Annotated in this window: 53 protein-coding genes and 1 pseudogene (2 of these 54 cut by a window edge); 24 read left to right on the forward strand and 30 right to left on the reverse strand. The window is 74.1% G+C overall.

Annotation, left to right across the window (positions count from 1 at the left end; translation table 11 throughout):
• The 7 genes in view from ACIBW6_RS28960 to ACIBW6_RS28990 are tightly spaced (at most 46 nt apart) and all read right to left on the reverse strand, a layout consistent with a single transcriptional unit that may run on beyond the window.
• Window positions 1–872: the 5' portion of a DgaE family pyridoxal phosphate-dependent ammonia lyase gene (locus ACIBW6_RS28960; RefSeq protein WP_399064668.1), read on the reverse strand. Its footprint begins 229 nt before the window's first position; 872 of the gene's 1101 nt are visible here — the first part of the coding sequence; its start codon is at window positions 870–872; its stop codon lies off the left edge, out of view.
• 31 nt (window positions 873–903) lie between these two features.
• Window positions 904–1647, reverse strand: coding sequence for a DUF4310 family protein (locus ACIBW6_RS28965; RefSeq protein WP_399064670.1), 744 nt, complete (start codon window positions 1645–1647; stop codon window positions 904–906).
• Window positions 1648–1660: 13 nt separating this feature from the next.
• A complete protein-coding gene (locus tag ACIBW6_RS28970) occupies window positions 1661–2449 on the reverse strand; it encodes a DUF4311 domain-containing protein (protein WP_399064672.1) in 789 nt (262 codons plus the stop codon).
• A 4-nt stretch (window positions 2450–2453) separates the two neighbouring features.
• Window positions 2454–2789, reverse strand: a complete 336-nt coding sequence (locus ACIBW6_RS28975) for a DUF4312 family protein (RefSeq protein WP_399064673.1) — start codon at window positions 2787–2789, stop codon at window positions 2454–2456.
• Entirely contained in the window at window positions 2786–3154 is a 369-nt protein-coding gene (locus tag ACIBW6_RS28980; protein ID WP_356490006.1) for an SFCGS family glycine-rich protein, read from the reverse strand. Before ACIBW6_RS28980 ends, ACIBW6_RS28975 begins: the two co-directional genes overlap by 4 nt.
• A 23-nt stretch (window positions 3155–3177) precedes the next feature.
• Window positions 3178–3579: a hypothetical protein gene (locus tag ACIBW6_RS28985; RefSeq protein WP_399064675.1), complete on the reverse strand. Its 402-nt coding sequence runs from the start codon at window positions 3577–3579 to the stop codon at window positions 3178–3180.
• Window positions 3580–3625: 46 nt separating this feature from the next.
• Complete coding sequence (locus tag ACIBW6_RS28990) at window positions 3626–4756, reverse strand: amidohydrolase/deacetylase family metallohydrolase (RefSeq protein ID WP_399064678.1); 1131 nt, start codon at window positions 4754–4756, stop codon at window positions 3626–3628.
• Between the two features lie 190 nt (window positions 4757–4946).
• Between ACIBW6_RS28990 and ACIBW6_RS28995 the strand changes: the two genes are divergently transcribed.
• Complete coding sequence (locus ACIBW6_RS28995; protein ID WP_399064681.1) at window positions 4947–5693, forward strand: IclR family transcriptional regulator; 747 nt, start codon at window positions 4947–4949, stop codon at window positions 5691–5693.
• Window positions 5694–5765: 72 nt separating this feature from the next.
• On the opposite strand, the gene ACIBW6_RS29000 is transcribed toward ACIBW6_RS28995, so the two are convergent.
• Entirely contained in the window at window positions 5766–5966 is a 201-nt protein-coding gene (locus ACIBW6_RS29000; RefSeq protein WP_399064683.1) for a hypothetical protein, read from the reverse strand.
• A gap of 103 nt (window positions 5967–6069) precedes the next feature.
• On the opposite strand from ACIBW6_RS29000, the gene ACIBW6_RS29005 reads away from it, so the two are divergent.
• Window positions 6070–6546 carry a peroxiredoxin gene (locus ACIBW6_RS29005; RefSeq protein WP_399064685.1) on the forward strand — a complete coding sequence of 159 codons (477 nt, stop codon included), beginning with the start codon at window positions 6070–6072 and terminating at the stop codon, window positions 6544–6546.
• Window positions 6547–6568: 22 nt separating this feature from the next.
• Here the strand turns inward: ACIBW6_RS29005 and ACIBW6_RS29010 are convergent, their stop codons facing one another.
• From ACIBW6_RS29010 to ACIBW6_RS29020, 3 genes are read right to left on the reverse strand one after another with little or no spacing between them, the layout of a single operon-like run.
• Window positions 6569–8635: an iron ABC transporter permease gene (locus ACIBW6_RS29010; protein WP_399064686.1), complete on the reverse strand. Its 2067-nt coding sequence runs from the start codon at window positions 8633–8635 to the stop codon at window positions 6569–6571.
• Window positions 8636–8641: 6 nt separating this feature from the next.
• Window positions 8642–9616, reverse strand: a complete 975-nt coding sequence (locus tag ACIBW6_RS29015) for an ABC transporter substrate-binding protein (RefSeq protein ID WP_399064688.1) — start codon at window positions 9614–9616, stop codon at window positions 8642–8644.
• Complete coding sequence (locus tag ACIBW6_RS29020; RefSeq protein WP_399064690.1) at window positions 9613–10482, reverse strand: ABC transporter ATP-binding protein; 870 nt, start codon at window positions 10480–10482, stop codon at window positions 9613–9615. Before ACIBW6_RS29020 ends, ACIBW6_RS29015 begins: the two co-directional genes overlap by 4 nt.
• 444 nt (window positions 10483–10926) lie before the next feature.
• Here ACIBW6_RS29020 and ACIBW6_RS29025 point away from each other — a divergent pair, with 444 nt between their 5' ends.
• The 4 genes from ACIBW6_RS29025 to ACIBW6_RS29040 all read left to right on the forward strand — a co-directional run bounded on the left by ACIBW6_RS29025 (window position 10927) and on the right by ACIBW6_RS29040 (window position 15341).
• Window positions 10927–12570: an ABC-F family ATP-binding cassette domain-containing protein gene (locus tag ACIBW6_RS29025; protein ID WP_399064692.1), complete on the forward strand. Its 1644-nt coding sequence runs from the start codon at window positions 10927–10929 to the stop codon at window positions 12568–12570.
• 237 nt (window positions 12571–12807) lie between these two features.
• Window positions 12808–13215, forward strand: coding sequence for a hypothetical protein (locus ACIBW6_RS29030; RefSeq protein ID WP_399064694.1), 408 nt, complete (start codon window positions 12808–12810; stop codon window positions 13213–13215).
• An 84-nt stretch (window positions 13216–13299) separates the two neighbouring features.
• Window positions 13300–13878: a carbonic anhydrase gene (locus ACIBW6_RS29035; protein ID WP_399064696.1), complete on the forward strand. Its 579-nt coding sequence runs from the start codon at window positions 13300–13302 to the stop codon at window positions 13876–13878.
• 8 nt (window positions 13879–13886) lie between these two features.
• The gene (locus ACIBW6_RS29040) at window positions 13887–15341 is read left to right on the forward strand and encodes a SulP family inorganic anion transporter (protein WP_399064698.1); all 1455 of its coding nucleotides are present in this window, start codon (window positions 13887–13889) and stop codon (window positions 15339–15341) included.
• Between the two features lie 51 nt (window positions 15342–15392).
• On the opposite strand, the gene ACIBW6_RS29045 is transcribed toward ACIBW6_RS29040, so the two are convergent.
• The 7 genes from ACIBW6_RS29045 to ACIBW6_RS29075 form a co-directional block, all read right to left on the reverse strand.
• Window positions 15393–16715: a lipase family protein gene (locus tag ACIBW6_RS29045; RefSeq protein ID WP_399064700.1), complete on the reverse strand. Its 1323-nt coding sequence runs from the start codon at window positions 16713–16715 to the stop codon at window positions 15393–15395.
• A gap of 202 nt (window positions 16716–16917) precedes the next feature.
• Window positions 16918–17685 (reverse strand): NPP1 family protein, encoded by a 768-nt coding sequence (locus tag ACIBW6_RS29050; protein WP_399064701.1) that lies wholly within the window; start codon window positions 17683–17685, stop codon window positions 16918–16920.
• 133 nt (window positions 17686–17818) lie between these two features.
• Complete coding sequence (locus tag ACIBW6_RS29055) at window positions 17819–18970, reverse strand: S1 family peptidase (RefSeq protein WP_399064703.1); 1152 nt, start codon at window positions 18968–18970, stop codon at window positions 17819–17821.
• A gap of 174 nt (window positions 18971–19144) precedes the next feature.
• The gene (locus ACIBW6_RS29060) at window positions 19145–19624 is read right to left on the reverse strand and encodes an HIT family protein (protein WP_399064705.1); all 480 of its coding nucleotides are present in this window, start codon (window positions 19622–19624) and stop codon (window positions 19145–19147) included.
• Between the two features lie 80 nt (window positions 19625–19704).
• The gene (locus ACIBW6_RS29065; RefSeq protein ID WP_399064707.1) at window positions 19705–20550 is read right to left on the reverse strand and encodes a Cof-type HAD-IIB family hydrolase; all 846 of its coding nucleotides are present in this window, start codon (window positions 20548–20550) and stop codon (window positions 19705–19707) included.
• Window positions 20551–20606: 56 nt separating this feature from the next.
• Window positions 20607–22142 (reverse strand): MFS transporter, encoded by a 1536-nt coding sequence (locus tag ACIBW6_RS29070; protein WP_399064709.1) that lies wholly within the window; start codon window positions 22140–22142, stop codon window positions 20607–20609.
• A gap of 63 nt (window positions 22143–22205) precedes the next feature.
• Window positions 22206–22793, reverse strand: coding sequence for a GNAT family N-acetyltransferase (locus tag ACIBW6_RS29075; protein WP_399064711.1), 588 nt, complete (start codon window positions 22791–22793; stop codon window positions 22206–22208).
• Window positions 22794–22997: 204 nt separating this feature from the next.
• Here ACIBW6_RS29075 and ACIBW6_RS29080 point away from each other — a divergent pair, with 204 nt between their 5' ends.
• The 3 genes from ACIBW6_RS29080 (at window position 22998) to ACIBW6_RS29090 (ending at window position 25970) form a co-directional block, all read left to right on the forward strand.
• On the forward strand, window positions 22998–23159 hold the full coding sequence (locus ACIBW6_RS29080) for a hypothetical protein (protein ID WP_399064713.1): 162 nt from the start codon (window positions 22998–23000) through the stop codon (window positions 23157–23159).
• Between the two features lie 163 nt (window positions 23160–23322).
• On the forward strand, window positions 23323–24198 hold the full coding sequence (locus ACIBW6_RS29085; RefSeq protein WP_399064715.1) for an SGNH/GDSL hydrolase family protein: 876 nt from the start codon (window positions 23323–23325) through the stop codon (window positions 24196–24198).
• A 146-nt stretch (window positions 24199–24344) separates the two neighbouring features.
• Window positions 24345–25970: a penicillin-binding transpeptidase domain-containing protein gene (locus ACIBW6_RS29090; protein WP_399064717.1), complete on the forward strand. Its 1626-nt coding sequence runs from the start codon at window positions 24345–24347 to the stop codon at window positions 25968–25970.
• 26 nt (window positions 25971–25996) lie between these two features.
• On the opposite strand, the gene ACIBW6_RS29095 is transcribed toward ACIBW6_RS29090, so the two are convergent.
• Window positions 25997–27118 carry a glycoside hydrolase family 88 protein gene (locus tag ACIBW6_RS29095; RefSeq protein WP_399064719.1) on the reverse strand — a complete coding sequence of 374 codons (1122 nt, stop codon included), beginning with the start codon at window positions 27116–27118 and terminating at the stop codon, window positions 25997–25999.
• 273 nt (window positions 27119–27391) lie between these two features.
• Between ACIBW6_RS29095 and ACIBW6_RS29100 the strand changes: the two genes are divergently transcribed.
• A complete protein-coding gene (locus tag ACIBW6_RS29100) occupies window positions 27392–29566 on the forward strand; it encodes an FUSC family protein (RefSeq protein ID WP_399064897.1) in 2175 nt (724 codons plus the stop codon).
• 100 nt (window positions 29567–29666) lie between these two features.
• On the opposite strand, the gene ACIBW6_RS29105 is transcribed toward ACIBW6_RS29100, so the two are convergent.
• Complete coding sequence (locus ACIBW6_RS29105; RefSeq protein WP_399064721.1) at window positions 29667–30164, reverse strand: peptidylprolyl isomerase; 498 nt, start codon at window positions 30162–30164, stop codon at window positions 29667–29669.
• Window positions 30165–30359: 195 nt separating this feature from the next.
• Between ACIBW6_RS29105 and ACIBW6_RS29110 the strand changes: the two genes are divergently transcribed.
• The 6 genes from ACIBW6_RS29110 to ACIBW6_RS29135 all read left to right on the forward strand — a co-directional run bounded on the left by ACIBW6_RS29110 (window position 30360) and on the right by ACIBW6_RS29135 (window position 35654).
• Entirely contained in the window at window positions 30360–30626 is a 267-nt protein-coding gene (locus tag ACIBW6_RS29110) for a zinc-ribbon domain-containing protein (RefSeq protein ID WP_399064723.1), read from the forward strand.
• A gap of 625 nt (window positions 30627–31251) precedes the next feature.
• Window positions 31252–32910 carry an ATP-binding protein gene (locus ACIBW6_RS29115; RefSeq protein WP_399064725.1) on the forward strand — a complete coding sequence of 553 codons (1659 nt, stop codon included), beginning with the start codon at window positions 31252–31254 and terminating at the stop codon, window positions 32908–32910.
• Window positions 32911–33015: 105 nt separating this feature from the next.
• On the forward strand, window positions 33016–33435 hold the full coding sequence (locus ACIBW6_RS29120) for a roadblock/LC7 domain-containing protein (protein ID WP_399064727.1): 420 nt from the start codon (window positions 33016–33018) through the stop codon (window positions 33433–33435).
• Entirely contained in the window at window positions 33432–33791 is a 360-nt protein-coding gene (locus ACIBW6_RS29125) for a DUF742 domain-containing protein (RefSeq protein WP_399064729.1), read from the forward strand. Before ACIBW6_RS29120 ends, ACIBW6_RS29125 begins: the two co-directional genes overlap by 4 nt.
• A complete protein-coding gene (locus tag ACIBW6_RS29130; protein WP_324768287.1) occupies window positions 33772–34386 on the forward strand; it encodes an ATP/GTP-binding protein in 615 nt (204 codons plus the stop codon). The genes ACIBW6_RS29125 and ACIBW6_RS29130 overlap by 20 nt, the downstream gene beginning before the upstream one ends.
• Complete coding sequence (locus ACIBW6_RS29135) at window positions 34383–35654, forward strand: cytochrome P450 (RefSeq protein ID WP_399064731.1); 1272 nt, start codon at window positions 34383–34385, stop codon at window positions 35652–35654. Before ACIBW6_RS29130 ends, ACIBW6_RS29135 begins: the two co-directional genes overlap by 4 nt.
• Before the next feature lie 54 nt (window positions 35655–35708).
• Here the strand turns inward: ACIBW6_RS29135 and trpS are convergent, their stop codons facing one another.
• The 3 genes and pseudogenes from trpS to ACIBW6_RS29150 all read right to left on the reverse strand — a co-directional run bounded on the left by trpS (window position 35709) and on the right by ACIBW6_RS29150 (window position 39360).
• Complete coding sequence (gene trpS, locus ACIBW6_RS29140; protein WP_399064734.1) at window positions 35709–36776, reverse strand: tryptophan--tRNA ligase; 1068 nt, start codon at window positions 36774–36776, stop codon at window positions 35709–35711.
• A gap of 182 nt (window positions 36777–36958) precedes the next feature.
• Window positions 36959–38182, reverse strand: coding sequence for a cytochrome P450 (locus tag ACIBW6_RS29145; RefSeq protein WP_399064736.1), 1224 nt, complete (start codon window positions 38180–38182; stop codon window positions 36959–36961).
• A 137-nt stretch (window positions 38183–38319) separates the two neighbouring features.
• A pseudogene (locus ACIBW6_RS29150) lies at window positions 38320–39360 on the reverse strand (NAD(P)-dependent alcohol dehydrogenase).
• A 530-nt stretch (window positions 39361–39890) separates the two neighbouring features.
• On the opposite strand from ACIBW6_RS29150, the gene ACIBW6_RS29155 reads away from it, so the two are divergent.
• Together ACIBW6_RS29155 and ACIBW6_RS29160 are read left to right on the forward strand one after the other, a co-directional pair.
• A complete protein-coding gene (locus ACIBW6_RS29155; RefSeq protein WP_399064899.1) occupies window positions 39891–41141 on the forward strand; it encodes a cytochrome P450 in 1251 nt (416 codons plus the stop codon).
• On the forward strand, window positions 41138–41344 hold the full coding sequence (locus ACIBW6_RS29160; RefSeq protein WP_399064901.1) for a ferredoxin: 207 nt from the start codon (window positions 41138–41140) through the stop codon (window positions 41342–41344). Before ACIBW6_RS29155 ends, ACIBW6_RS29160 begins: the two co-directional genes overlap by 4 nt.
• Before the next feature lie 42 nt (window positions 41345–41386).
• Here the strand turns inward: ACIBW6_RS29160 and ACIBW6_RS29165 are convergent, their stop codons facing one another.
• From ACIBW6_RS29165 to ACIBW6_RS29180, 4 genes are all read right to left on the reverse strand, one after another.
• Window positions 41387–42262, reverse strand: a complete 876-nt coding sequence (locus ACIBW6_RS29165; RefSeq protein ID WP_399064738.1) for a universal stress protein — start codon at window positions 42260–42262, stop codon at window positions 41387–41389.
• A 106-nt stretch (window positions 42263–42368) separates the two neighbouring features.
• A complete protein-coding gene (locus tag ACIBW6_RS29170; protein WP_399064740.1) occupies window positions 42369–43739 on the reverse strand; it encodes a hypothetical protein in 1371 nt (456 codons plus the stop codon).
• A gap of 318 nt (window positions 43740–44057) precedes the next feature.
• Window positions 44058–45443 (reverse strand): FAD-binding oxidoreductase, encoded by a 1386-nt coding sequence (locus ACIBW6_RS29175; protein ID WP_399064743.1) that lies wholly within the window; start codon window positions 45441–45443, stop codon window positions 44058–44060.
• 122 nt (window positions 45444–45565) lie between these two features.
• Window positions 45566–46015 (reverse strand): ATP-binding protein, encoded by a 450-nt coding sequence (locus tag ACIBW6_RS29180; protein ID WP_399064745.1) that lies wholly within the window; start codon window positions 46013–46015, stop codon window positions 45566–45568.
• A 162-nt stretch (window positions 46016–46177) separates the two neighbouring features.
• On the opposite strand from ACIBW6_RS29180, the gene ACIBW6_RS29185 reads away from it, so the two are divergent.
• Entirely contained in the window at window positions 46178–48127 is a 1950-nt protein-coding gene (locus ACIBW6_RS29185) for a hypothetical protein (RefSeq protein WP_399064747.1), read from the forward strand.
• A gap of 111 nt (window positions 48128–48238) precedes the next feature.
• Here ACIBW6_RS29185 and ACIBW6_RS29190 read toward each other — a convergent pair whose 3' ends face one another.
• Window positions 48239–48454 carry a hypothetical protein gene (locus ACIBW6_RS29190; protein WP_399064907.1) on the reverse strand — a complete coding sequence of 72 codons (216 nt, stop codon included), beginning with the start codon at window positions 48452–48454 and terminating at the stop codon, window positions 48239–48241.
• Window positions 48455–48639: 185 nt separating this feature from the next.
• On the opposite strand from ACIBW6_RS29190, the gene ACIBW6_RS29195 reads away from it, so the two are divergent.
• Window positions 48640–50013, forward strand: a complete 1374-nt coding sequence (locus ACIBW6_RS29195; RefSeq protein WP_399064749.1) for a cryptochrome/photolyase family protein — start codon at window positions 48640–48642, stop codon at window positions 50011–50013.
• Here ACIBW6_RS29195 and ACIBW6_RS29200 read toward each other — a convergent pair.
• On the reverse strand, window positions 49988–50968 hold the full coding sequence (locus tag ACIBW6_RS29200; RefSeq protein WP_399064751.1) for a MerR family transcriptional regulator: 981 nt from the start codon (window positions 50966–50968) through the stop codon (window positions 49988–49990). The two genes, ACIBW6_RS29195 and ACIBW6_RS29200, sit on opposite strands and share 26 nt — an antisense overlap.
• 155 nt (window positions 50969–51123) lie before the next feature.
• On the opposite strand from ACIBW6_RS29200, the gene ACIBW6_RS29205 reads away from it, so the two are divergent.
• Window positions 51124–51792, forward strand: coding sequence for an RNA polymerase sigma factor (locus tag ACIBW6_RS29205; protein WP_399064753.1), 669 nt, complete (start codon window positions 51124–51126; stop codon window positions 51790–51792).
• A 168-nt stretch (window positions 51793–51960) separates the two neighbouring features.
• Entirely contained in the window at window positions 51961–53193 is a 1233-nt protein-coding gene (locus ACIBW6_RS29210; protein ID WP_399064755.1) for a GNAT family N-acetyltransferase, read from the forward strand.
• Between the two features lie 21 nt (window positions 53194–53214).
• Here the strand turns inward: ACIBW6_RS29210 and ACIBW6_RS29215 are convergent, their stop codons facing one another.
• Entirely contained in the window at window positions 53215–53628 is a 414-nt protein-coding gene (locus tag ACIBW6_RS29215) for a hypothetical protein (RefSeq protein ID WP_399064756.1), read from the reverse strand.
• 247 nt (window positions 53629–53875) lie between these two features.
• Here ACIBW6_RS29215 and ACIBW6_RS29220 point away from each other — a divergent pair, with 247 nt between their 5' ends.
• Together ACIBW6_RS29220 and ACIBW6_RS29225 are read left to right on the forward strand one after the other, a co-directional pair.
• Window positions 53876–54376, forward strand: coding sequence for a DinB family protein (locus tag ACIBW6_RS29220; protein ID WP_399064758.1), 501 nt, complete (start codon window positions 53876–53878; stop codon window positions 54374–54376).
• A 206-nt stretch (window positions 54377–54582) separates the two neighbouring features.
• A protein-coding gene (locus tag ACIBW6_RS29225; protein ID WP_399064760.1) for a chitinase crosses the window boundary here: on the forward strand, window positions 54583–55798 show its 5' portion. The gene runs 494 nt beyond the window's last position; the window shows 1216 of its 1710 coding nt (coding positions 1–1216); its start codon is at window positions 54583–54585; its stop codon lies off the right edge, out of view.

Raw genomic sequence — 55798 nt, forward strand, 5'->3', positions numbered from 1 at the left:
GTGACGACGCGGGTGGTGAGGCCGGGCAGGGCGGCGAGGCGCCCGGCGAGCTTCTCCATCCGTACGCGGTGGTCGTCCGCGGGGGCCGTGCCGTACGCGCGCAGGGCCTGGACCAGGCCGAAGAGGGTCTCCTTGCCGACCTTCATGGGCCGGGCGATCCCGTTGTACTGGGCCCGGCAGGCGGCCATGTGCTCGGCGCCGCCGCAGACGATGCCGGAGGTGGGGCCGCCGACGGCCTTGCCGCCGCTGTAGACGACGAGGTCGGCGCCGGTGGCGGGCCAGCGGCGCAGGTCCTCCTCGGCGGCGGCGTCGACGATCACCGGGATGCCGTGGCGGCGGCCGGTCTCGACGGTCTCCGCGAGGGTGACCATGCCCTTCTGCACGGCGTGGTGCGACTGGACGTAGAGGAGTGCCGCCGTGCGGGGGCCGATCGCGCCGGAGAGGTGGGCGGCGGTGACCTTGTTCGCCGAGCCGACCTCGACGGGCCGGCCGCCGCCGAGAGCGATCATCTGCCGGATGGGGGCGCCGAAGTGGACGGAGTGCCCGCGCGGCAGGATCACCTCGCACGGCGCGTCGCCGGCGTCGGGCAGGGCTTCGATGCGGGACAGGTCGGTGCCCGCGACGACGGCGGCGACCGCGATGGCGACGCCGGCGGCGGCGCCGGTGGTGGGGCAGCCGTCCTCGGTGCCGGTGGCACGGGCGATCTCGCGGCCGACGGCGCGCATCAGGTCGTCCATGACGACGTGGTGGCGGGCCGCCTCGCCCATGGCGGCGATGACGTCCTCGCCGAGGACGCTGCCGCCGAGGGCGGTCATCTTGCCGCTGGCGTTGACCGCGGGCGGGACGCCGAGGTCCTGGTGGAGAGAGTGCACGTGGGGTCCTTGAAGTGGGGTGCGGGGGCGCTCACTTGCCGGGGATGGGGAAGAAGAACCCGGCGACCATGGCGCCGATGATGGCGCCGCCGGTCAGCGGCTTCTTCCACGCGTAGAACAGGGCGGCGCCGATGGTGGAGCCGAGACCGACCGGGAGTGACGCGGTGGCGGCGGAGATGATGACGAGCGGGCCGAGGTAGCGTCCGGCGGAGTTCCCGGCGCCCATCATCACGTCGGCGCCGAACGTGGAGGTGCCGCCCGTGGAGTTCACCGTGGCGCGCCGGATGACGAGGATGGCGATGCCGATGAGCGCGCCGAGCAGGGCGCCCACGGGGATGGCGAGCCAGAAGTGCTGGAGCGGCGCGGTGAATCCGGCGGCGAGCAGCATGGCGGGGATGCCGATGCCGACGCCGGTCTGCAGGGAGCCGCCGATGTCGAGGATGCCGACCATGGGGCCCTCGATGATGCGGGCGAACAGGAAGCCCGCGCCGAAGGCGGCGGCGGCCCCGTAACTGCCGCCCTCCATACCGGCCTTGAGCATGGAGGCGACGGCGACCTCGTTGAACACGCCGGTGTCGTAGACGAAGTAGAGGTGGGTGCCGGTGAAGATGCCGGCGGCCAGGCACGCCACGAAGACGGGGAAGGCCCATTCGGAGAGCCAGAAGCTGCCCTCGCCGGGCACCTTGGTGAGGAAGCCGCCCGTGGCGGGGGCGGCGCCCGCGCCCTGTTCGGGTATGCCGCCCGCGGCGGGCACGGTCGTCGATGAGTCGGTCATGTCGCTGCCTGCCTCACTGGGGCTTGGTGCCGGTGGCGTCGTGGAACTGCAGGAGCCAGTGCGGGACGTCGACCTTCATCTGCTCCAGCAGGGTGAGGTCGGTGCCGCGCAGGAAGGTGCTGGCCGCGAAGAGCACGACCACCGCGCCGGCCAGGGACTTGGTGACCTTGGTCCAGCCGAGGTCGTCGACGCCCTTGCCGATGACGATGCCAAGCACGATGCCGGGTACGGCGTTGCCCATGACGAGGTGGCCGAGGCCGCCGAGGACGGTGCCCCAGGCTCCGGTGCGCCGGCCCGCGTCGACGGCGGCCATCCAGAAGATGATCGGCATGACGGGGTTGATCAGCCACTCGGAGGCGGGCCCGAGCACCTTGGCGGCGACGTCCTGGAGGGAGTGCGGGATGGAGGCGGCCGTCGTGTTGAGCAGCGTGATCAGGAGCATGCCGACGACGGTGCCGGTGAGCGCCATCCGGCGCGGGTTGTGCAGGGTCTGCGCGAGGTCGCGGTTCTTGACCATAGCGGCGGACGCGGTCCAGTGCGGCACGATGCGGTGGTCCACGTCGCCGGTGAGGGCGCCGGTGCCGACCGCGGTCGACCAGGCGTTGAAGAGGAAGCCGAGGCCGAAGGAGAAGTGGGCGACGGGGTCGTTCTGGCAGGCGTTGAGTTCGCCGAGGGTGCGGAAGGCGCCCATGCCCTGGACCTTGGGGGCGTGGAACATCCGGGCCACGCCCGCGCTCGCGCCGAAGCCGATCAGGCCGCCGATGACGAGGGATTCCAGGAGGACGGTGAGGGTGTGGTTCATCGGGTCACCTCATGCGCAGTGCGTGCTGGAGCGGCGAGAGCCGTTCCTCGCGCACCGTGAAGTCGAGGGCGTCCAGGTCGAGCGAGGCCACCTGGACCTCGATGCGCAGCGTGATCTCGTAGCGCTGGCGGGTGCGGGGGAAGAACAGGCCGAGGAACCGTTCGGTCCAGCGGTGTTCGACCGCGGAGACGACGTCGAGTTCGAGGGGTTCGACGCGGAAGGAGACGCCGTCGGTGCGCTTGCCGACGGCCGCCTGCACCTGGCCGATGGCGGTGGCGAACGCCTTCTCCCGGGTGGGGCCCGAGCCGCTGAGCCGCAGGGTGTGCCGCTCCTGCTTCACGAGGCCTCCTTGCCCAGCTTCTTCAGCAGCGCCTCGGTGACCTTGAAGCCGAGCTCCTCGCTGTCGAGGAAGCCGAAGCCGAGGACGGTGCGGCCCTGTTCGACGGCGGTCACCCCGGCCTGGGCCGAGCGCATCCCGAACTCGATCTCGTGGCCGTACTTGGCCTTGGCGGTGACGGCGCCCGCGCCGCCGCTGCCGCAGAAGGAGATGCCGAGGTCGGCTCCTTCGGCGGCCATCACGTCGCCCACCTTCATGTCGGCGCCGGGTCCGGGGATGAGGACCGGCTCACCGCCCGCGGCGCGGATGCCGTCGGCGACCGCCTGGCCCTTGCCGAGCCGGTGTCCGATCACGATCTTGACTGTCATGGCGGTGCTCCCTGAGGGGTCGGTCATGCCTGCGCGGTGGGCTGGTGCTGGTGCTGGAGCTGTGCCGCCGCCTCGAAGTGCAGGGCGAGCAGCAGGACTTCGGTGTCCCGGGCGGGGAAGTCGCGCGGGGCGCAGTAGGTGTCGAGGAGGGCGCGGACCGCGGCCATCCGGCCGGGGGCCACTTCGGCGGCCAGCTGGTCGTCGAGCGCGTCGAGGTGTTCGGCGTCGCGGACCCGGCGGACGAAGGCGAGCGCGTGCACGGCGAGGGCGAGGGACCGCGTCTCGTCGAAGACGATGCCGCTGGTCCCCGCGTAGGCCTGGGCGAGCGGGAGGAACGCCGTCAGGTCCGCCCGGTCCTCGTCGGTGACGGGGCGGGCGGTGTCCTGGACGGTCCGTGCCAGGCGCTCGATCAGGGGGGTGGTCATGCGCGGGCCTTTCGGGGGTTCGGTTCGGTGGGGCGCACGCGGGAGGTCACGGGACCGGCAGGCTCCGCGGGGTTCCGGCGCGGACGACGGCGACGGCCGTCAGCCGGCCGGCGGCGGTGCGGGTGGCGCCGTCGGCGTCGGTCAGCGTCGTGGCCTCCTGCGTGTGGCGCAGCAGGGTGAGGTCGGCCGCCGATCCCGGTCGCAGCGTGCCCAGTTCGTCCTCCATGCGCAGGACCTGGGCGGCGTGCAGGGTCGAGCAGCGGATCACCTGCTGCGGGGTGAGGCCGAGCGCGAGCAGTTTGGTGAGGGTCGTGACGAGGGAGTGCACGGGCCCCTCGACGTTGCGGTTGTGCAGGTCGGTGCTGATGGTGTGCGGGGTGAAGCCGGCGGCGAGGGCCCGCTCGGCGGTGGCGAAGCTGAGGCTGGCGCTGCCGTGGCCCACGTCGAGGCGCACGCCGCGCTCCACGGCGGAGCGTGCCTGGCGCTCGCTGCCGAACAGTCCGCCGGGTTTGCCGTGGAAGGCGTGGGTGACGACGTCGCCCTCGCCCAACAGGTCGAGCACGTCGCCCAGGCGCGGGGGTTCGTTGCCGACGTGCACCATGACCGGTACGCCGGCCCGGCCGGCCACGCGCTTGGCGGCCCGAAGCGGGGCGAGGCCGCTGTCGCCGAGGACCGAGGCGCTCATCCGCACCTTGATGCCGCGGGCCTGCCCCGGGTGCTCCCGCAGCACCTTCTCGGTGGCCGCCTCGTCGATGTCGTCGGGGCCGCGGGAGAGCTCCCGGCGGCCGTGGACGAGGCCGTGGCGGGAGATGTTGAGCCAGTTCAGGACGCGGGTGGCGGCCGGGCCGACAACGTTTTCCGTGAAGTCGTCGAAGGCGTCGCTGCCGCAGCTGCCCGCGTCGACCACGGTGGTGACGCCCTGGTGGACGCCGACCGCGTCCGCGCCGACGCCGAGGTCGGTGCCCGGGTCGTAGACGTGGGTGTGCAGGTCGATGAGGCCGGGCGCGACGAGCAGTCCGGTCGCGTCCAGGCGGTCCGCGCCGGCGAGGGCCCCGGGGGCGCCGACCGCGGCGATCCGGCCGTCGCGCACGGCGAGGTCGCCCGGGACGGGCTCCGGCCGCAGCGGGTCGGCCAGCAGCCCGCCGGTGACCACGAGATCGAATCGTTGCGGGCTCACGGAGGAAGATCCGTGTACAGCCATGGACGGCCGCCTTTCCCGAGCGTGAGAGTGGTGCGGATGAAGCGGCCCGTGTCCTGGGCGGCCGGATCCGCACCAGGAGGCGCCCCCGACCGCGTTCCGTAGAGTAGAATGGCGTTCCGCCGTACGGACCGATTGGCAACATAGCCCGCTTCTCCTCGGAGGGTCAATGGAACCGAGCAAGCCCGCGAATTCCGTCGCCAAGGCGCTACGGGTGCTCCACGCGGTGGCCCGCGCCGACGGGCCGCACCGGCTGGGCGACATCGCGGAACGCTCCGGCGTCTCCAAGGCCTCCACCCACCGGGTGTTGGCCACCCTGGTCGAGGAGGGCTACGCCGCTCCGGACGGCGAGGGACGTTACGGATGCGGCGTACAACTGCGCGCGCTGGCCGCCCAGGTCCTGGCCGACGACGCGGTCGGCATCGACGCCGTCCTGCGCGCCCTGCAGCAGCGGCTCGGGCAGGCCGTCCACCTGGCCGTGCTCAGCGGGGACCACGCGACGTACACGCACAAGGTCGACCCGGGGCACGCGTACCGCATCGCCACCGATGTCGGCGCCCCGCTCCCGCTGCACGCCACCGCGGCGGGCAAGGCCCTGCTGGCCCATCTCCCGGCCGGGGAGGCGGCGGACATCCTGAGCCGCACCGGGCTGCCGGCGCGGACACCCCGTACGCACACCGACCGGTCCGCCCTCATGACGGAACTCGCCGCGATCCGCGAGGCGGGGTACGCCACCGACTACGAGGAGGCGGACGCGTCCATCTGCTCGCTGGCGGCGCCGGTGCTGGACGCCGACGGCACCGCGGTCGGCGCCGTCTCGGTCTCCTCCCTCACCTTCCTCGTCACGGAGGTGCAGCTGGCGGCGTTCGCGCCCGCGGTGATGCAGGCGGCCCAGGACGTCTCACGCCGGCTGTGACCCGCGCCGGACCGCCCGCGCGAAGGGGGCACGGCCTGCCCGGAAGGCGCCGCGGGAGGTGGCGGCGCACGGTCATCCGTCGTCCGTGCCGGGCAGCCGGGTGTCCCCGTCGGACCAGTGGTTGATCCAGCCGCAGGAACCGCAGGCGTAGCGGCCGTTGATGCCCGCGACGACCGTGCCGCAGCCCCCGCACTGCTTCTCGGTGACCTGCTGCCCGGCCAGGAACTGCGCGGCTGCCGCCGCCGTCTGAACGTTCTGATCATGCGAGTTCATGGCCCGCCCCTACCCAGGGGAACGCTCCGCCAACAAGGCTCTACCGCCGAGTAGGATCACGCGTGTCCTGTTCCGCTCCGCCCAGCGTCGCCGGGAGCCCACCGTGTCCGCGTCCCCCCGTGTCCAAGTCGGCTCCCTCGTGGCGGACTTCACCCTGCCCGACGAGACGGGTACGCCGACGACGCTCTCCGTCCTGCTCGCCGAGGGGCCGGTGGTGCTGTTCTTCTACCCGGCCGCGCTGACGCCCGGCTGCACCGCGCAGGCCTGCCACTTCCGGGACCTGGCGGCGGAGTTCGCGGCCGTCGGCGCCCGGCCGGTGGGGATCAGCGCGGACGGCGTGGAGCGGCAGCAGGAGTTCGCCGGGCGGCACAGCCTCGGTTTCCCGCTGCTGTCGGACCCGGAGGGCGAGGTGCGCGGCCGGTTCGGCGTGGCCCGCGGATTCGGGCCGCTGCCCACCAAGCGGGCCACCTTCGTCATCGGCACCGACCGCCGCGTCCGCACGGTCGTGCGCAGCGAGTTCCGGATGAACACGCACGCGGACCGGGCGCTGGCGGCGCTGCGCGCGACCGGCGCCCGGTGAGGCCCCTCCTGGGACGCCGGCCTCAGCGCCGGCTGCGGACCATCAGATACACGAAGTAGGGCGTGCCGACGACGGCCGTCATCAGCCCCGCGCCGAGCTGCGCCGGCGCGATGACGGTACGGCCGAGCAGATCCGAGCCGCAGACCAGGATCGCCCCGAGCAGCATCGCGGCCGGGACGACCCGCACGTGCCGGCGGCCCACGAGGGCGCGGGCCGCGTGCGGCGCGACGAGCCCCACGAAGCCGATCGTGCCGGCGGCGGCCACGGCCGTGGCGCTCAGCGCGACGCTCAGTACGAGGAACCCGAACCGGGCGCGCCCGAGGTCGAGGCCGAGCAGCCGCGGGGTGTCCTCGTCGAGGGAGACCAGATCGAGTTCCCGGCGCCGGGCGACGGTCACGACGGTGGCGATCGCCAGGACGCCGGCGACGGGCAGGACATCGGGGAAGTCGCGCCCGTACGTCGAGCCCGACAGCCAGGTCAGGGCCTTGGTGGCGCTGAACCGGTCGGTGAGCACGATCAGCAGGCTGATCAGCGCCGTCGTCCCGGTGGCGACGCCGATGCCGATCAGGACGAGCCTGCTCTGCTGGAAACCGCCCTTGGCCGCGAGCCCGAAGACGAGGGCGGAGCTGAGCGCGGCACCCACCAGCGCCGCGCCCGCGATGCCCCAGCTGCCGGCGCCGGGGGCGCTGGTGACGAGCGCGACGGCGCCGAGCGCGGCGCCGCCCGAGACGCCGAGGACACCCGGTTCGGCCAGCGGATTGCGGGTCACGGACTGCACGAGCGTGCCGGAGAGGGCGAGGGCGGCGCCCGCGGCCAGGGCGGCGCACACCCGCGGCACCCGGGTGTCGAGCACGAAGCTGACGGCCTGTCCGGCGCGCCCGCTCGCCCAGTTGGCCACGTCGCCCAGGAGCAGCGTGCTGTCGCCCACCAGCACGGCGGCGATCACCGCGCCGGCCAGCACGACGGCGAGGGCGACGAGGGTGACGGTGAACGCGGCGCGACTCGGGATGCGCAGCCGCTCCGGCGCGGCGGCGGCGTCGCCGTCACGCATCCGCACCGCCATGACGACGAGGAAGACCGCGCCGATGACGCTGGTGACCACGCCCGTGGGGACGGTCACCGCCGTCTCGGCGGAGGTCAGCGACCGCAGCAGGACGTCGGCGCCGAGCACGAGGGCGGCGCCGAGCAGTCCGGCGGCGGGGACGCGCAGGCGGTGCCGGACGAGGGGCCGCACCCGGCGGGCGAGCAGCCGGACCAGGGCGGGGGCGCAGAGACCGACGAACCCGATGGGGCCCGCGAGGGTCACCGCCGCCGCGGAGAGCAGCGCGGCGAGGACGACCGTGGTGACCCGGGTGCCGCGGACCGGGACGCCCAGGCCGCGCGCCGCCTCGTCGCCGAGGGTCAGGGCGTCGATCCGGCGGGCGAGGAGCACGACGCCGACGAGGGCGGTGAGGACGACGGGGCCCATGCGGACGACGCCGTCGAAGCCGTTCTGGCTGATGCTGCCCTGCGCCCACTGGTAGAGGCCGTCGGTGGACTCCGGGAACAGGAGCAGCAGCGCCTCGGCGACGGCGTTGAGCCCCAGGGTCAGCGCGCTTCCCGCGAGGACGAGGCGCACGGTGCCGGCGCCGCGCCCCGCGAGGGTGAGGACGACGGCGGCGGCGGCGAGGGCGCCGAGGAACGCCACCGTCGACGAGGCCAGCAGCGGCAGGCTCACGCCGCTGACGGTGAGCACCCCGAGGGCGAGGTACGAACCGGCGTTGACGGCAAGGGTGTCGGGGGCGGCCAGCACATTGCGGCTGACCGCCTGGAGGACGGCGCCGGCCGCGCCGAGGGCGACGCCGACCAGGATGCCGGCGCACATGCGCGGCAGCCGGGAGGCGACGACCACGGAGGCGTCGCCCGGTTCCGCCCGGCCGGTGAGGGCCTTGTAGACCTGGCTCGCGCCGACGGACGCGGTGCCCTGGGTGATGTCGACGACGGCGAGCGCGACGACGAGGAGGACGAGCCCGACCGTCACCGCGACCGCGCCCGACGGGGACGGGGCCGTGCGCTCGGGCGTGGCGACGGGGGGAGCGGTGACGGTCATGGCGGGCTACTTCGTGAGCGTGGCGAGGACGGCGTCGATGTACTTCTCCATCGACTTCGGTCCGCCGAACATCCAGATGCCGTCGTCGAGGCGGTGCACGTCGCCGGCCTTGACGAACGGCAGCGACTTCCAGACGGAGTTGTCCGCGAGGTCCTTGGTGAAGACGTCGGTCTCGGACTTGTTGCCGATGTAGACGAACTGCACGTCGTCACCGAGTCCGGTGAGCCCTTCCACGTCGGTGGTGGCGAGGCCGTAGTCCTTGTCGCCCTTGAGCTTCCAGGCGTTCTTCAGGCCGAGGGCCTCGTTGACGGTGCCGACCTGGGACCCGCTGGTGTAGCCGCGCACGGACACCTGGTTGGAGGCGGAGTAGCCGTCGGCGAAGGCGATCCTCGCGCCGTCGAGCCCGGCCTGCTCCAGCTCCTTGCGGCCCGCGGCGACCTTGGCCTCGAAGGAGGCCTTGGCGGTCTTCGCCTCGTCCTCGGTGCCGGTGGCCTCGGCGATGACGTCGAGCGTGTCGTTCATCTGGCCGATCTGGTCCGTGCCGTCGGCGGCCTTGACCTGGAGGACCGGGGCGATCTTCTTCATCTGCTTGATCGCGGAGGCCGACAGGTCGGTCGTGGCGACGATGAGGTCGGGGGTGAGCCCGGCGATCGTGTCCATGCTGGGCTCGCCGCGGGTGCCGATGTCCTTGGGCGCGTTCGTCAGCGGGGCCGCGGTGTCCCAGGCCGTGTAGCCCTTGACGTCGGCGACGCCGACGGGGTCGACGCCGAGGGTGACGAGGGACTCCACGACGTTCCACTCGGTGCCGACGACCTTGGTGGCCGGGTGGTCGAGGGTGACGCGGGCGCCCTTGGCGTCGGTGACGGTGATCTTCCCGGACTTCCCGTCGGCGGAGTCCTTGGCCGGCTCGGAGGTGCCGCAGCCGGTCAGGACGAGGGCCGCGGCGGTGCCGGCGGCCGCGGTGATGAGGAGGCTTCTCATGGCGTGCTGTGGAGCCTTTCGCTTCTGCTGTGGTGACGGCCTATCGCGCGTGTGCGCAGCCGGCCGGTGAGGGGGTCGGTGTCGACGTCGATGCGGATGCCGTACGTCTCGGACAGACGCTCCGGCCGCAGGACGTCCTCGGGGGAGCCGTCGGCGACGATGCGCCCCGCGCTGAGCAGCGCGATGCGGTCGGCGACGGCGGCCGCCTGGTCGAGGTCGTGCAGGACGACGCCGACCGCGATGCCGTCGTCGGCGAGGTCCCGCATGAGGTCGAGGAGTTCGACCTGGTAGCGCAGGTCGAGGTAGGTCGTGGGCTCGTCCAGCAGGAGCACGCCGGTCTGCTGGGCGAGGCAGCCCGCCAGCCAGACGCGCTGCAGCTGTCCGCCGGAGAGCTGGTCGACCCCGCGCCCGGCCAGCTCCGCGACGCCGGTCAGCGCGAGCACGTGGTCGACGACGGCGGCGCCGTCGGGGTCGGGGCGGCCGAAGCGGCCGCGGTGGGGATAGCGGCCGAACTCCACCACGTCCCGCACGGTCAGCCCGGCGGGCGTGGGCCTCCCCTGTGTCAACAGGGCGACGCGGCGCGCGAACTGGCGGGCCGTGAGGCCGAACCCGTCGGCGGCGTCGGCCGTCCCGGGGTCGAGCGTCAGGGTGCCCGTCCGCGCGCCCTGGAGCCGGGCGATGGTACGCAGCAAGGTCGACTTGCCGCTGCCGTTGGGGCCGACCAGGGCGGTCACTTCGCCGGGCCGCAGGACGAGGGCGGCGTCGTGCACGACGTCGACGCCGTCGTACTCGACGGTCACCTGCGCGGCCGACAGCTCATGACCGCGCGGACTTGGGGCGCTGCCTGCGCGTTCACCAGTTCTCACGGCCCGAAGGTTAGCCTAACCTAATCTGGCGCGAAACCACCCCCCACCAGCGATGTCCCTGACCGTGCTCCCGAGCGTCGGGACCCGAGCCCCGACCGGTGACGCGCCCCGGGGTCCTCCTCAGGCAACCCACCCCGGCCGGGTGGTAGCGTTTTCGGACTTTCCAGGTGAGCCGAGGAGCCGAACATGGCGGGTGACGACGACATCTCCGGGTGAGACCCGGACCTGACAGGCCATTGGCCGATGCCACGGAGCATCGAACGCCCATGGCCTTTCTGTCGTCCCTGTCGCCCCTGTCGTCCCCCTCCCGCGGCCGGCCGCTGTCCGCCCGCCTCTCACCTGAGGACTCACCCGTGCCCCACACACCTGTCGTTCCCGCGACCCCGCCCCTCCCCCGGCAGGACGGCGCCGCCGCACCGCGCCTCGCCGAAGGGACGGGCGCCGATGTCTGAGCCGGCCCTCCTCGCCCGCGACCTCGTCCGGACCCTGGGCGCCCGGCGCGTTCTGGACGGCGTCTCCCTCACCGCCTCCCCCGGCCACCGCATCGGGCTCATCGGCGAGAACGGTGTCGGCAAATCGACTCTGCTGCGCGTCCTCGCCGGGGTGGACACCCCTGACGCGGGCAGCGTCGAGCGCCCCCGCGACCTCGGCTTCCTGCACCAGGAGATGCCCTACGACGCCGACCGGACCCTCACCGACGTCCTGGACGACGCGCTGCGCGAGGCCCGGGAGGACCTCACCGAACTGGAGCGCCTGGGCGAGGTGCTGGCCACCACCCCCGAAGACGACGCCATGTACGGGGAGTTGCTCGACGCGTACGGCCGGCGGCTGGAGAGCGCCCAGGCGCGCGAGGTGTGGGACGCGGACCGGCGGGCCTCGCTCGTGCTGGCCGGGCTCGGTCTCGACGCCCTCGCGCACACCCGCACCCTGCGCTCCCTGTCCGGCGGACAGCGCGGCCGGCTCGCACTGGCGGCGCTCCTCGTCCGCCGCCCCTCGGCGCTGCTCCTGGACGAGCCCACCAACCACCTCGACGACGACGCCGCGGTCTTCCTGGAGGGGCAACTGCGCGCGCTGCCCGGCGCCGTGGTGCTGGCCAGCCACGACCGGGCCTTCCTCGACGCCGTCTGCACGGACCTGATCGACCTCGACCCGGCCGTCGGGGGACCGGTGCGCCACGGCGGCGACTACAGCTCCTACCTGGCGCGGCGCCGGGCCGCGCGCGAGCGGTGGGAGCGGCGGTACGCCGAGGAGCAGCAGGAGATCGCCGAGCTGCGGACGGCCGCCGGGGTGAGCGCGCACCGCGTCGCCCCCGACCGGGGCCCGCGCGACAGCGAGAAGATGGGGTACGGCGTCCGGGCGAACCGGGTGCAGAGCCAGATCTCCCGCCGGGTGCGCAACGCGACGCGGCGACTTGAGGTGCTGGAGCGCCGCCAGGTCGGCGCACCGCCGCGGCCGCTCCGGTTCCGCCCGGACGCGCTCGGCACGCGGCCCGCAGGGTCCGGCGGCCAGGACCCGGACGAGGCCCTCGTCGCGGTGCGCGACCTGCGCGTGCCGGGGCGCCTGCGGCTGCCCGGCCTGGCGGTGCCGCCCACCGACCGGCTCCTGGTCACCGGGCCCAACGGCAGCGGCAAGTCGACCCTGCTGGCCGTGCTCGCCGGCCGGCTGCCCGCCGAGGGCGAGGTGCGCCACCGGCCGGGCGTACGGGTGGGGTTGCTCGCCCAGGACTCCGTCTTCTCCCGGCCGGAGCGCTCGGTGCGCCAGACGTACGGGCGGGCGCTCGGCCCCGCCCGCGCCGAGGCGGTGCCGCTGCTCTCGCTCGGGCTGCTGGGCGCGGACGACCTGGACCGGCCGGTGGGCCGGCTCTCGGTGGGGCAGCGGCGGCGGCTCGCGCTGGCCCTGCTCGTGGCGGACCCGCCCGAGCTGCTGCTCCTGGACGAGCCGACGAACCATCTGTCCCCGCTGCTGTGCGACGAGTTGGAGGAGGCGCTGGGCGGCGGGCCCGGCGCGGTCGTCGTGGCCAGTCACGACCGGTGGCTGCGCGGGCGCTGGCCGGGCCGCGAACTGCGGCTGACCGCGGCGACGGGCTGAACCGGGGGTCCGGGCCGGGCTGGTCGCGGCGCACGTGCACGGTGCATGTGCGCCGCGCACCTGCACCGTGATCCACCGCGTCGTTCGCGCCAATCGACCGCACTTTTCACGCTTCCTCGCGGTGGAAACGCCGCGTTAACCCACCGATCACCTTTGCACAGCTAATCTTCCTCTTGACCTTCGGTTGACCAACCGTTGATCTTTCTTTGACGTAGGACGGTCCGGGAGGAGGCGCGCGTGTTCCGAGGTCGTGCCGCCCGCACCGGGCTGACCCTGCTCCTCACCGCCGTGCTGACCCTGGCACTGGCCGTCTCCGCACGCGCCTTCACTCCCGCACACACGTCCCCGACGCCGGTGCAGCTGTCCGCACCGTCGCCGTACGCACTGCCGGCGGCCGGCGAGCAGGGTCCGGTGGCCGGGCCCGGCGATCGCACCCACCCCCGAGACGCTGTCGAGGTGTTCCGCACCCGGGACCGGCACCGCGCCGCCGCGGGCGGTACGCAGCATCCCTGCCCCGCTCCCCCGGCCCCGGTCCGGCGGGCCCCGGCGCTCGTACCGCCCGGCCCGGCCGGACCGGCGCGCCCCCACCAGGGCAGAGCCGTACCGGATCTCACCGCGGCCACTCTTCAGGTCTTCCGCTGCTGACAGGCACGACCGGCCGTCCCAGGTCCCGCTCTGTCCTGTCAGCCCGACGCGCCCCCACGGCGCGCCAGGAGGAAACACCACATCATGCAGCCCCTCATCGACAACGCCCGCAGGTTCGGCCAACGCCCTGAGGAGTTCGCCCGGCTCGCCGAGGGCCAGTCCCCCCAGGTCCTGTTCATCACCTGCTCCGACTCACGGGTGGTGCCGGCCCTGATCACCGGCGCCCGCCCCGGGGAGCTCTTCGAGCTGCGCACCGCGGGCAACTTCGTGCCCGACCCCGCCGGCGGCCCCTGCGGGGAGAGCGCCACCATCGAGTACGCCGTCGAGGTGCTCGGCGTCCAGGACGTCGTCGTGTGCGGGCACTCGCACTGCGGCGCGGTCGGCGCGCTGGTGCGCGGCGACGATCTCACGGCCGTCCCCGCCGTCCGCGACTGGCTGGCGCACGCCGCCGGCCACCCCGTCGGCGGCGACCCCGCGGACCCGGCCGTCGCGGACGCCGTCCGGCTTCACGTCCTCACCCAACTGGAGCGGCTGCGCTCGTACCCGTGCGTGCAGCGGCGCCTCGCCGACGGACGGGTGCGCCTGCACGGCTGGTACTACGAGGTCCACACCGGGCGCGTGTGCGCGCACCGCCCCGGTACCGACGCGTTCGAGACCCTGTGAGCGCCACCATGACCCTCTCCCCCCACCTCAAAGCGGACTTCACCGCCTCCCTCGTCGTCTTCCTCGTCGCGCTCCCGCTCTGCGTGGGCGTGGCCGTCGCCTCCGGAGTGCCCGCCGAACTCGGCCTGGTCACCGGCATCGTCGGCGGCATCGTCACCGGACTCATGCGCGGCAGCAGCCTCCAGGTCTCCGGCCCCGCCGCCGGCCTGACCGTGCTGGTGTACGAGGCCGTGGACGAGTTCGGCCTGCCGGTGCTCGGCGTCGTCGTCCTGGCGACGGGGCTGTTGCAGATCGGCATGGGCGCCCTGAAAGTGGGCCGCTACTTCCGGGCCATCTCCGTCTCGGTCGTCGAAGGGATGCTGGCGGGCATCGGGCTCGTCCTCATCGCCGGCCAGTTGTACGCCGCCCTCGCCGCCGAGGCGCCGGAGTCGGGGCTCGGCAAGATAGCCGGACTGCCCTGGGCGCTGGCCGACGCGGTGGGCAGTGCCACCGCGCTCGCCTCGCTGGCGCTGGGCGCGGGAACCGTCGCCGTCCTCGTGCTGTGGAAGCGGCTGCCGGCCCGCGTGCGGACCGTACCCGGGCCGCTGGCCGCGGTCGGCCTCGCGACCGCCGTCGCGGTCCTGGTCGACGCCCCGGTGGCGACCGTCGAGGTCAACGGACTGCTCGGCTCGGTCCAGCCTCCGTCCCTCGACGCGTTCGGCGAGCTGGCGGGCCTCGGCCTGCTGGGCACCGTCGTCGCGTTCACGCTCATCGCGTCCGCCGAGTCCCTGTTCAGCGCGGCCGCCGTGGACCGGATGCACGACGGGCCCCGCACCGCGTACGACAAGGAGTTGGTGGCCCAGGGCACGGGCAACGCGGTGTGCGGTCTGCTCGGCGCGCTGCCGATGACGGCCGTGATCGTGCGCAGCTCGGCCAATGTGCAGGCCGGGGCGCGCACGAAGGCCTCGCGCGTCCTGCACGGGGTCTGGCTCCTGCTGTTCGCCGCGCTGCTCCCGGGCGTCCTCGCCCACATCCCGATTCCGGCGCTCGCGGGTGTCCTGGTGCACGCCGGGGCCAAGCTCATCCCGGTGCGTTCCCTCGTGAGCCTGTGGCGCGAGCACCGCGGTGAGGCGTTGATCCTGATCGTCACGGCGGTGTCGATCGTCGCGGTCAGCATGTTCGAGGGCGTGCTGATCGGCGTCGCGCTGTCCGTCGTGAAGACGGCGTGGGACGCCTCGCAGGTGAAGCTGGAGGTCATAGACAAGGGGGCCGGGCCGGTGCAGGCGTACCTGTCGGGCAACGCCACGTTCCTGCGGCTGCCGAAGATGCTCGACAGCCTGGAGGCCCTGCCGCAGGACCGCCCCGTCGAACTGCACCTGTCGGGCCTGCACCATCTCGACCACGCGTGCAGGACGGCGCTGGAGAGCTGGGCGGAGCGGCACAGCTCCGCCGAGACGGAGCCGGTGAAGGTCACCACGCACTGACCCGGCCGGGCCCGAACTGCGCTCACCACATGGGCAGTTCGGGCCCGAGCGTCACGGCTGGCCGGGCAGGGAGGCGCAGTTCGACGCGGCGGGCTTCCCGTCCAGCCGGTCGGTGAGCCAGCCGATGGCGCTGCCCTGATCGGTCAGCAGCGGCGCGAAGTGGTTGAGCAGCGCGCGCCCCACGCCGGGCAGGCGCACCGGCTTGTACGTGACCTGCGCGCCGCGTCCGCACCAGTCGACGGCCAACTGGCGTGCCTGGCCGTGCGGGACGAGGTTGTCGCTGACACCGGTCGCCACCCGCACCGGGCCGGCCGGCGTGGCCCTGCCGATCCGCTGTTCGGCGAGGAAGTCCTGGAGGCGCGGCTCGGCCCGGATGATCTCGGAGAGGGTCGCGCCGTCGCTGGTCCAGGCGGAGCTGCGCACCGAGTTGTACGCGAGGATGCTGTCGCCCACGCACATCGTCGACAGGTCCTTCAGCGCGGCCTGCCCCTTGGCGTTCAGATGGGCGTCGGCGATCGGCCGCAGCTCGGGGTCGGACTGGAGGAACCCGTTGAGGGACCAGCCGAGCGCGCCCGCGAGGTCCGTGCCGTCGATGCCCTGCACCGTCGCGGTCAGGTCGGCCGGCGGCGCTCCCGCGTAGGTACCGGCGAGAGTGACGTCGGGGGCGTAGGCCGGCTGGAGTTCGGCGGCGGCGGCGGTGGCGCCGCCGCCCTGGCTGTAGCCGAAGAGGCCGACGCGCGAGGCGGCGGTCACGGTCGCGGCGGGCAGGGACCGGGCGGCGCGGACGGCGTCGAGCACGGCGTGCGCGCCGTCGAGCCGGTTGACATAGGTGTGCAGGCGGTCGGTGGTGCCCAGGCCGACGTAGTCGGTGACGACGACCGCGACGCCCCGGGCGAGCAGCCGGTAGATCGACAGGTCCTCGTACCCGACCGACACCGTCTGTCCGTTGAGGCTCAGCGGGTGCTCCAGGCCGAGGGAGGCCGCGCACTGGTCGCCCTGGCCCATGGTGCCGGGGGCGACGGCGACCAGCGGCCGGGCGCCGTCGCCGCGCCAGGCGGCCCAGGGCTCGATGTAGGCACCGGTGACCGCGGCGGGGGCGCCGGTCGAGTCGGTCGTGCGGTACATGATGCGGGTCGCCCTGCCGGGCAGCGGGCCGTGCAGCGTGGGCAGGCTCAGCGCGAGCCGCAGCGGCTCGCTGCGGACCAGCGCACCGTTGGCGTCGGGCAGTTGGGCGGGCGGGTTGTAGAAGGCGGGGATGGTGACGCCGCGCGAGACCTCGTTCGCCGACGCGGTCGCGGCGGCGGGCAGGGCCTGGGCGCCGAGGCAGGCGGCGGTGACGACGGCGGCGGCCAGCAGGCGGGGGGTTGCGGGCATGGCGGACCTCCTGGGTGCAGGCGGAGCGGGACTCCGTACCTGGCGGCGGACGGCCGGGAACGAGCAGGCCGGGCGACGCGCGTGAGCGGCCGTCACACCGACCACACGCGTCGCGGGGACGCTATCGACCCAGCCGTTACCGCGGGTAGCACCCAGGAGGTTACGGTTCAGTAACTTACTTCCGGGTAAAGCTGCCTGGCCGTCACGCGTTGACGTCGAAGGGGATGCCCGAGGGCAGTGCGGCGGCGAGGTGGGAGGCGAAACTCGCGTCCTTCAGGCCGAAGTTGGCGCTGCCGAAGTCGTAGGAGCTGAGCTTGGACCGCAGCCCGGCCGGATAGCCGTCCCAGCCGACCAGGGCCGGGAACTGCCAGGTGCCGCGGTGGTTCTCCGGCGGCTCGTCCCCGGCGGTCGCCGGGCGGAAGCAGTGGGTCCCGATGCCGTCCTTGTGGTAGACGACCTTGGGGTGGGTGCCGTCCCAGCGGATCTGGTCCCGCGGGTACACGGAGAAGCCGCCGTGCGCCGAGGTGGCGACGTACCGGGCCTGGCCGTCGTGGATCCAGACGACCACGTGCTCCCAGTCGTTGCGGTGGCCGCCGAGCCCGCTGCCGGCCACCGCCTGGTCCTTCTCGAAGTACAGGCCGTACAGGACGGCGCACCAGCCGTTGTTGCACTTGGCGCGGGAGTAGCCGTTGGTGTTGGCGAGGTCCGAGGCGTCGCGGCACTGGCCGTTGAGCGCGCCGCTCGGCTTGAGCCCGCCGTTGACGGTGCCGTCCGCGCCGATGGCGGGCGTCGGGTAGCAGCCGTCGGTGTCGTAGTCGTAGGCGGGCTGGTACGTCTGCTCCGTCGCGTCGGCGCTCGCGGGCAGGGCGCCGGGCGGGGCGGCGAGCGCGGCGCCGGCGAAGCCGATCACGAGGGCGAGGGCGCCGCCGGTGGCCAGGGCGGCTCTGCGGATGGTCCGGGTGGGATTCACTTCGGTCTCCTGCGTCACTGTGGGGGCATGACAGTGATGTCATGCCCCCGACAGCTTTGGGCGACCCCTCCGGGCAACGCGCCTGAACAGGGGGCGAATTGACGGGGTGCGCAGGAGGTCCCGGCCTACGGGATCAGGCGGTGTGCAGGGTCAGGCCGTAGCGGCCCAGGATCTCGTTGATGGGCTGGTACCAGGTCTCGCCGCCGCTGGAGCAGTTGCCCCAGCCGCCCGAGGTGACGCCCTGGGCCTGGTCGCCGCTGATGAACGAGCCGCCGGAGTCGCCGGGTTCGGCGCACACGCTCGTCTTGGTCATCTGATGGACCGCGCCCTGGCTGTAGTTGACGGTCTCGTTCTTGGCGAGGACGGTCCCGCAGTGCCAGTGGGAGGTGGAACCCGAGCGGCAGATGGACGCGCCCACGGGAGCCTCGGCCGAGCCGCGCACGAGCTGGTCGGAGACGGTGCCCCAGCCCAGGACGACCGGCACCGTCCACCAGCCGCTGCCGACGTTGACCCACGCGTAGTCGTTGTCCGGGAACGAGGAGCCCTGGAAGTTGCCGACGTAGGAGCCGTCCCAGCCGCTGACGCCCTGGCCCGCGCCGCCGCAGTGGCCGGCGGTGACGAAGCCGCCCTGGACGGAGAAGCCGATGGAGCAGCGGACATTGCCGGTGTAGTAGGGGTCGCCGCCGACCGTGCCCGCGGCGAAGGTGGTCGGCGCGTGCCGCGTGGCGTGCACGGCGAGCGGGCCCGCCTTGGCCGCGCGGGCCAGGAAGGCCTTGACATCGTTGTCGGACTCCTGGTCGGCGAGCACCTCGACCACGACCCGGTTGCTCTTCCAGTCGACGCGCCAACTGCTCACCCCGCGCGGGGCGTCGAGCGCGTCGATGCGCTTCTTGGCCGCGTCGAGCTGGGCGGCGCTGCGGCCGACGACCTCGACCCGCGCGCCGGTCGCCCGGACCTTCGCGGCCTTGGCGCGGTCGGCGACGGCGACGGTCAGCTCCTGGTCGCCGGTGAGCCAGGACCCGGCGTAGGCCGGCCCGGCGGCCCGGCGCGCCTGCTTCTCGGTGGCCGCCGCCTGCTTCTCCGCGGCCAGGCGCGCCTCGGCCTGGGCGGCGGTGAGGCCGAAGTCGCGCTGCATGGCGGCGAGGACGCCGTTGGAGGCGGCGGCACGCCCGGTGTGCGGGGTGTCCGCGCCGGCCGCCTGGGCCGGAAGGAAGCCGGCGGTGGCGCAGGCGCCGGAGACCAGCAGCGCGGTCAGCGCGGCACGGACGGGTCTGTTACGTCGCATGGATTCTGCCCTTCGTCGTTCCCGTGTGTGGGGGTGGAACAGGGTGGAACCAGGGATCGGACACGGACCTGGGAGCGCTCCCCCGGTGTGTCGCTGGGGAGCCTAGCGAGGGATCATGAACAGGTCCATGCCAATGGAGGGACGGGCTCCGCGGCGGGTCACGGTTTCGGCCGTTCACAGTCGGGCGGCCACGGCCCGGGCCACCGCGTCGGCCTCGTCCGCGCTCAGCCGCTCCGGCTCCGGATCGCGCAGGAACGCGAAGACGCCGGGCCCGCGCCGGTCGGCGGGCAGGTCCGCCGGGCACGGCACCAGGTGGAAGTGGACGTGCGCGAACCCCTCGGCCTCGGCGAACTGCACCACGTACGTCTTGGCGCACCCGGTCACCGCACGCAGCGCCCGCGCGACCCGGACCTGCCAGGGCCCGAGGGCGGCGGCCTCCGCGTCGGTGAGCTCGTGGACCGCTGTGACGTGGCGCCGGGGCAGCAGGACGAGCCAGCCCGGGAGCGAGGTGCCGATGGCGTGGGCGAGCCGCCAGTGTTGGTCGGAGGCGATGTGTTCGCGGGGTGGCAGCTCGGTGAACCGGGCTTCGTTGGCGCAGGCGTAGCAGTCGGGGGCGGGGCGGTCGGCGCGGGGCGGGGTGCTGTCGGAGGTCATGCCCCCCACGATCCGCCGGAACGGGCCGCGCGCGGGGCCCGTTCCGACGAAAGGCGGGGTCCGGTGCGTGCCCCGTCGGATCAGGTCTGCGCCGGAAGGTCCAGGACGGCGCGGATCGTGCGGACGACGCCGTCCTCGGTGTTCGCGGGGGCCAGGTGGCGGGCGCGGCGGCGTACCTCGGGGTGGGCGCCGGCCATGGCGTACGACCAGTCGGCGGCGTCCAGCATCTGCAGGTCGTTGAGGTAGTCGCCGAAGACCATGGTCTGCGCCGCGGTGATGCCGAGCGCGCGCTGGAGGCCGCGCACGGCCCGGCCCTTGTCGGCCGTCGGCGCCATCACGTCGACCCAGTGCTCGCTGGAGACGACGACCTGATGCGAGTCGACGAGGGAGGCGAGCGCCGGGGCCGTGGTCTCCTCGGCGCGGCCGAAGTCGAAGAGGGCGACCTTGAGCACCTCGTCGTCGACGGCCGTGGCGTCCTCGACGATCCGGTGCCGGTGGTAGTACGTGCGGACCTCCGCCATGAAGGCCTCGTCGGACCGCTCCACGTACGCGGACCGCTTGCCGCAGACGACGGCGCCCGCGTCCACCCCCTCCTCCCCCAGCCGGCGCACCGTCTTGACGAGCCAGGCGGCGACGGCGGGGTCCAGCGGGTCGGAGCTGAGTTCGGCGCCGCCCCGGACGACGTACGTGCCGTTCTCGGCGATGTAGACCATGCCGCCGTCGTCCACGGCGGCGAACTGGTCGGCGAGGGTGGCGTACTGGCGGCCGCTGGCCGGGCAGAAGACGATGCCGCGCCGGTTCAGCTCGGCGAGCAGCGGCCAGAACGTGTCGGGGACGCGCCCGTCGGCGTCCAGCAGGGTGCCATCCATGTCGCTGACGACGAGACGGATGTCGGGGCGGTGGTCAGGCTGGTGGTGCGTGGTCACGATCGTTCCTCGGTACGGGGCCTTCCATCGTAGGGAACGTGCCGCGGGGGCCGAGGTCAGGCCGGGTCCGCGGCGGGGACCGGCGTCCGCGCGGCCGACCGCTCGGCCCGGCGCAGCAGCGTCGCCGCGACGAGTCCCCCGGCCAGCACCGCCGCCGCGCCGACAAGTTGTCCGGTCTCCAGCGCCGAGCCGAACGCCCGCGTGACCGTGGAGCGCTCGGCGGCCGAGTCCGCCGCGGCCAGGGCCGCCGGGAGCGAGGCCGCGGTCACCGGGACCAGGGCGGAGAAGCGGGCGCTGAGCACCGCGCCGAGGACGGCGACCCCCAGGCCGCTGCCGAACTCGGTGACGGTGCCCTCGATACCGGCTCCCGCGCCCGCCTTCTCCCGGGGCATCGCGCCGAGGACGGCGACGGCCATCGCCGGGTTGGCGAAGGCGCAGCCCACCCCCATCAGGACGAGCCCGGCGAGCAGCCCGCCGTACCCGTCCACGACGCGTCCGGCGACGGCGACCGCCGCAAGACCGCAGGCCAGCAGCGTCATGCCGAGCGCCACCGCGCCCGGGATGCCGAGCCGGGCGCTGAACCGGGCCGAGACGCCGGTGAAGTTGAGCAGGACCACGGTCAGGGCGAACGGCGCGGTGCGCAGCCCCGCCTCCAACGGCCCGTACCCGAGCACGAACTGCAGTTGCTGCGTCAGCAGGAACAGGGCGCCGCCGCTGCCGAACGTGATGAGCAGCGCCCCGAACACGGCCCCGGTGAAGGTCCGGTTGCGGAAGAAGCTCATGTCCAGCATGGGGTGCGGGAAGCGGCGCTCCCAGACGACGAAGCCGCTCAGGGCGCAGGCGCCGACGACCGCGCCCAGCAGGACGTGGGCGGAGGTCCACCCGTGCTCGGGCCCGGAGACGACCGCGTAGACGAGCGCGGTCATGGCGACCGTCGAGAGGACGGCGCCCAGCAGGTCGGGCCGCTGCCCGGCCTCGGCCCGGCTCTCCGGGACGAGGGCGGCGACGGCGACGAGGCCGAGGACGACGACGGGCAGGTTGACGAGGAAGAGGGCGCCCCACCAGAAGTGGTCGAGGAGGACGCCGCCGACGAGTGGGCCCGCGGCGAAGCCGAGGGCGTTGACCGCGGCCCAGATGCCGATGGCGCGGACCCGCTCGTCCTCGTCGAAGACCTGCACGGCGACGGCGAGCGTGGTGGTGAGCAGCAGGGCGCCGCCGATGCCCATGCCGGCCCGGGCGGCGGTCAACTGGCCCGCGCTCTGCGCGAGTCCGGCGGCCAGCGACCCGGCGCCGAACAGGGCGAGCCCGGTCAGCAGCAGCCGCTTGCGGCCGTACCGGTCGGCGGCGGCGCCCGCCGTGAGCAGCAGCCCGGCCTGCACGAGGACGTAGGCGTTGATGATCCACTGGATCTCGGCCGTGGTGGCGCCGAGGTCGTCGGTGAGGGTCGGGACGGCGACGTTCAGGATCGTGTTGTCGAGGATGACGACGAGCTGCGAAAGGCAGATCACGCCCAGGATCAGCCAGCGGCGCGGGTCCCGGGCCCCGGCGGGCGGCGCGAGGGCGGGCTGCTCGGCGGCGGGCGTCGCCGTCATGCGGGCTCCTTCGAGGCAGGCGCGGGGTGGCGTCGGGCACACCCCACAGTAAGTTAGGTAACCCTAACCCGATAGGGGTGCCCCGGTGGTACCGGCCTCCAGCGCGCGGTGCATGACGTGCAGTCCGACCCGGCCGTGGCGCGGGTGGTCGAAGGCGTCCGGCACGGTGCCGAGGACGGTGAAGCCGAGCGAACTCCACAGGCCCACCGCCGGGTTGGTCTCCACCACCGCGTTGAACACCATCGCGCGGTAGCCGTCCGCGCGGGCCTCGGCGAGGACGTGCTCGGCCAGGGCGCGGCCGTACCCGCGGCCGCCGTACGCCGGGTCCACCATGAACCCGGCGTTGGCGACGGCCGCCGCGGGCCCGCCGTAATTGGCCTTGATGTAGGCGCTGGCGACGACCGTCTCCGCACTGTCCGTGGCGTCTGTGCCGCCCGTGCCGTCTGTGCCGCCTGTGGCGTCCGTGGCGTCCGTGGCGTGCACGTCGTCCGTCACGACGAAGACCCGCCGGCCCGGCCCGGTCCACAGCGCACGGGCCTCGGGCTCGGAGGTGCGCGGGTCCCAGGTGTACGTCTCCCCGGCGCGGACGATCCGCTGCCAGAACGGCCAGATCCGCTCCCAGTCGCCGGCCCGGGCATCTCTGATCTTCATGCCGCCGAGTCTGGCACGGGGCCCCGCGGGCCCGGGGCGGCGCGGCCCGCGGACCGGGGCTCCGCACCCGCGCGCAGCCGCCCGTCCCACCCCCCGGCCGCGCGCGGCTCGTCCCCGCCGCGTAGGGTCCCCCTTTGTCCCGAACCACCAGGTGGCACGGTGTCCCCGCGGCACCGGCGCCACGAAGAGCAGGAGCCTCGTACCGTGCCCGCACCGTCCACCGCCCCGGCGCCCATCTACGACCGTCTCGTCGACGAGCAGGGCGACGTCCTCGCCGACGTACGCGAAGCGGCCCGGCGCACCGAGCGCACCGCGCAGGACGTCCTCGACTTCGCGCTCCCCGAGGGCTCCACCGGCACGAACTGAGCGCCTGCGCCGGCTCCGCGGTCCCGTGCTTCCCAGGTCACGACTGCGTGCACGCCTATTGACTCGTTTTCGAACTCGTCGGTAGCTTCAACTGTCAGCGCTGAAATCCCCTGTCTCACACGGAACTTGGCCTTGCGCCGAGCAGGTTTCGAAGGAGCAACAGATGGTGACGCGCGCGTTCAGGAAGCACCTCGCGGCCCTTGCCGTGACCACGGCGGTGGCGGGCCTCGGCCTGACCGTCCCGGCCCAGGCGGCCCCGGGGCCCCTCCCCTATGTTGCGCTCGGCGACAGCTACAGCGCCGCGTCCGGCGTCCTCCCGCTCGATCCGTCCGCCAGCCTGCTGTGCGCCCGCTCCACGGCCAACTACCCGCACGTGCTGGCGCAGCGGCTCGGCGCCACCCTGAAGGACGTCACGTGCGGCGGCGCGCAGACCAAGGACTTCGCCGCGGCGCAGTACCCCGGCGTCGCCCCGCAGCTGGACGCGCTCTCCGCCGACACCGGCCTGGTCACGATGACGATCGGCGGCAACGACAACAGCACGTTCATCAACACGATCCTGGCCTGCGCGACGGCCGGGATCGCCTCGGCCGGGCAGGGGCATCCGTGCGCGTCCCTGTACGGGGACAAGTTCACCGACGAGATCGACAGCAAGACGTACCCGGCGGTGAAGGCCGCGCTCCAGGCGACCCGGAACAAGGCGCCGGGGGCCCGCGTCGCGATCCTCGGCTACCCGTGGATCATGCCGCCCACGGCCAAGGCCGGCTGCTTCCTGAAGATGCCGATCGCCTCCGGTGACGTCCCCTACGTGCGCTCCATCCAGACCCGCCTGAACAGCGCGGTGCAACGGGCCGCCGCGGAGACCGGGGCGACCTACGTCGACCTGTCCCGGGCGTCCGAGGGGCACGACGCGTGCCAGTCGGCCGGCGCCCGCTGGGTGGAGCCGGCGCTGTTCGGCACGAACTTCGTGCCGGTGCACCCGAACGCGCGCGGCGAGGCGGCGATGGCCGACCTCACGGCCGACGCGCTCGGGCTCGGCTGACCGCGACGGCGCGCTGCTCCGGGGAGAGCCCCGGACCAGCGCGCCGCCGGCCGTCCCGCCTGAACGGCGCATTCCGACAGGGAGCAGTGCTCTCGCCCGCCCTACTGTGAGGCGTCGGGGTCGACGAGTGGCAGGGCGGAGGCGCGGTGGGCGGCGAGCGCGGGAGACGGCGGCTGTGGAGCGCGGTCGCTCTCGCGCTCGCCCTGGCCGGCACGGGGGCGGGTCTTGGCGGCTGCTCCGGCGGCGAGCGGGCTCCGCGGACCGGGCCGGTCTCGGCAGCGGAGGCCCGCTCCGCGGCCGACGGCTTCCTCCACGCCTGGTCGGCCGGGGACCTGGACGCGGCGGCGCGGCGCACGGACGACGCCCACGCGGCCGGTGCCGCGCTGCGGGAGTACCGGCGCGGCGCGCACCTCGCCGCGCGGGACCTGCGCGCGGGCACACCGGCGGGAGCGCGGGTGCCGTTCTCGGTCCGCGCCGAGTTCGCCTACGAGGGCGCCCGCGCACCCCTCACCTATAGGTCCGAGCTGACCGTGGTGCGCGGGGCCGGCGACGGGCAGCCCGTCGTGCGGTGGCGGCCCCAGGTCCTGCACCCCGGGCTCGGTGCGGGGACGCGGCTGGTCGCACGGCGGGCCGGGGCCGCGCCGGTGCGCGCCGACGACCGGACGGGCGAGCCGCTGGACGTCCGCGCGCTGCCCTCGCTCGCCTCCGTCCTGGACGGCCTGCGGCGCACGTACGGGCGGAGCGCGGGCGGCCGGCCGGGCGTCGAGCTGCGTCTCGTGCCGCCGGCGGCGGCCGGGGAGCACGCGCGGCCGTCCGGCGACGGCGCGCTGCTGTCCCTGCCGGCGGGCGCGCCCGGGCGGCTGCGGACCACGCTCGACAGACGGGTGCAGGAGGTGGCCGAGCGCGAGGTCGCGCGGCGCACCGACGCCTCGCTCGTCGTGCTCCGGCCGTCGACCGGCGAGGTCCTGGCGGTCGCGGGCTCCGGTCCTGACGGTTCCCGCACGGCGCTCGAGGGCCGGCTCGCGCCCGGCTCGACGATGAAGATGATCACGGGGTCGCTGCTCCTGGAGAAGAAGCTGGCGGCTCCGGACCGGCCGCACCCGTGCCCGAGGACCGCCTCGTACGGCGGCTGGCAGTTCCACAACGTCGACGACTTCGCCATCAGCGGCGGCACGTTCCGGGCGAGTTTCGCGGCGTCGTGCAACACGGCCTTCGTGACGCAGGCGGGCCGGCTGGCGGACGGGGACCTCGCCCGCCAGGCCCGGGACGTCTTCGGCATCGGCGCGCACTGGTCGGTGGGCGTGCCCGCGTTCGCCGGGGAGGTGCCGGTGGAGCACGCCGCGTCGAAGGCGGCGGCGCTGATCGGGCAGGCCGGGGTGCGGATGAATCCGCTGACCATGGCGTCGGTGGTCGCGACGGCCCGCACGGGGCGGTTCCGGCAGCCGTACCTCGTCGCGCCCGCCGTGCGGCACCGGGACCTCGCCGCGCCGCGGCGGGCGCTGGACCCCGCCGCCCACGCCCAGCTGCGGGACCTGCTGCACACCACGGCCGCCTCCGGCTCGGCGGCGGGGGCCATGGCGGGGCTGCGCGGGGACATCGGGGCGAAGACCGGCTCCGCGGAGGTCACCGGCCAGAAGGAGCCCAACGGCTGGTTCGCGGCCTGGCACGGCGACCTCGCCGCGGCCGCCGTGATGCTGCGCGGCGGCCGCGGCGGGGAGTCCTCGGGCCCGCTCGTGGCCGCCGTCCTGAAGGCGGCCGGCACGCCGCGGTGACCGGCCCGCCCGCGGGGGCCCGGCGGTCACGCGAGTGCGGCGAGCTCCGTGCCGGCCAGCAGGAAGCCGCCCACGCCGAAGTCGGCCGTGCTGTCGTAGGTGACCGGCTGGCTGGACTCGGGCCGGTCGCCGACCTTCTGGACGTAGCCGAGGAACCCGTCGGGGTGCACGGCCGTGGTGACCAGGCCGCGCCACGCCCGGGCGGCGACCGGCAGCAGCGCGGCCCGGCCGACGAGTCCGGCGCGCAGCGCGTACGCGGTGCCGTACAGCAGGAAGCTGGTGCCGCTCGTCTCGGGGCCGGGCAGGTGGGTGGGGTCGGCGAGGTTCACGTTCCAGAACCCGTCGGGGCGCTGGACGGCGGCGGCCGCCGTGACCAGGCGGGTCAGCGCGGCGCGGTACTCGGGGACGTCGGGGTGGGAGGCGGGCAGCGCCTTGAGGGTCTTGGTGTGGCCGCCCGCGACCCAGCCGTTGCCCCGCGACCACAGGACCGGCTTCCCGGAGGGAGCGACGATGCCGCCGGGCAGGAAGCGTTTGTCGCGGTACCAGAGGCCGGTCGTCTCGTCGTAGAGGCCCGGGCCGCCCTCGGCGTGCTTGGTGTGGGTGTAGAGGCGGTGCATCTTCTGCGCGTAGGCGGGATCGGCGCGCAGGACGCCGAGCCGGGCGAACGGCGGCATCGCCATGTGCAGGGCGTCGTCCCACCACCAGTCGTCGTTCTTGTCGGGCTGGTCGGTGTAGGTCATGCGGTGCAGGTCGGCTTCGAGCGCGGTGAGTTTGGCCGCCTCGGGCTCGGCCGCGTACAGGTCGAGGTAGGCCTGGGCGGCGCACTGGTTGTCGGCGTGGCGGGTGGTGACGCCGCCGTTGAGGGCGTAGTCGTGGCGCTCCGCCCAGGTGCGCGCGTAGGCGAGGTAACGGGCGTCCCCAGTCAGGCGGTGCAGGGCGAGCAGGCCGCTGAAGAAGGTGGCGTTGGCCCACAGGTTGTCACCGGGATCGCCATGGGCGCCGATCCAGTGGTAGGCGACGCGGCGCAGCACCGCGACGATCTCGCCCCGGCTCGGCAGCGCCGCCGGACGCGGGGCGGCGAGGGCGGCCGGGGCGACGCCGAGCGCTCCCCCCGCCGCCGCGGCCGTCAGGAAAGTACGTCGCTTCATCGACATATGGGCTCCCGATCCTGGTGCGGGTCAACTCGGCTCGGAGACGAGGAAGTTCAGGTCCATGAACAACCCGCCCCCATATGAACCCCGGCACCAGCAGTAAAGAACCCGGACATGCGCACGTCAAGGCCGCATCGGCCTGCTCGTATGCTCGGGGGCAGGTACGACGGATCGATCTTGGAGTGACAGGTGACCCAGGTGGCACGACGGCCGAGCCGGGCCGGGACGTGGGACCGTTTCGTGGCGTCCGATCCCGGGCTGCTGCGGCTGATGGCGGGCCTGCGGACGGTCACCGCGATCGGTCTGGCGCTGGCCGCGCTCGCGCTGGCCGGGACCGATGTCACCCACATGGTCGCGGGCGCGATGGCGGCGATGGTCGGCACCTTCGCGATCCGCGAGAAGACCGTGCGCGGCCAGGGACTCACCCTGGCGCTCGGGCTGCCGGTGGCGCTCGCGGCGATGGCGCTCGGCGCGCTGCTGCACCCGTACGTCGTCGCCGGGGACCTGTTCTTCGTCGCCCTCATCTTCGGCGCGGTCTACAGCCGCCGGTTCGGCGACCGGGGCACGGCACTCGGCCTCATCGGTTTCCAGATCTATTTCGTGTCCCTGTTCGTGAACGCGTCGGTGAGCCAACTGCCGCGCCTGTTCGCCACGTTGGCGGTCGCCTTCGCGTGCAGCGCGGTGGCCCGCTTCCTCCTGGTGCCGGAGACGCCCCAGCGGGTGCTGGGGCGGCTGCGCGAGGCGTTCCGGGCCCGGCTCGCGCAGCTGGTGACCGCGCAGACCCGGCTGCTCGACGCACCGCCCGAGGAGCTCGACGACGTCCTGGACGAGCTGCGCCGCAACACGGCCCGGCTGCACGAGACGGCGCTGATGATCCAGGCCCGCCTGGAGGACGGCACCCGGGACGAGGCGACGGCCGCGCTGATCCAGCGCCGCGTCGCCGACGCCGAGGTGGCCGCCGAGCGCCTGGGCATGCTGCTCCTGACCGCCCGCAGCGCCGAGCGGGCCGACACGCTGACGCTGCACCTGCCCGGCGCGCCGGTGCCGGCCGCGGGGCGGCTGCTGCCCCGCGAGGACGAGACGACGGCCACCCTCCGCCGCGACCTGGGCGCCCTGCACCTGATGGTGGCGCGCCCCGCGGACGCCAACCGGGGCACCGCCGTCGCCCACGTGCGCAACCGGCTGCTCGGCTACCGCGACGAGGAGAGCATCCCGCCGGGCGCCACGCTCGCCGCGCAGGACGTGTTCCGCGGGATCGGCGAGGCGGCCCGCGCGGTCATGGGCCTGCGGCTCGCGCTCGACGGGCCGCAGGACGAGTCGGACGACTCGCCCGCCACGACCCGCTCGCGCGAGGAGTTCGACGCGGAGGACGTCTCCATAACGGCGGAGAAGCAGGCGCCCGCCGCGACGGAGGAACCCACGGGGCTGCGGCGGCCCACCACCCGGGCCGCCTTCCAGGTCGCCGTCGGCTCGGCGCTCGCCATCGTCGGCGGCGAGTTCCTCTCCAGCCAGCGGTGGTACTGGGCGGTGCTCACCTGCTGGGTCGTCTTCCTGAACACGGCGTCCACGGGCGAGATCGTCGTCAAGGGCTACCGGCGGCTCCTCGGCACGGTGCTCGGCGTCGTGGCGGGAGTGGCGCTCGCCGGGGCGGTCGGCAACCAGACCGGGCTCGCCTTCGTACTGGTCCTGCTCTGCGTGTTCGCGATGTTCTTCACCGCTCCGCTGTCCTACGCGCTGATGTCGTTCTTCGTGACGGCGATGCTCGGCCTGCTGTACACCCTGCTGAACACCTACAGCTTCGACGTGCTGGTGCTGCGCATCGAGGAGACGGCGCTCGGCGCGGCCTGCGGGATCATCGCGGCGATGTTGGTGCTGCCGGTCAGGACCGACCGGCGCACCGACGAACTGCTCGCCGCCGTCCTGGAGCGGCTCGGGGACGTCGTGGCGGGCGCGGTGGAGCAGCTCAGCGGCGGTCCCGCCATGGACCTGCTGGACAAGGCGCGCGACCTGGACACCGCCCTGGACGACCTGCGGGCCTCGATCCAGCCGCTGACCCATCCGATCACGCCCCTGCGCGAGCGGCGTCAGACGGCCCGCTACCTGGTGGCGCTCCTGGAGACGTCCGCGTACCACGCGCGTTCGCTGGCGGCGACGGCCGAGCTCGTGCCCTACAGCAAGCGGGTGGGCGCGGACCCGCGCCTCGGCCGGGCGGCGCGCCGGATCGCCCACAACATCGACGTCCTCGTCGCGCACGTGAACGAGACGGACACCTCGGGCAGCGTCGAGTCGGGTGCGAGCATCGCCGCGATGCTGGAGACCGACGGCCTCGGCGTGCCGGCGGCGAACACCGTCACCTTCCGCGTCCTGCGCCATCTGCAGCGCCTCGACGAAGGCATCACGGGTCTGGCGAGGCCGCTGGACGTGCCGGTGGGGCCGCGCCGGTAGGGACCGCGCCCACCGGCCCGCCCACGGCCGCCGCCCACGGCACGAGCCGGGGCCCCCGCCTGCACGGCGGGGGCCCCGGCTCGTGGGGTGGTACGACCGGTCAGAGCTGGCCGGACGCGGCGATCGTGATCTTCGCCGAGGTGGCGCCGCTCTGCGAGCCCAGGGACTCGATCTTCTTGACGAGCTTCATGCTCTCCTCGTCCGCGACCTCACCGAAGACGACGTGCTTGCCGTCGAGCCAGCTGGTGACGATGGTCGTGATGAAGAACTGCGAGCCGTTGGTGTTCGGGCCGGCGTTGGCCATCGAGAGCTGGCCCGGCTTGGTGTGCTTGAGCTGGAAGTTCTCGTCGGCGAACTTCTCGCCGTAGATGCTCTTGCCGCCCGTGCCGTTGCCGGCGGTGAAGTCGCCGCCCTGGAGCATGAACTCCGGGATGACGCGGTGGAAGGAGGAACCGGCGTAGCCGAAGCCCTTCTCACCCGTGCACAGGGCGCGGAAGTTCTCCGCGGTCTTCGGGACGACGTCCTCGAAGAGGTTGAACGTGATCCGCCCGGCGGGCTCGTCGTTGATCGTGATGTCGAAGTAGGTCTTGATTGCCATGCCGCAATCCTTGCATCACGACCCCCGGATCACCGACTCGGCCCGGCGGCGCCACCCGTTTCCGCACCAAGAGTGACGCCACGAGCACGCAGGGCGAGGGGATTCCCCGCGCCCCGGCGGGTGGCCCGCGCGCTGCCTACGATGATGTTCTGGCCCGGCCGCTCGGCGGTGGCCACGGAACGGGAGGGACCGGCAATGATCATCTTCGGTACGCGGGGGTACGCGTTCCAGCTCGCGATACTCACCTTCGTCTGCGGCGCCTGCGGCAACCCCGCGGCGCACACCCTGCGCAAGTACGTCACCAAGTTCACGCTGTTCTTCATCCCCCTCTTCCCGGTCTCGACGAAGTTCCGCACGCAGTGCACCTTCTGCGGGACCGAGCACCAGGTGCCCAAGGAGCAGGCGGAAGCGATGCTGGCGCAGCCGGCCGCCCCGCAACAGCACCAGCCCTACCAGGGCTGACACGCGACCCGGCCCGGAGAACGGCGGACCCGGCCCGGACAGGAGAGGGCCCCGACGCCTCACAGGGGGGGGAGAGGAGGCGGCGGGGCCACAGACTCGAGCGCCCGGGGGGGGTGGGCTGCTTGAGTCGCTCACCCTGCTGGTGCCCCCGAACTCCGGCAGCATGCACGCCGCATGCCGACTTTCTTGCGAGCAGGTTTTCGCCCCGTCCCCCGGGCGGGCCGCCGGAGCGCCAAGGGCAGCCGCAGCGGATCCGGGAAGCCGCCCGATGATGGCCGAAACCGTTCGGCCGGGCGCAGGGGGGAGCGGCCACGAACCGGAGGCAGCCCCCCGATTCCGGGGTTCGTGGCCCACCGCACCGCCCCGAGCCTCCGCATTTGCGCGGCCGGAACGGCTCGTAGCAGAGTTAGCACGCCCCCGCCGGAGGACGGCGAGTTCACGACGAAGTTCCCGGCGGCGCCAACTGACCGGCTTGTCCGGTCTGTTCGGCGCGCGGCATGGCTAGCATGAACGCTCGTACGGTCCGGAAGATCGGCGTCCCTTTCGAACGCCGCTGACCGGATCCGCAGCCGACGTGACCGGCCGGCTCGTCGCTTCCCCACTCAAGGACCGAGGGACCCGCGGAATGTCAGTGCCTGCACCTCCCAGCCCGCACGCGATGGCCAGGACGGGGCGCTCCTCGCTCGGTGCGGCGCTCGCCGTGCTCGTGGTGGCGGCCGCCGCCGCGGGCGCCGCGGCGGCCCTCGCGCCGTCGGCCGCCCGCACCTGGGCCGTGTGGACGGCCGCGATCGCCTGGGTGTGCCTGGCCGTCGCCGTCGTGGCGGGCGCGCTCCGGCTCGGCCGTGCCCGGCGGGACGCCGCGCGCGCCCGGCAGGAGCTGGCCCAGGCCCAGGGCCGTCTGACCCAGCAGGCGGCGGAGGCGGCGCAGCTGGTGAACGTGACGCTGCCCGGCGTCGTCCGGCAGCTGCGGGAGACCGCGAGCACGGGTCCGACCACGGCCCCCTCCGATCCTCAACTGCGGCGCATCCTGGAGGAGTTCACCAGCACCATCGAGACGGCCGTGCGCGAGGCCGTGCACGCCGCGGCGGAGCGCGACGCCGCCCGGGGCGAACTGGAGCGGGCCGCGGCCGAGTTGGAGCAGCTCACGGCCGAAACGTTTCCCGCCGCGGTGGCGCGGCTGCGCGAGGGCTCGTCCGCCGAGACCGTGCTCGCGGAGCTGGACTGGCCCCACAACGCCCTGCTGCGGGTGCCCGCCGAGGCGTTCCTGCGCGAGCTCGCGCTGAGCGAGCGCCGGGCGGCGGCCGCCCAGGCCGCCTCGGCGAAGGCGCTCAGCCGGGTGCAGGCCAAGTCCGTGAGCATGCTGGCCGATCTGCGCACCATGCAGGAGCGGCACGGCGAGGAGGTCTTCGGCGATCTGCTGCGCCTGGACCACGCCACCTCCCAGCTCGGCCTGATGACCGACCGGCTCGCGCTCTTGATGGGCGGCCGCTCCAGCCGCGCCTGGAACAAGCCGATCGTCATGGAGAGCGTGCTGCGCGGCGCCGTCGGCCGGATCGCCGCCTACCAGCGGGTGCGGCTGCACTGCGCCACGGACGCGGCGATCGCCGGGTTCGCGGCCGAGGGCGTGATGCACCTGCTGGCCGAGCTGATGGACAACGCGGCGAACTTCTCGCCGCCCATCGACGAGGTCCACGTCTACGTCGAGGAGCGCTCCGCCGGGCTCGTCGTGACGATCGAGGACAGCGGCCTGAAGATGGCGGACGCGGCCATGCGCCGCGCGGAGCAGTCGGTCTCCGGGCAGATCACCGACCTCGCCTCGCTGCAGGGCACCCGGCTCGGGCTCGCCGTCGTCGGCCGGCTCGCCGCGAAGTACCGCGTCGACGTGAACTTCCGCCCCTCCTCGCGCGGCGGCACCGGCGTCGTCGTCCTGCTCCCGCCCCAGCTCCTCGCCCAGCAGCGCGACGTGGTGCAGCCCCTGACGGTGCCCGCGCCGCGCCCGGCCCCGGCCGAGACGCACGAGCGGGCCGAGGCCCCGGCCGGCACCGAGCCCGCCGAGCGCACCGCCCCCGGTGAGCCCCGGCCCGCCCGGCCGGCCGCGGCCACGCCGAACGGGCTGCCGGTGCGGCCGCCCGGCCGCACCATGGCCGCCGCCGAACAGGACCGCGGCCGGCCGGCCCCCGCGCCCGCCGCCGACCGGCCCGCGCAGCCCGGCCGGGACGCGGGCGCCCGCTTCGGCGCCTTCCACCGTGCCCGCAAGGCCAAGGACGGCGACCGGCCCGAGTAGTCGCACCCCCTGACACGCACCTCAGTCCCCCCGCTCGACACCGTGAGATTGGAGGCACGGGCGGTGTGCCCGGCGCAGCCGGACCGAGCACCGTCCGACCCCACCATGCAGACCACTGACACCAGCCTGACCTGGCTCCTGGAGAGCCTGCTGGAGCGCACCCCGGGCACGCGCCACGCCCTCGTCCTGTCCCGGGACGGGCTGAAGCTGTGCTGGAGCGAGCACCTGACACTCGACCAGGCCGACCAGCTCGCGGCGATCTGCTCCGGCATCCAGGCCCTCGCCCAGGGCGCGTCGGTGGAGTTCGGCGACGGGACCGGCGGCGTACGGCACTCCATGACCGAGTTCCACGGCGGGCTGCTGTTCATCGTGGACGCGGGCGAGGGCGCGCATCTGGCGGTCGTCGCCGACGAGGACGCCGATCCGGGCGTGGTCGGCCACCAGATGACGGAGCTGGTGGAGCAGATCGGCGAGCACCTGCGGGCCGAGCCGCGCCAGTCCCCCGCGGGGGGCGGCGCCTCGTGACGCGCCGGCCGGTGGACACCGGGGCCCCGGACCGGCTCTACACGGTCACCGGCGGTCGCAGCCGCACCGACGACACCTCGTTCGACCTGGTGACGCTGGTGGTCAGCGAGTGCGAGCCGACCGCGGGGATGCAGTCCGAGCACGTACGGATCCTCGAACTGTGCCGGCAGCCGGCGGCTGTCGTGGAGATCGCCGCCGAACTGAAGCTGCCGATCACCGTGGTGCGCATCCTGCTCGGTGATCTGCTGGCCGGCGGCAAGGTCACCGCCCGGCATCCGCGTGCGGCGGCCGCCGTCGCCGAACTCCCCGATTCCGCCCTTCTCCAGGAGGTGCTCCATGGGCTCCGCAACCTCTGAACTACCCGCGCGCACGCCCCTCGGTGCCCTCGCGGACACCGGCCTGAAGATCGTCGTGGTCGGCGGGTTCGGCGTCGGCAAGACCACGCTGGTGCGCTCGGTGAGCGAGATCCGCCCGCTCAACACCGAAGAGGTGATGACGCAGGCGGGCGTGGGCGTCGACGAGACGACGGGCGTCGCGGCGAAGACCACGACCACGGTCGCCTTCGACTTCGGCCGCATCAGCCTCAACGACCGCATGGTGCTCTATTTGTTCGGCGCGCCCGGCCAGGAGCGGTTCTGGTTCCTGTGGGACCGGCTGTTCTCGGGGACGCTCGGCGCCGTCGTCCTCGTCGACACGCGCCGGATGGACGACTCCTGGTACGCGATCGACCGCCTGGAGCACCACGGCACGCCGTTCGTGGTGGCGGTCAACCGGTTCGACGACGAGCCGGTGCGCCACTCCCTCGACGAGATCCGGCAGGCCCTCGCGCTGCCGGAGCACGTGCCGATGGTCGACTGCGACGCCCGCGTCAGATCGTCGGGCAAGGACGTGCTGATCACCCTCGTGGACCACCTGTACGCGATGGCCATGGCCCAGGAGACGACACCGTGACCGAGCAGAGCCTCCCCTCGCCCGCCGCGGCGGGCGACGCCCCCGCCGGCTGCCCCGCCCACGCGGGCGCGGTCCCGCTCAGCGGCCTCGAGTACCAGCAGACGCCCTCGCAGCTGTACCGCTCGCTGCGCCGGGAGCACGGCCCGGTGGCGCCGGTGCTGCTCGACGGGGACGTGCCCGCGTGGCTGGTCCTCGGGTACTCCGAAGTGAGCTACGTGACCGCGCACGACGAGCTGTTCGCGCGGGACTCCCGGCGCTGGAACCAGTGGGAGCACATCCCCGGGGACTGGCCGCTGCTGCCGTTCGTCGGGTACCAGCCCTCGGTCCTCTTCGCCGAGGGCGCCGAGCACCAGCGGCGCGCCGGCGTGATCACGCACGCCCTGGAGCAGGTCGACCAGTTCGAGCTGGCCCGGGACTGCGGGATCATCGCCGACCGGCTGATCTCCGACTTCGCGGGCAGCGGGCAGGCCGAGCTGATGAGCGCGTTCGCGCACGCGCTGGCGATGATCGCCGCGGTGCAGATGTGCGGCATGCCGCACACCGGCACGGACACCCAGGACCTCGTGGACGACCTGCGGATCTCGCTGGACGCGGCCGAGGGCGACGATCCGGTGGCCGCCTACGTGCGGGTCGGCGAGCGGATCCAGCGGCTGGTCAAGGAGAAGCGGGAGCGGCCCGGCGCCGACGTCACCTCGCGGATGATCCAGGACCCGGCGGGGCTGACCGACGAGGAGATCGTGCAGGACCTGATCTCGGTGATCGCGGCGGCCCAGCAGCCGACGGCGAACTGGATCTGCAACACCCTGCGGCTGCTCCTGACGGACGAGCGGTTCGCCCTGAACGTGTCGGGCGGGCGGCTCAGCGTCGGCGAGGCGCTGAACGAGGTGCTCTGGCTGGACACGCCGACGCAGAACTTCATCGGCCGCTGGGCGGTGCGCGACACGCAGCTGGGCGGCCGGCAGATCCGGGCGGGCGACTGCTTGGTCCTCGGGCTCGCGGCGGCCAACACCGATCCGCAGATCTGGCCGGAGTCCCATGTGGGCGCGGAGAACGCGGCGCATCTCTCCTTCAGCAACGGCGAGCACCGCTGCCCCTACCCGGCTCCCCTGCTGGCCGACGTGATCGCGCGGACGGCCGTGGAGACGCTGCTGGACCGGCTGCCCGACCTCGTCCTCGCGGTGGACCCGGCCGAGCTGACGTGGCGGCCGTCGATCTGGATGCGGGGGCTGACGGCGCTGCCGGTCAGCTTCACGCCGGTCGTGCAGTGAGCGTGCGTCCGTGAGGAGCCGTGCACCCGGGACACGGGTGCACGGCTTCGTCGTTCAGTAGGCGGCGTTCATGGCGGCGCGGACGTCCCGCAGGGTCGCGTCGGCGATCGCGCGGGCCCGCTCGTTGCCCGCGCGCAGGACGTCCCGGACCAGGCGGCGGTCCTGGGCGTAGGCGGCGCGGCGGGCGCGGATCGGGGCGAGGTGGCCGTTGACGGCGTCGGTGACGCGGCGTTTGAGGGCGGCGGCGCCGCCGGAGCCGGTCTCCTCGGCCACCTGCCGCGGGTCGGTCCCCTCGCACAGGGCGGCGAGCAGGACGAGCGAGGAGACCTCGGGGCGGGCGGCCGGGTCGTAGGTGATGTGGCGTTCGGCGTCGGTTCGCGCGCCCCGGACGAGCCGGGCGGTCTCGTCGGCGTCGGCGGCCAGGGCGATGGCGTTGCCGCGGCTCTTGCTCATCTTCGTGCCGTCGGTGCCGAGCAGCAGCGGCGCGGTGGACAGCAGCGCGTCGGGCAGCGGGAAGACCGGGGTGCCCTCGCCGTAGCGCTCGTTGAAGCGGCGGGCGACGGTGCGGGTGACCTCCAGGTGGGGCAGCTGGTCCTGGCCGACCGGCACCAGGTTCGCCCGGCAGAAGAGGATGTCGGCCGCCTGGTGCACGGGGTAGGTGAACATCAGGCCGCTGACGGCGGCCTGCCGGGAGTGGGCGATCTCGTCCTTGACCGTGGGGTTGCGGCCCAGCTCGGCGACGGAGACGAGGCTGAGGAACGGCAGCAGCAGCTGGTTGAGCGCGGGGACGGCGCTGTGCGCGAAGATCGTGGCGCGGTCCGGGTCGATGCCGATGGCGAGGTGGTCGAGGACCAGCTCCTCGACGTACTCGGTGAGGTGTTCGGCGACGTCCCGGTCGGTCAGGACCTGGTAGTCGGCGACGAGGACGAAGGTCTCGACGCCGAGGTCCTGGAGTCTGACGCGGTTGTGCAGCGTGCCGAAGTAGTGGCCGAGGTGGAGCCGCCCGGTGGGGCGGTCGCCGGTCAGGACCCGGAAGCGGCCGGGCTCCTTGTGGATCTGTTCCTCCAGCTCGGCGCTGCGGCGCCGGGCGGCGGTGGTACCGAGGCTGTCGGTGACGCTCATGGTCTCTCCCTGGGGCATGGGCGTCCTTGGGACGGCATGGTTCCGAGGGGGAACAACGAAGGGCCGTCCAGGGACGGCCCTTTGGTTCGTGCATGGCTGTGGCCGCCTCTAAGTGAGGCGCCACCAGCTGAGACACGAGAAGCGATGCATACGGCGAGTCTAGCAGCCGCCCGGGGGCCCGATCAGGGCGCGAGCGGCGTGAACCGCACCGGCAGCGACTGCGGTCCCCGGGTGAACACGCCCTGCTCGACCGGGTCGAACCCGTCGGCGAACCGGACGTCGGGCATGGCGTCGAGCAGCTGGTTCACCCCGGTCTCCACCTCGGCCTTGGCGAGCAGCGCGCCGACGCAGAAGTGCCGGCCCAGGGCGAACGCGAGGTGGTCGGCGGCGGCGGAGAACGCCGTCGTGGCCGTCAGGTCGGCGCGGAAGAGGTCGAAGCGGTCGGGGTCCTGGTAGCGGTCCTCGTCGCGGTTGGCAGCGCCGATGAGGCAGGTGACGGTGGCGCCGGCGGGGATGGTGCCGCCGCTGACCTCGACGTCCACCGCGGACTGACGCATGATCATGTGGACGGGCGGGGTGTAGCGCAGCGTCTCGGCGAAGGCCCGCGGGATCAGCGAGCGGTCCGCGCGGACGGCGGCCAGCTGCTCGGGGTGGGACAGCAGGTTGGCGAAGATGCTGGCGATGGCCTTGTCGGTGGTCTCGCCGCCGGCGGCGAGCAGCAGGCTGCAGAAGGCCTTGATGTCCTCGTCGCTCATCCGTACGCCGTCGACCTCGGCGGCGCAGAGCGTGGAGAGCAGGTCGTCCCCGAGGTTCTCGCGGCGCGCCCGGATGATCGGGATCATGTAGTCGGCGAACTCGACGCGGGTGCGCTCCCCCGCCGCGGTGACCTCCGCGTCGCCCGAGAGGTTGCCGAGGAAGGCGATGACGGCGGTGTACCAGCCGTGGAAGCGGGCGTGGTCGGCCTTGTCGAGACCGAGCATGTCGGCGATGACGTTGACCGGGAAGCGGGTGGCGTAGTCGTGGACGAGGTCGGCGACGCCGGTGGTGCGGAACTGGTCTATCAGGGCGCGGGAGTTGGCCTCGATGACGGGCAGGAACTTCTCCTGGAGGTCGCTGCCGCGGAAGGCCGGGGCGACCAGGGCCCGGCGCACCGCGTGCTCGCGGCCGCTGAGCTGGAGGATCGTCTTGCCGTGGACGGGCTCCAGCTGCCAGTCGTAGTTGTCGGTGGTGAACTGCGCCTCTTTGTCCTTGAAGACGCGCTCGACGTCGGCGTAGCGCGAGACGATCCAGCTCTGGGTCGCCTCGTGCCAGTGGAGGGGTGCGCTCTCACGCATCACGCGGTACGCGGGGTAGGGGTTCTCGGCGAACTCCGGCGAAAGGATGTCGGGGACCTGGGCGGTGGTCATGGAGCTCCCTGCGTGGGTGACGGACGATCCGCCTCCAGGCTATTGATCACCCGTCACCCGGAACAGCCCTCTCCTCGCCGTCAGTTGAGATCTGAACGAAAGGAGTGGCCGAAAACCGCCTGCGGTAGCGGCCGGTGTCAGCCGCCCGGCAGGATCACCGCGCGTCCGTTGACCTTGCCGTCGTGGAGCCGCTCGTAGGCGAGGGGCGCCTCGTCGAGCGTGTACGTCTCGGTGTGCACGGAGACGGCGCCGGCCCGCGCGAGGTCGAGGACCTCGATGAGCTCGCCGCGGCTTCCCCAGTAGGGCGCGCTGACGCTGACCTCGAAGTTCGTCGCGCCGAAGCCGACCGGCAGCGTGCCGCCGCCGATGCCGACGATCGTGACGTCGCCCTCGATGGCGGCCACGGCGCCCGCGGTCTCGACGGTGGGCTGGACGCCGACGAAGTCGAAGACGGCCTCGGCACCCCGGCCGCCGGTCAGCTCCTTGACCTTTCCGGCCGCCGCGGCGTCCGACAGGACGGCCTCGTGGGCGCCGACGGTGCGGGCGAGCGCGAGCTTGTCCTCGGAGACGTCGAGCGCGATGACGCGGGCCGCGGTCATGGCGCGCAGCAGCTGGATGGCCACGTGGCCGAGGCCGCCGGTGCCGATGACGACCGCGGTGGAGCCGGGCACCAGCTTGGGCAGCGAGCGCTTGATGGCGTGGTACGGGGTGAGGCCGGCGTCGGTCAGCGGGACGGTGGCGACCGGGTCGAGCCCGTTGATCGGCACCAGGTGCCGCGCGTCGTCGACGATCATGTACTCGGCCATCGAGCCGGGGGCGCCGAGACCGGGCGGGCGGATGCCGAGCTAGTCGGCGCGCAGGCAGTAGTTCTCCTTGCCGTGCGCGCAGTTGGCGCAGGTGCCGCAGCCCCAGGGACCGTAGACGGCGACGGAGTCACCCTCTTCCAGGCCGCTGACGCCGGCGCCGAGCCCGGCGACGGTGCCGACGCCCTCGTGGCCGAGGGTGAGCGGCAGGTCGTACGGGAAGTTCTCCGCGGGCCAGCTCATCACCGCGATGTCGGAGTGGCAGACGCCCGCGGCGGTGACCTTCAGGAGAACCTGGCCGGGGCCGGGCTCCGGATCGGGGACGGTGACGACCTCGGGCGCTGCCCCGACGGTCCGGTACTGAGGTGCCTTCATGGCTCGACTCCTTCGTCGCTCTCGCGGACCCCCGCTCCTCCACGGTAACGCGTCGACGTCCCAATGGGACACATGTCCCGGTGGGACATGCGCCACGGCACAAAAAAGACCCCGACCGTACGGGGGAGAACGGTCGGGGCCTCGCTCATAAGTTTAACAGCGAACCAACCGTGGTGCGCACCGCCCGTCGCCGGGGGCGCGTGAGGTCGGACACACCGGAGCAACCCCTACAGATGCCGCGTTTTGCCCCACCACCCGTTCGGACGACACGATTCCGGTCGCCGTGACGCCCGGTTCCGGCCGCGCACCGGGTTCCCGCCCGAGCACACCCGCGCCCCGGCCACCGCCCCGAACAGAGCAGACGCGACCGGAGATCGAACACGTGCGAACGGCACCGGCCACTTACCCCGCCCTCCCCATCTGGCCGGTCTTGCCGTGGACGCCATAGATGCCTGAGGCATCCAATGGTCGTGGAGCGCGGAACGACCGGCTCCGCGCGCACGGACGAGCACTGCGAGGCGATCCGATCCATGACGGAATCCACGACGGAACCGGCCCGCCAGGACCACACCCCCCTCAGCCCCCTCCCCTCCGCGCAGCCACCCGTGGCCTTCCCGCAGGACCGGGGCTGCCCCTACCACCCACCCGCCGCCTACACGCCGCTGCGCGAGGCGGGCCCGCTGGGCCGCATCACGCTGTACGACGGCCGCCCCGCCCGGGTCGTCACCGGCCACGCCCTGGCCCGGCAGCTGCTCGCCGACCCACGGCTCTCCACCGACCGGGACCGCGCGGGCTTCCCGGCGACGAGCGAACGGGTGGCGAAGGTACGGGCCCGGCGCGTGGCCCTGCTCGGCGTGGACGACCCCGAGCACAACACCCAGCGGCGCCTGCTGATCCCGAGCTTCTCGCTGAAGCGGATCACGGCGCTGCGCCCGCAGATCCAGCGGACCGTGGACCGGCTGCTCGACGCGATGGAGCGGCAGGGGCCGCCCGCCGAACTCGTCAGGGCGTTCGCGCTGCCGCTGCCCTCCATGGTGATCTGCTCCCTGCTCGGCGTGGACTACGCCGACCACGAGTTCTTCGAGGAGCGCTCCCGCGTGCTGCTGCGCGGGCCCGCCGCGAGCGACGTGGAGCGGGCCCGCGACGAGCTGGAGTCGTACCTGGGCGCCCTGATCGACCGCAAGCGGCGCGAGCCCGGCGACGGCCTGCTGGACGAGCTGATCCACCGCGAGTCGCCGGACGGGCCGCCGGACCGGGACGAGCTGATCGCCTTCGCGGTGATCCTGCTCATCGCCGGGCACGAGACCACCGCGAACATGATCTCGCTGGGCACCTTCACCCTGCTCCGCCACCCCGACCAGCTCGCCGCGCTGCGCTCCGGGGAGCCGGCGACGGCCGTGGCCGTGGAGGAGCTGCTGCGCTACCTGTCCATCGCGGACGGCCTGCTGCGCGTCGCGCGGGAGGACATCGAGGTGGCCGGGGAGACGATCCGGGCCGGGGAGGGCGTGGTCTTCTCGACCTCGCTCATCAACCGGGACGAGGACGCGTTCGCGGCGCCGGACGCCCTCGACTGGGACCGCTCGGCCCGCCACCACCTCGCGTTCGGCTTCGGCGTCCACCAGTGCCTCGGGCAGAACCTCGCCCGCGCCGAGCTGGACATCGCGCTGCGCACCCTCTTCGCCCGGCTGCCGGGGCTCAGGCTCGCCGTCCCCGCCGAGGAGATCCCCTTCAAACCGGGCGACACGATCCAGGGCATGCTCGAACTGCCCGTGGCGTGGTGAGCGCCGTGCGGATCGAGGTCGACAAGGAGCGGTGCGTGGGCGCGGGCATGTGCGCGCTGACGGCGCCGGACGTGTTCACGCAGGACGACGACGGGGTCAGCGAGGTGCTCCCCGGCGCCGCCACGGCGGCCGGGGAGCACCCGATGGTGAAAGAGGCGGTACGGGCCTGCCCGGTGGGGGCGGTGACGCTCACCGGGCAGTGACGCCGGGCCCGGGCGGCGCCCCGCACCGGGCGGGCCCGCGTCTCACGCGTGCGGCACCACGGCCACCGGGCACGGCGCGTGGTGCAGCACCGCGTGGGCGACCGAGCCGATCCGGGCGCCGACAGCGGTGCGGCGGGCGCGGCGCCCGACGACCAGCAGCTGCGCCCGCGGGGCCACCGAGAGCAGCACCTGGCCCGCGCTGCCGATCTCGACGTGCTCGGTGACGGGCACATCCGGGAAGCGCTCGCGCCAGGGCGCGAGGGCCTCGCCGAGCGCCTTCTTCTCGTACGGTTCGAGGCCGCCGGACTCGTCGAGGAGTTCGAGGGAGGCGGGGCTGTAGGCGAAGACCGGCGGCAGGCTCCAGGCGCGCACCGCGAGGACGCCGGCGCCACGGGCCGCCGCCGTGCGGAAGGCGAAGCCGAGGGCGTCGGCGCTGTCCAGCGCGGAGCCCTCCTGCCCGACGACGACCTCGTGCCCGGCGGCCTCCGCCGGGGCCCGGTCGTCGGAGCGGACCAGCACCACGGGCCGCTCGGCCCGGGCGATGACCTGCTGGCCGACCGAGCCGAGCAGGAAACCGAGGAGCGGTCCCCGGCCGCGCGAGCCGAGGGCGACGAGCTCCGCGTCCCGGGCCGCCGCAAGCAGGGCGTCCGGCGCCTCGCCCTCGTCGAGCAGGCCCGTCGTGACGGCGAGCCCCGGGTGCCGCCCGGCGATCTCCTGTTCGGTCCGCGCCAGGAGGTCACGGGCCCAGCGGGTCAGCGTGTCCGCGTCGGCGGCGAGCGCCGGGACCGCGGGTGCGGGCGTCCCCACGTGCAGCAGGCGCAGCGGCCGTTCGCGGCGCACCGCCTCCCGCGCCGCCCACGCGGCCGCGGCCGCGCTCTCGGGCGATCCGTCCACACCCGCGGTGATCGGCCTGGTCATGGGTTCCTCCTGCTCCTGGGCCGCGGTCCCGCGGCCGCCGCCGTCCGCACCGATGGTGCCTCAGGACCGCTCACCGCACCCCGGCCGGGGTGCGGTGAGCGGGCTCTCACCTCGCCGAGGGCCAGTCGGCGGCCTGCGCGGCGGAGGCGGGGCGCTCCCGCCTCTCGCCCCTGGCCTGCGTCTCCGCTTCCTCCTGCCCCTCGTGCTTCGTGCGCCGCTCCTGCTTCTGCGGGCGCAGGAAGCGGTGCCAGCCGCCGGGCGGCCGCTCCCCCACGTCCAGAGCGCGCAGCCGGGCGAGGACCGCCGGGTCCTGCGCGTCGAGCCAGTCGACGAACTGCCGGAAGGAGACGAGCCGGACGTCCCCCTTGTCGGCGTGGCCGGCGATCTGCTTCAGCGCCGACTCGACGGCGTCCATGTAGATGCCGCCGTTCCACTCCTCGAAGTGGTTGCCGATGAAGAACGGCGCCCGGTTCGTCTCGTAGGCGCGGCGGAAGCCGGAGAGGTAGGCCTCGGTGGCCTGGGTGCGCCAGCCCGGGTAGTTGGCGGACGGGGCGCGGGTGGAGTTCTTGGACTGGTTGGCGAGGATGTTGTAGTCCATCGACAGGACCTCGAAGCGGTGGCCGGGGAAGGGGACCGCCTGCAACGGCAGGTCCCAGATGCCCTGGCGCTTCTCGGGCCAGCGCTGTTCGCCGCCGGGTGACGAGGCGTCGTAGCGCCAGCCGAGCTCGCGGGCGACCGGCAGCAGGTTCTCCTGGCCGAGCAGGCAGGGCGTGCGGCCGCCGATGAGCTCCTGGTCGTAGTCGAAGGGCAGCGACGGGTGCTCGTGCCAGCCCGTGTTGCTGCGCCAGGTCTTGACGAACTGCCGGGCCTGCTCGATCTCGCTGCGCCACTGCGCCGGGCTCCAGTTGCCGACGGAGCCGGAGCCGCCGCAGAAGTGCCCGTTGAAGTGCGTGCCGATCTCGTGGCCCTCCAGCCAGGCCTGATGGACGTACTTCAGGGTCTCCTTGACGTGGCCGTCGGTGAGGTAGCCGATGTCGGAGGCGCCGACGGGGTTGTTCGGCGGGTTGTAGAGGCGCTTCTTCTCCTCGGGCAGGACGTAGAGGCCCGAGAGGAAGAAGGTCATGTGCGCGTCGTGCTCGCGGGCCAGTTCCAGGAAGCGGGGGAAGAGGCCGTTGCCGACCTCGCCCGCGCCGTCCCAGGAGAAGACGACGAACTGCGGCGGCCGCTGACCGGGTTCGAGCGGGGTGGCGGGGCGTGGCTGGCCCGGCTGCTTCCCGGTGTACGAGGTCGAGCCGTCGCCGATCAGCACGGGTGCGGCCTTCTTCGGTCCGGCGGGCCCGTCCGGGCGGCGGCCGGGTCCGGCCGGAGGCTCGTCCCCGTCCGGGCCGCGGCCGCATCCTGCGAGGCTCCCGGCCGCGGCTCCCAGGCCGATCCCGAGCCCCAGGCGTGCCGCGTCCCTGCGGCTGATTCCACTCATGGACATCCCCATCCGCGCCGCCTGCGGGCGCGTCGTCTGTCCCCCCTCACGGACACCGACCCCCGCACCGTAGGTCCGATAAACCCACAAATCACACATTTGGTACGGCGTGCCGCACAGAAGCTCGCTGCCCGGGGCCCGGATTCTCACCGGGCGTTCACCGCGAAAGTGCGCAGCGGCGTTCCGCGGGGCGGCCCGGCGATCTACGCTCGGCGCGGCGGCACGCTCTCTCACCGGCTGAGCGGCCGGCCGGACACCGGCTGGGTCACCGATCCGGCGGGCCTGCCGCGCTGATCCGGGCGAGGGGCGTCGGCGGGGTCAGTCCTCGCCGACGACCTTTCCCGGGTTGAACAGGTCCAGGGGGTCGAGCGTCTGCTTCACGGCGCGCTGCACCGCGCAGACGGCCGGGCCCAGCTCGCCGCGCATGCCGCCGCGCTTGAGGAGGCCGACCCCGTGCTCGCCGGTCACGGTGCCGCCCGCCGCGACGGCCGCCCGCAGCAGCTCCTCGAAGGCGGCCTGCGCGGCGCGACGGGCCGCCTCGTCGCCGGGCTCGGTGATCAGCAGCGGATGCAGGTTTCCGTCCCCGGCGTGCGCGATGGTGGCGATGCGCACCCCGTGCCGGCGGCCGATGGCCTCGATGGTGGCGAGCATCTCCGGCACCGCCGAGCGCGGCACGCAGATGTCCTCGGTGAGGACGGGGCCCAGCCGTTCGAGCGCCGGATAGGCGAGGCGGCGTACGTCGAAGAGGGCCTCGGCCTCGACGGCGTCGGTGGACTGCTCGGCCCAGAGCGCGCCGGCCTCCTGGAAGGCGGCGGCCACCGCGGCGGCCTCGGCGGCGCCCGCGTCGCCCGCCGCGTCGAGCCGCGCGAGCAGCAGGGCCTCGGCGCCCGGTTCGATGCCCAGGTGCTTCCACTCCTCCACCGCCTCCATGCAGGCGCGGTCGAGGAGTTCGAGGGCGGCCGGCTCCAGGCCGCGGCGCGTGAGCAGGGCGACCGCCGCGCCCGCGGCGACCAGGCTGTCGAACGCGCCGACGACCGTGCGCGGCTCGCCCGCGGGCGCGGGGCGCAGCCGCAGCGTGATCTCCGTGATGACGCCGAAGGTGCCTTCCGAGCCGACGAACAGACTCGTCAGGTCGTAGCCGCTGACGCCCTTGGTGGTGCGGCGGCCGAGCCGGACGCGGCTGCCGTACGCGCCCGCGGGGCCGCCCATGACGACTTCGAGGCCGAGGACGTAGTCGCGGGTGACGCCGTACTTGAGGCAGCACAGGCCGCCCGCGTTCGTCGACACGTTGCCGCCGATGGTCGACCAGGGGGCGCTGGCCGGGTCCGGCGGGTACCACAGGCCGTGCTCGGCGACGGCGGCCTTCAGGTCGTTGTTGACGACGCCGGGCTGGACGACGGCGAGCAGGTTCTCGGTGTCGATCTCCAGGACGCGGTTCATCCGGGAGACGTCGAGGACGACGCAGCCGTCGACCGCGTTGGCGCCGCCGGACAGGCCGGTGCCCGCGCCGCGCGTCACGACGGGTATCCGGCGCTCGGCGCAGGCCCGTACCACCGCCTGCACCTCCTCGGCCGAGCCCGCCCGGACGGCGGCGAGCGGGCGGCCCACGGGGGCCCACTCGGCGTCGTCGCGGCCCAGGGTCGCGAGCACGTCGGGGTCGGTGACGAGGGTGCTGCCGGGCAGTGCGTCCACCAGTTCGCGCACCGCACCCGCTGTTTCTGCCGTGTTGATGTCGTGCCTCCCGAGCCCGTCCGATGACCGGCGGTCACGGGTGACCGCCGATGACCATCATGGAACACGGTTTCGAGGCGCCGTGCGGGGCGGGTTCACTCGGGCAGGGTCAGCACGGCCTTCACGCGCTTGCCGACCGGGACCCGTTCGAAGGTGAGGTCGGCGAGCATGTCGACGATCTCCAGGCCGTGGCCGCCGATCCGCCCGGGGTCGCGGGGGTAGCGCCGCGGGACCGTGCCGCTGCTGTCGTAGACGGCGACGGTGATCTGCCGCGCGGTCCCTTCGAGCTCCAGGACGTACGGTCCCGAGCTGTGCCGGTCCGCGTTCGTGACGAGTTCGCTGACGATGAGGAGCACGTCGCCGGTGAGGCGGCGGTCGACCGCGACGCACCACTCCTGGGTCAGCTGCGCCAGGAACGTCTCCGCGAAGTGGCGGGCCTGCGCGATGCAGCCCTCCTCGCCGGAATAGTGGGTCATCCGCCGCAGCGGCTCGACAGGAGTGTCGAAGCCAATGGGGATCACTGTCCCGTCCACATACTCGATCATCCGCGTCTCTCTCCGCCGGGCCCGTCTGGGTCAGGCCCCCGCAGGCATGCTGATACCCCGACTTCCCCGGTGCAGTCCTACCGGATCGTGGTGTGACTGTCACACGGCCCCGTCGTTTGCAGAGCGAAGCCCTCAACGCCCTTCGACGCGGGAGCACCGACCATGCCGACCCTTCGCCGCGGCCGACCGGCCCAGCGCACCCGGATAGCCGCTGACCGGGCCGAAGCCGCCCTCGTCGAGCAGTACACCGCGCTGGTCCGGCTCGCCTACCTGACGCTGCCCGCCACCCTGTCCCGGCACCGCCGGGTCCTCATGGCGCACGCGGCGGTGCAGCGGGCCCTGCCCGGCGCGCGGCCGGTGCGGGTGCCGGGCCCGCGGTCGGCGCAGGCCGGTCCCGGCGGCGCGGAGGACGCCCTGCGGGTGCGGGTGCTGAGAGCCGCGCTGGCCGGGGCGCACCGCCCGGCCGGCTGGCCCCGGGCGCTGCCGCCACCGCGGACGCTGCTGCCGCGGCTGCCCGTGGTGTGGGGTCTGCGGGTCTTCCCACGGGCCGGCGGCGCCGAGGAGATCGCCCTCGGGCAGGCGCTGGCCGGGGCGTCGGCGCCGGCCAGGGCCGCGTTCGTGCTGCGCCGGGTCGACGGCTTCTCCGCCGGGCGCGCGGCCGCTCTGCTCGGCGCTGCCGGGGTCGCCGCCGCGGAGGCCGTCGTGCGGGAGGCGGCGGGGCTTGAGGCGGGGGCGGGCGCCGCCGCCGAGGCGCTGCTGCGCTCCCAGGAGTTCGACGCCTGCTCGGTGCAGACGCGGCCCACGGACCTGGTCCGGCGGGCGCGCCGCAAGCGGCTCGGGTGGGCGGTGGCCGCGCTCTTCGTGGTCACCGCGGTGGTGTTCGGCGCCCCCGACGGCGGCTCCTCGGGGCAGCGCCCGGCGGCCCGGGCGAGCGCGGCCGGCCTCGACGCCGGGCGGCTGTCGCGCGCGGCGGCCGACGAGTGGGCCGACACCTCCCGGGTCGACTTCACGGTCTGGCCCGCGCGGGGCGGCCGGACGGACGACGCGGCGCTGCTGACGCGGGCCCTGGACGCGTGGGCGGCGCCGGCCGGCACGGTCGCGGTGACGGCCACTCCCGGGACCCCGGCGGACGCGCCGCCGCGCACACCGCAACTGCTCTTCGCCGGGGACGTCGACGGGCGCGGCACGGTGCTCCTGACCGACGGCGACCGGCTGGCCCGCTACGCCGAACCCGTCGACGGCGGCCGCGCCGCGCTCGACCTGGCCCGGGTGGACGACGCCGACGTGACCACCGCGGCGGCGGTGGTGCTGTCCCGCGCCGACGGCGCCGCCCGTTACCTGACGGCGCCCTGGGTGTCGGAGGTGACCCGGCGCGACCTGCTGCGGCCCGACACCCCGGCGAAGCCGCTGCACGTGTCGGGGGACGGCCTGACCGACGCCGTGCCCGTCGCCCCGGCCGGGGGCTGCGCCCGGCGCCCGGTGCTGCAACTGCGGTCCTCCGCGCGGATCGTGGAGCACCACGCGTTCCTGGTCGCGGATCTCGGCGGGCTCTCACCGGTGCACCTCACGTACACGCCGCTGCCCGGTCACGGCACGCCCCCGGCCCGCCAGCCGCGGGAGGCCACGAGCAGTCAGGCCCTGCTGGCGTGGGCGCGTACGGCCTGTGCTCTGGGGCCGTGGCGGGGCGGCGCGGTGCGCGCGGTGAACGCCTGGGACTTCGCCGAGCAGGAGCTGCCGGAGCGGGGCGGGCACGCGGTGTGGTCGTGCGCCCGCGCCTCGACCTGGCGCGGCCCCGGTGACGTGGCGCTGCTGCTGCGCGCCCCGGCCGCGTCCGTCACCGCGCCCGCCCGGGTCGTCGGCCGGGCCAGGAGCACGGCCGCGTGCAGCCGGTTCGGGCAGCACGTGGTGGCCTCCACCCGGTGGCGGTCGCCGGAGAAGCACTGGTACCTCGTGGCGGCGGGCAGCCGGGCGGTCACCCGGATCACCGTCGGCGGCGCGGTGGACGCCGCCCGCTCGGGCCGCGTGCTGGCCGTGCGGGCGCCCGAGCGGGGGGCCGTGCGGGTGACGGCGCGGCTGGAGAGCGGGGAGCGGCTCCCGGAAGTCGGTTCCTGACCGGCGGCCGGACCCGCGGCGCGCACAGCACCGGGCCCCCGTCCACAGGACGGGGGCCCGGTCGGGGTCGGCCGGCTCGCCGCGCTGCCCGGGCGCGGGCCGGCGCCCGGGTCAGCCGGGGACGTCACCTTCCCCGGCGACCACCAGGAACGCGTCCGAATCCAGGTCCATCACCACCCTCGCGGACCGCCCCTGCGCTCGCAGCTGCGCGGCGTACTCCTCCGCCGGCCAGGAACCGCGGGGCCCACCCGCGGGAAATCGTCGCAACACCGTCGTCCGCATCGCCGACACCTCCACACCCGTCTTCACCGCACGGACGGTGCGCACCCGGTGACCGTCCGTTCTCCCTTGAGCTGCGCTTGCCCCCATCCGGGGAGACCATGCACACAGGGCCGGCGGGGGCCGGGAATGCATGCATCCGTGCACGTCCCGGGGCAGGAAGGGCAGACGGGAACGGTGTGGGACACCCGGCCGTCTCCCGTCGCCCCCCATCTGAATCCGGGAGTACTGCCGTGCGTGTGCGTGTCGTCCTGTTCACCGCCGACCTGCGGGTCCACGATCATCCGCCGCTGCGGGCCGCTCTGGACGCCTCCGACGCGGTGGTGCCGCTCTTCGTCCGGGACAAGGGGATCGAGGCGGCCGGCTTCCTCGTGCCGAACCGGGAGGCGTTCCTCGCGGACTGCCTGCGCGATCTCGACGCGGGGCTGCGGCAGCGCGGCGGCCGGCTCGTCGTCCGCTACGGCGACGTGGTGGAGGAGGTCGCGAAGGTCGTCACCGAGACGGACGCCTGCGCGGTGCACCTGGCGGGCGACGTCAGCGCGTACGCCCAGCGCCGCGAGGACCGGCTGCGCACGGCGCTGCACGGCATCGGCTGCGAGGTGGTCGCGCACGACGCCGTGGTGACCTGCGTGCCGCCCGGCGCGGTCACGCCGGCCGGCAAGGACCACTTCGCCGTGTTCACGCCCTACCACCGGCAGTGGGACCGGCAGCACCCGCGGACGGTGGGCCGGGCGCCGCGTGCCGTCTGCGTGCCCGACGGGGTCGGCTCCGAGCCGCTGCCCGGGCGCGATTCGGTCCCCGGCGTGTCGCCCGGGCTCGCCGAGGGCGGCGAGCGGGCGGGCCGGGCGCGGCTGACGGCCTGGCTGCGGTCCGGGATCGCCGCGTACGAGGACCGGCACGACGACCTGGCCGGCGACGCCACCTCCCGCCTCTCCCCCGACCTGCACTTCGGCACGGTGAGCCCGGTGGAGGCCGCGCACCGGGCGCGCGCGGCGGGCGGGCCCGGCGCCGAGGCGTTCGTACGGCAGTTGGCCTGGCGGGACTTCCACCGCCAGGTGCTGGCCGCGCGGCCCGCCGCGGCGCACGACGACTACCGCACCCGGCACGACCGCTGGCGCCCGGAGCGGTCCGCCCGCCAGGACGTCGAGGCGTGGCGCGCGGGCCGCACGGGCTACCCCGTGGTCGACGCCGCGATGCGGCAGCTGCGGCACGAGGGGTGGATGCACAACCGGGGCCGCCTGCTGACGGCGAGCTTCCTCACCAAGACGCTGTACGTCGACTGGCGGGTCGGCGCCCGGCACTTCCTGGACCTCCTCGTGGACGGGGACGTCGCCAACAACCAGATGAACTGGCAGTGGACGGCGGGCACCGGCACGGACAGCCGGCCCAACCGGGTCCTGAACCCGGTGACACAGGGCAAGAAGTACGACCGGGACGGCGCGTACGTGCGGCGCTGGGTGCCGGAACTCGCGGGGCTCTCCGGTTCCTCGGTGCACGAGCCGTGGAAGCTGCCGGCCAAGGAGCGCGCCGGGTACGACTATCCGGACCCGGTGGTCGAACTGGCCGACGGGCTCGACCGGTTCAGGCGGGGGCGGGGTCTGCGGTGAGTTCGGGGTACAGCAGCCGGATGCGGGTCAGGGCCTCCGGCAGGCTCGCGGGGCGCAGGGCTCCGCGCAGTGAGCGCCCGGCCCAGCCGGGTCCGGCGAGCATCATGACGGGCCCGCCGCGGGCGCCGCGTACGCCCCAGCGGGCCTCGGCGAGGTGCCGGGCCAGCGGCAGGCTCGCGGTGGACCGCGCCTGGGCCCACAGCACGACGACGCGCGGCCCGGTCCTGCGCACGGCGGTGGTGACCGCCTCGACGGGCACCGCCGCTCCGAACATCCGCTGCGGGAGGCCGAGTTCGTCGAGGGCGGCGCTGAGCGCCTCCAGCGGCAGCGAGTGGTCCTCGGCCGGTGCGCAGGCGAGGACCACCGGGGGCGCGGCGGTGGTGACGGGGGCGACGGGGCCGCGGTGCAGGGCCCGCGAGACATGGCCGGAGAGCAGGTGCTCGACCTCGACGTACCGGTCGCCGGCCGCCTCCCACTTGCGGCCGATGGCGTGCAGCACGGGCACCATCACGTCCTGCCAGGCGACGACCGGGCCGTGCTGGGCGACCGCTTCGTCCAGCAGTTCCCGCACGACGGGGGCGTCGAGCCGGGTCGCGGCCCGGGCCAGGCCCCGGCGCTGGCGCTCCAGCGCGGCCGCGGCGGGCCGGCCCGCGGCGGCGCGCGGGCGCGGCACCGCGCCGGGGGCGGCGGGGTGCTGGCGCTTGCCGGCCAGGTGGGCGGCCTCGGCGGGCGGCAGGCCCGACGCGGTGAGCCGGCACATCTCCTCGACGACCGCGACGTCCTGCGCCGACCAGCGCCGGTGGTGGCCCGCGGCGCGCTCGGCGGGCCCCAGGCCGTAGCGCCGGTCCCAGGTGCGCAGGGTCGTCGGGGAGACTCCCAGGCGCCGGGCGAGGGCGCCGGTGGTGACACCCGGTCCCCGCGCCGCCGCGCCGCGCACGTCCCGTTCCTCGTCCATCGGCCCACGATACGACGCACAAACGATGCGAGTTGCGGTGCGACCGCGACGGTTTCGAGGATGACCGGTCCGTGGAGGGCGGCGCGGTCCCCGCGTCCGTCTCCGACCGAGGACCGGCACGTCCGGGTCCACTTCGAGGAGTTGACGAGGCACCGATGAGCGTAGCGGTCCGGATGGATACGCGCGTGGCGCACGGGACGGCCGGTTCGGCGGCCCGGACGGACGCGGCGCACCTGGCCGACCTCTATGTGCGGTGGGCGCCGCTGGTCCGCCGGCTCGCCCGGCGGGCCCTGGGGGACGGCCGGGACGCGGAGGACCTCACGCAGCAGGTGTTCCTCGCCGCGTGGCGGGGCCGGGCGGGCTACCGCCCCGAACTCGGCTCGGAGGCGGCCTGGTTGACGGGGATCACCCGGCACCACATCGCGGACGCGCTGGCCCGGCGCACGCGCAGGACGGCCCTGCTCGACGGGCTTGCCGCGCGGTGCACCGTGGTGCCGGAGGAGATGGACGCGGTGCTCGACCGGGTGCTGGTGACCAAGGAGCTGGCGCGGCTGCCGGTGCCGCAGCGCACGGTGCTGTGGCTCGCGTTCTACGAGGACCTGACCCAGCCGCAGATCGCGGACCGTACGGGGTGGCCGCTGGGCACGGTAAAGAGCCATGCGCGGCGCGGGATGGGCCGGCTGCGCACCCGGCTGCGGGAGTTCGGCGTGCACCGCGGGCAGGAGTTCGCCGTGGAGGGTCTCCCGCCCGGCGGGAGCGGACCGCGGGCCGTGGGCGCATCCGGGCGGGGCTTCGCGGCCGGAGGACAGGGCGGCGCCGGCTGACGTACCCGTCGAACGCCGTACCGGCGGCGGGGTGACCCCTCCCGTCCCGCCGCGGGGGCGGCGCCCGCCCGGGCGAGCGCCGCCTCAGGCCGGCGGCGTCGCCCGTGGCGGCGTCGTCGGCCGCATCCCGCGGGCGTCCCGGGCGGCTCCCGGCTAGGGTTTGTGATCATGAATGTCCGATCCGTACAGATCCGTGAGCTGCCCGAGTCCGACATCGAGCGCGCCCTCGCGCTCGCCTACCTCGTCTTCCACGAGTCGCCCGAGGACGAGCGGCGCCGGCACCACCGCGAGTCGCTGGCCGGTTTGCTGCGCATCGGCGCCTACGACGGTCAGGAGCTGGTCGGGTTCGCGGCCGCGTACCCGTTCACCGTGTCCGCGCCCGGCGGCGGTGAACTCCCCTGCCCCGGCCTGAGTTTCGTCTCCGTCGCGCCGACGCACCGGCGGCGCGGGGTGCTTTCCGGGATGATGGCCGAATTGTTCGCCCGGTGCGCGGGGCAGGGCGCGCCGCTCGTCGCGCTGTGGGCCTCCGAGGCGTCGATCTACGGCCGGTTCGGCTTCGGCCCGGGCAGCTACGGCGCGACGGTGGAGATCGACGCGCGGCGTCCGCTGGCGCTGCGCCTCGCGCCCGACCCCCGCGGCCTGCGTCTGGTCGATCCGGACCGCGCACCGGCCCTGCTCGGCCCGTACTTCGAACGGACGAGGGCGCACCGTCCCGGCCGCCAGGCGCGGACGGAGGGGTGGTGGCGCGAGGAGTGGCTGGTCGAGAAGGACGAGGACGACGAGGCGCTGTCGCCGCCGCGGATCGTCGCGCTGGGCGACCCTCTCGCCGGATACGCGATCTACCGGACCAAGTCCGGGGACGAGGAGGCCCGGACGCCGGGTCTGGTGCGGGTCGACGAGCTGGAGGCGGACGGTCCCGCGCAGGCGGCGGCGCTGTGGAGCTATCTGACCGCGATCGACCTGACCGGCACGGTGCGGGCCTGGGGGCGGCCGGTGGACGACCCGCTGCTGCTGCTCGCGGCCGACCGGGACCAGGTGCGGGTGACGGAGTCGTTCCCGGCGCTGTGGGTGCGGCTGGTCGACGCCCGGGCGGCGCTGGCGGCCCGTACCTGGGCGGCGCCGGTGGACGTGGTGCTCGCGGTCCGTGACGAGCGGGTGCCGGCGAACGCGGGCCGGTTCCGGCTGATCGCGTCGCCGGACGGGTTCTCGTACGCGCCGACCGCGGACGAGCCGCACCTGTCGTTCGAGGCGCGGGATCTGGCGACGGTCTACATGGGGGCGACGTCCGTGGCGGCGCTGGTGCGGGCGGGCCTTGTCGCCGAGCACAGGCCGGACGCCGCGGCGATGCTCGACGCCGCGCTCCGGACCGAGCTGCGGCCGCACACGATCGACGGTTTCTGAGGGTCCGGGCGGGCCGGCGGTTCAGACGGAGGCGTGGGCCCGCCTGCGGGCCGCCGTGCGGGCCATGCGCAGAGCGTCCACGGACTCGGCGAGCAGTTCGTACTCGGTGGTGTCGTCGCGGGTGGCGACGCGCACGAGGCGACCGCCCGCGAGCGCCTCGGCGACGCGCTCCTGCTGGCCCGCGTCCGCGCACCAGGCGCGGAGCAGGTCCGGCACGTCCGGGGTGTCGTCGCTCACCGGCATCAGGGCGCCTTCGGGAACGTGCGGCAGACCGGGGCGGGGGTCGAGGCGCTCGGCGATCCACCCGGCCCGGTCGCGTAACCACCACAGGGCGAGCGGCAGGGTGGGCGCGCGATAGGTGCCGAGGGGAACTCCGACGCGCCGTCCGCCGCAGATTCCGTACGCGGTGACATGGCACAGGAATTCGTCGTGCACGCTCTCCCCCATTGTCTGATGCCATTGATCACCGACAGGTCCGCCATTGATCAACGTCCGACTCCGGCGGGAGAAGGCGATCAAGGAAATCGCGCCGCCCGCCGCCGCCTTGGGACAGAATTCAACTGTCTCACCTGTCGAGTATCGGCACTTCGCACGCACTGTCACCATGCTTTTCTCGCCAGTCTCCTGGCATATTCGGGCGCGTCCGTGGCCGAAATCCGCGTGATCGGCAAAACTGCACCTCATGCACTCCCATGACGTACTCATCGACGGCTACGGCCGCATTCAAGAAGAAGTGCACGCGGCGGTCGAGGGCCTTTCCCCCGACGCCCTCCACACCCGGCCGGGCGGCGCCGGGAATTCCGTCGCCTGGCTGATCTGGCACCTCACGCGCGTCCAGGACGACCACCTCGCCGACGCGGCGGGCACCGAGCAGATCTGGCTCACCGGGGGCTGGGCCGAACGCTTCGCGCTCCCGCTGCCGAAGACCGACACCGGGTACGGCCACACGTCCAAACAGGTCGGCGAGGTGAAGGTCGCGTCCGGTGAACTCCTCGTCGGCTACTACGACGCGGTGCACGAGCAGACCCTGCGCTTCCTCGGCGGCCTGCGGGACGCCGCGCTCGACCGGATCGTCGACGAGGACTGGGACCCGCCGGTGACCCTCGGCGCGCGCCTCGTCAGCGTGCTGGCCGACGACCTCCAGCACGTGGGACAGGCGGCGTACGTGCGCGGCCTGGTCTGAGAGCCACGCCCCCGAGCGGGCGGCAAGCGGCGCCGAACCCCCGGTTCGGCGCCGTTCGTGTGCGTCCCCGCCTCCCGGAGCACGCGGGGCCCGAAGACCGGCGCATGCCAGAGGTCTTGACAACTCGAATGGTCTGGACCAGCTTAAGCGCACAGCGGTGGCCACCGTTTCACCTCAGCCCTTCACCTCTCCCCCGGAGGACCACCGTGGACCGTGCACGTCATGGCAGACCCGGCGCCCGGCGCCGGCTCGGCGGCGCGCTCGCCGTCATATCGGTCGCCGCGCTCGGCGTCACCGCACTCGCCGCGCCCGCCCAGGCCGCGGACGTCAACGTCGCCAAGAACGCCGGCTTCGAGGCGGACCTGGCCAACTGGACCTGTACCGCGGGCAGCGGCGCGGCGGTCTCCTCGCCGGCCCACGGCGGCGCCAAGGCGCTGCGGGGCACTCCGGCGGGCCAGGACAACGCCAAGTGCAGCCAGACCGTGGCGGTCAAGCCCAACTCCACGTACACACTGAGCAGCTGGGTGCAGGGCGGCTACGCCTACCTCGGCGCGAGCGGCACCGGCACCACCGACGTGTCGACCTGGACGCCGGGCAGCTCGTCCTGGCAGCAGCTCACCACCTCCTTCAAGACCGGTGCGAACACGACGTCGGTGACGGTCTACACGCACGGCTGGTACGGCCAGAGCCCGTACTACGCCGACGACGTGAGCGTCCTCGGCCCCGACGGGGGCGGCGGCAGCGACCCGGTGGTGATCCCGGCCGTGCCCGCGGGCCTGGCCTCGGCCGGTGCCACGGCGTCCTCGGTCGACCTGTCCTGGACGCCGGTCTCCACCGCCACCGGCTACAACGTCTACCGGGACGGCACGAAGGTCGCGTCGGTCACCGGGGCCTCGGCGACCGTCACGGGCCTCGCGGCCGCCACCTCGTACAGCTTCCAGGTCAGCGCGGTGAACGCGGCCGGTGAGTCGGCCAGGTCCGCGGCGGTGACCGCGAAGACGTCCGCCACCGGGGGCGATCCGGGCGGGGGCAGCGTGCCCAAGCACGCGCTGACCGGTTACTGGCAGAACTTCGACAACGGCGCCACCGTGCAGAAGCTGCGGGACGTCCCGTCGCAGTACGACATCATCGCGGTGTCCTTCGCCGACGCCACGACCACGCAGGGGCAGATCACCTTCAACCTCGACCCGGCCGTCGGCTACGCCTCCACGGCCGACTTCAAGGCGGACATCGCCGCCAAGCACGCGGCCGGCAAGTCCGTGATCCTCTCCGTCGGCGGCGAGAAGGGCAGCATCTCCGTCAACAGCGACGCCTCGGCGACCGCCTTCGCCAACAGCGCGTACGCGCTGATGCAGCAGTACGGCTTCGACGGCGTCGACATCGACCTGGAGAACGGCCTCAACTCCACCTACATGACCAAGG

Origin of the sequence: Streptomyces sp. NPDC049813 (assembly GCF_044465085.1) — a bacterium.
In the GTDB taxonomy this organism is placed as follows: domain Bacteria; phylum Actinomycetota; class Actinomycetes; order Streptomycetales; family Streptomycetaceae; genus Streptomyces.

Excerpts from the sequence above, each read along its gene's own strand:
- ACIBW6_RS29025 (WP_399064692.1), top strand. The coding sequence starts at position 10,927 with ATGTCTGAGCCGGCCCTCCTCGCCCGCGACCTCGTCCGGACCCTGGGC.
- ACIBW6_RS29040 (WP_399064698.1), top strand. The coding sequence starts at position 13,887 with ATGACCCTCTCCCCCCACCTCAAAGCGGACTTCACCGCCTCCCTCGTC.
- ACIBW6_RS29085 (WP_399064715.1), top strand. The coding sequence starts at position 23,323 with ATGGTGACGCGCGCGTTCAGGAAGCACCTCGCGGCCCTTGCCGTGACC.
- ACIBW6_RS29210 (WP_399064755.1), top strand. The coding sequence starts at position 51,961 with ATGAATGTCCGATCCGTACAGATCCGTGAGCTGCCCGAGTCCGACATC.
- ACIBW6_RS29205 (WP_399064753.1), top strand. The coding sequence starts at position 51,124 with ATGAGCGTAGCGGTCCGGATGGATACGCGCGTGGCGCACGGGACGGCC.
- ACIBW6_RS29045 (WP_399064700.1), bottom strand. The coding sequence starts at position 16,715 with ATGCCCGCAACCCCCCGCCTGCTGGCCGCCGCCGTCGTCACCGCCGCC.
- ACIBW6_RS29060 (WP_399064705.1), bottom strand. The coding sequence starts at position 19,624 with ATGACCTCCGACAGCACCCCGCCCCGCGCCGACCGCCCCGCCCCCGAC.
- ACIBW6_RS29035 (WP_399064696.1), top strand. The coding sequence starts at position 13,300 with ATGCAGCCCCTCATCGACAACGCCCGCAGGTTCGGCCAACGCCCTGAG.
- ACIBW6_RS29165 (WP_399064738.1), bottom strand. The coding sequence starts at position 42,262 with ATGACCAGGCCGATCACCGCGGGTGTGGACGGATCGCCCGAGAGCGCG.
- ACIBW6_RS29000 (WP_399064683.1), bottom strand. The coding sequence starts at position 5,966 with ATGAACTCGCATGATCAGAACGTTCAGACGGCGGCGGCAGCCGCGCAG.
- ACIBW6_RS29130 (WP_324768287.1), top strand. The coding sequence starts at position 33,772 with ATGGGCTCCGCAACCTCTGAACTACCCGCGCGCACGCCCCTCGGTGCC.
- ACIBW6_RS29100 (WP_399064897.1), top strand. The coding sequence starts at position 27,392 with ATGGCGGGCCTGCGGACGGTCACCGCGATCGGTCTGGCGCTGGCCGCG.
- ACIBW6_RS29070 (WP_399064709.1), bottom strand. The coding sequence starts at position 22,142 with ATGACGGCGACGCCCGCCGCCGAGCAGCCCGCCCTCGCGCCGCCCGCC.
- ACIBW6_RS29170 (WP_399064740.1), bottom strand. The coding sequence starts at position 43,739 with ATGAGTGGAATCAGCCGCAGGGACGCGGCACGCCTGGGGCTCGGGATC.
- ACIBW6_RS29010 (WP_399064686.1), bottom strand. The coding sequence starts at position 8,635 with ATGACCGTCACCGCTCCCCCCGTCGCCACGCCCGAGCGCACGGCCCCG.
- ACIBW6_RS28995 (WP_399064681.1), top strand. The coding sequence starts at position 4,947 with ATGGAACCGAGCAAGCCCGCGAATTCCGTCGCCAAGGCGCTACGGGTG.
- ACIBW6_RS28985 (WP_399064675.1), bottom strand. The coding sequence starts at position 3,579 with ATGACCACCCCCCTGATCGAGCGCCTGGCACGGACCGTCCAGGACACC.
- ACIBW6_RS29115 (WP_399064725.1), top strand. The coding sequence starts at position 31,252 with ATGTCAGTGCCTGCACCTCCCAGCCCGCACGCGATGGCCAGGACGGGG.
- ACIBW6_RS29075 (WP_399064711.1), bottom strand. The coding sequence starts at position 22,793 with ATGAAGATCAGAGATGCCCGGGCCGGCGACTGGGAGCGGATCTGGCCG.
- ACIBW6_RS28980 (WP_356490006.1), bottom strand. The coding sequence starts at position 3,154 with ATGACAGTCAAGATCGTGATCGGACACCGGCTCGGCAAGGGCCAGGCG.
- ACIBW6_RS28965 (WP_399064670.1), bottom strand. The coding sequence starts at position 1,647 with ATGACCGACTCATCGACGACCGTGCCCGCCGCGGGCGGCATACCCGAA.
- ACIBW6_RS29105 (WP_399064721.1), bottom strand. The coding sequence starts at position 30,164 with ATGGCAATCAAGACCTACTTCGACATCACGATCAACGACGAGCCCGCC.
- ACIBW6_RS29120 (WP_399064727.1), top strand. The coding sequence starts at position 33,016 with ATGCAGACCACTGACACCAGCCTGACCTGGCTCCTGGAGAGCCTGCTG.
- ACIBW6_RS29055 (WP_399064703.1), bottom strand. The coding sequence starts at position 18,970 with ATGCGACGTAACAGACCCGTCCGTGCCGCGCTGACCGCGCTGCTGGTC.
- ACIBW6_RS29200 (WP_399064751.1), bottom strand. The coding sequence starts at position 50,968 with ATGGACGAGGAACGGGACGTGCGCGGCGCGGCGGCGCGGGGACCGGGT.
- ACIBW6_RS29145 (WP_399064736.1), bottom strand. The coding sequence starts at position 38,182 with ATGACCACCGCCCAGGTCCCCGACATCCTTTCGCCGGAGTTCGCCGAG.
- ACIBW6_RS29185 (WP_399064747.1), top strand. The coding sequence starts at position 46,178 with ATGCCGACCCTTCGCCGCGGCCGACCGGCCCAGCGCACCCGGATAGCC.
- ACIBW6_RS29015 (WP_399064688.1), bottom strand. The coding sequence starts at position 9,616 with ATGAGAAGCCTCCTCATCACCGCGGCCGCCGGCACCGCCGCGGCCCTC.
- ACIBW6_RS29220 (WP_399064758.1), top strand. The coding sequence starts at position 53,876 with ATGCACTCCCATGACGTACTCATCGACGGCTACGGCCGCATTCAAGAA.
- ACIBW6_RS28970 (WP_399064672.1), bottom strand. The coding sequence starts at position 2,449 with ATGAACCACACCCTCACCGTCCTCCTGGAATCCCTCGTCATCGGCGGC.
- ACIBW6_RS29095 (WP_399064719.1), bottom strand. The coding sequence starts at position 27,118 with ATGAAGCGACGTACTTTCCTGACGGCCGCGGCGGCGGGGGGAGCGCTC.
- ACIBW6_RS29110 (WP_399064723.1), top strand. The coding sequence starts at position 30,360 with ATGATCATCTTCGGTACGCGGGGGTACGCGTTCCAGCTCGCGATACTC.
- ACIBW6_RS29180 (WP_399064745.1), bottom strand. The coding sequence starts at position 46,015 with ATGATCGAGTATGTGGACGGGACAGTGATCCCCATTGGCTTCGACACT.
- trpS (WP_399064734.1), bottom strand. The coding sequence starts at position 36,776 with ATGAGCGTCACCGACAGCCTCGGTACCACCGCCGCCCGGCGCCGCAGC.
- ACIBW6_RS29155 (WP_399064899.1), top strand. The coding sequence starts at position 39,891 with ATGACGGAATCCACGACGGAACCGGCCCGCCAGGACCACACCCCCCTC.